Consider the following 41,679-nt stretch of genomic DNA (forward strand, 5'->3'; position numbering starts at 1 on the left):
TAATTGAATTTTTAGATGTTGATGTTTTTAATGCATTTGTTTCAAAACAAGACATTGATAAAAATTCTAAAAAAATAGGCTTAGCTGAAGCAAGTGAAGAAGCTATTAAAAAAGCTTTAGATAATTTAATTACGTATAATAAAAATAATATTTCAATTTCTTGAGATGAATATGTGAAAAATGATTTTTACATAAAAGCAAACAGAGTGATAATCGCTAATCATTTTAGTTTGAGTGAAGATATGAGTTCAAAGAGTTTATTCAAATGACTAAATTGAATGAATTTAAAAGCTAAAGATATAGAAAAAATAATAGGTGAGTAGAATGAAAGTTGAAGCAAAGAAAAAATTTGGTCAAAACTTTATTAGTGATCAAAATTTAATTAATAAGATAGTTTCAATATTGGGTGATGATAAAGATCAACTAATTATAGAAATTGGTCCAGGAACAGGCGCATTAACTAAATTACTTGCACAAAAATATAACAAGGTAGTAGCAATAGAAATAGATACTGATATGGAATCCATTTTAAAAAAAGAAATACCAAATGATAATTTCGAATTATTTCTTTCAGATGTATTATTAGTTGATTTTGAAAAATTAATAAAAGAAAAAAGACAACATGAAAATCAAAAAGTTTCAATAATTTCTAACATGCCTTACTACATAACAAGCGAAATACTTTTTAGAACATTAAATGTAAGTGATAAGTTAACAAAAGCTGTTTTCATGATGCAAAAAGAAGTTGCTATTAGAGTGTGTTCATATAAAGGTGAAAATAATTACAATAACCTTTCAGTTGCTTGTGAATTTTATGCAGATAAAAAATATGAGTTTACAGTTCCAAAACATATGTTCTACCCAGTACCAAAAGTGGATTCTGCAATAATATCATTAACATTCAACAATAAATACACTGAACAAATTAAAGACAAAGATAAATTCTTAGCATTTTTAAGAAAAATATTTAATAACAGAAGAAAAACAATATTGAATAATTTATCAAATGTAACTAATGACAAAACAAAAGCTAATGAAATCCTTGATAACCTTAATATTGATAAATCATTAAGACCTGAAGTAGTTGGTTTAGAAGACTTTATTAGAATTTACAACAAAACTAGATAATATTTTGTAATTGAAAGTAGCTTTTTGCTACTTTTTTAATTTTTATTTGCACTAAAAACTTAAAATAAAGCAATTTAAGGGCATTTTTTAAGCATTTTATTAAAAATCAGTACTTTTTATGGGTTTTAACTCCATTGCCTGTTTTTATAGTAAAAATGGCTTAATTAATATATAATATATATTAAGGAAACTTAGAAAGAAACGGGTGAACAAATTATATGGCAGAACAAAATTATGGTGCTGAATCGATTAAAGTTCTTAAGGGTTTAGAAGCTGTTAGAAAACGTCCAGGTATGTATATTGGATCAACATCTAAAGCAGGTCTACACCACTTAGTTTGAGAAATCATGGATAACTCAGTCGATGAAGCAATGGCAGGGTTTGCAAACAAAATTATTTTAACTATTACTAAAGAAGGAGAAATCATTGTTCAAGATAATGGACGTGGTATTCCTGTTGGTATTCAAGCTGACTCAGGGAAATCAGCTTTAGAACTAGTTTTTACTCAGTTACATGCTGGGGGGAAATTTGACTCAGATTCATATAAAATTTCAGGAGGATTACACGGGGTTGGTGCCTCAGTTGTTAATGCCTTATCATTATATGTTGATGTTCAAGTTAAACGTGAAGGTAAAATTCATCATCAAATATTTAGCGGTGGGGGAACTCAACAAACTGAAATTGAAATCATTGGTGAAACAAATGAAACAGGAACAATTGTTAGATTTAAACCAGATCCAGAAATCTTTTTAGAAGGAACTGAATTTGATTATGAAACAATTAGAAATAAAGTTAAACAACTTTCATATTTAAATAAAGGTTTAGTAATTGAATTAAACGATTTAAGAATTGATAAACATGTAGAGTACCACTTCCCAAATGGTATCTTGGATTATGTAAAAGAAAAAAATGAAACAAAAGTAAAAATTAACCCAAGCATTTTCTACGTTGATAATAAACATGATGATATTGAAGTTGAAGTTGCATTACAATACAACGCAGAATATCAAGAAAACTTAATTACATTTGTTAACAATATTAATACTCATGAAGGTGGAACTCATGAAGATGGTTTAAGACAATCTTTAGTCAGAGTTATTAACCGTTATGCTGAAAAAGTTGCAACAGGTAATAAACCAGCTGCTAAATACTCATGAGATGATATTAAAGAAGGAATGGTATGTATAGTTTCAATTAGACATACTGATCCACAATATGAAGGGCAAACTAAAACAAAATTAGCTAACCCTGATGCTAAAAAAGCTGTTGATGCTGTAGTTGGTGATGCATTTGAAGAATTCTTATTAAAATCACCAGAAGATGCAAAAGCAATTATTGATAAAAATGCAAATGCTCAAAAAGCTAGAATAGCTGCGCAAAGAGCTAGAGAAGAAACTAGAAGAAAATCAGCTCTAGATACATTCTCACTTCCTGGTAAATTAGCAGACTGTGAAAGTAAAGATCCAGAAATTGCTGAACTTTACTTAGTCGAAGGGGATTCAGCCGGAGGTTCAGCAAAAACTGGACGTAACCGTAGATTCCAAGCTATCTTACCTTTAAGAGGGAAAGTATTAAACGTTGAACGTGTTGCTGAAGTTAGAGCTTTTGCAAATAATGAGATTAAATCAATTGTTACAGCAATTGGTACAGGTATAAAAGAAGATATTGATTTATCAAAATTAAGATATGGAAAAATTGTTATTATGACTGATGCCGATGTCGATGGTGCTCATATTCGTACGTTATTATTAACATTCTTCTATAGATACATGAAACAATTAGTTGTCGAAGGTCACGTATACATAGCACAACCACCACTTTACAAAATTGAAGCAGGTAAAAAAGTTGCATATGCATATAGTGATATTGAACTTGAAGAATTAAAAGCAGGTGACTTTAAAGATTCAAGATTTACAATTCAACGTTACAAAGGACTTGGAGAAATGGATCCAATCCAATTATGAGAAACAACAATGGACCCTGAAAAACGTACAATGTTACAAATTAAATTAGAAGATGCTGCAATCGCTAATGAAGTTTTCTCAGACTTAATGGGAGAAGACCCAGAGCTAAGAAGAAATTATATTCAAGAAAACGCAGAGTTTGTTGAAAACATTGACTTCTAGACAAAGAATAGAAAAGGTGAATTAAAATGAGTGAAAAAAACTTAGAACATAACCACGGTATAATCAAGGGTATTGATATTGCTGCTGAGGTTAGAAAAGACTTTTTAGAATATTCAATGTCTGTTATTGTTAGTCGTGCGCTTCCAGACTTGAAAGATGGTTTAAAACCTGTTCACCGTCGTATTATTTATGCGATGAATGACTTAGGTATTATTGCAGATAAACCACACAAAAAATCAGCACGTATTGTTGGGGAAGTAATTGGTAAGTACCACCCCCATGGTGATACAGCTGTTTATGACTCAATGGTAAGAATGGCTCAAGACTTTTCATACCGTTACCCATTAGTTGATGGACATGGTAACTTTGGATCAATCGATGGTGATGGAGCTGCCGCTATGCGTTATACTGAGGCTAGATTAGCTAAAGTATCAAACTTCATCATTAAAGATATTGATATGAACACTGTTCCTTTTGTTGATAACTATGATGCTAGTGAAAGAGAACCTGCTTATTTAACAGGATACTTCCCTAACTTATTAGCCAATGGAGCTATGGGTATTGCTGTTGGGATGGCAACAAGTATTCCACCCCACAACTTAAGAGAAGTAATTAGTGCAATTCATGCTTTCATTGATAATAGAGATATTACAATTGATGAAATTTTAGATAACCACATTATGGGACCAGATTTCCCTACAGGTGCGTTAATGACAAATGGAATCAGAATGCGTGAAGGTTATAAAACAGGTAGAGGTGCTGTAACTATTCGTGCTAAAGTAGCTCTTGAAGAAAATGATCGTCATGCAAGATTTATAATTACTGAAATTCCATACCAAACTAATAAAGCTAAATTAATTGAAAGAATTGCTGAATTGGTTAAAACAAAACAATTAGAAGGTATCTCAGATATTCGTGATGAATCTAACTACGAAGGTATTAGAATTGTTATTGAATTAAGACGTGATTCCAATCCAGATGTTGTTTTATCTAAGTTATATAAATTTACTAACTTACAAACAACATATTCATTAAACTTACTATCATTACATAATAACATTCCTGTGTTATTAGATTTAAAATCAATCATTAAACATTATGTTGATTTCCAAATCAATGTAATTATCAAACGTTCAATTTTTGAAAAAGATAAAATTGAAAAACGTTTCCACATCTTAGAGGCTTTAGACACTGCATTAGATAACATTGATGCTATTGTTAATATTTTAAGAAACTCACCAGAGTCAAACGAAGCTAAGATGAAATTAACACAAGCGTTTGGATTTGATGAAGAACAAAACAAAGCTATCTTAGATATGAGATTACAACGTTTAGTTGGATTAGAACGTGGAAAAATCCAACAAGAAATGGCTCAAATCAAAGAAAGAATTGATTATTTAACATTATTAATTTCTGATGAAACAGAACAAAATGATGTTCTTAAAAATCAATTATCTGAAATTGCTGAAAAATTTGGTGATAACAGAAGAACTGAAACAATTGATGAAGGATTAATGGACATCGAAGATGAAGAATTAATTCCTGATGTTAAAACAATGATTCTTTTAAGTGATGAAGGATATATTCGTCGTGTTGACCCAGAAGAATTTAGAGTTCAAAAACGTGGTGGTAGAGGAGTTAGTGTTAACTCATCTAATGAAGACCCAATTGTAATTGCTACAATGGGTAAAATGCGTGACTGAGTATTATTCTTTACTAATTCAGGAAAAGTATTTAGAACAAAAGCATATAACATTAGACAATACTCACGTACAGCACGTGGATTACCAATTGTTAACTTCTTAAATGGATTAACAGCTGGAGATAAAATTACAGCTATTCTTCCATTAAGAAATGTAAAAGAAAAAATGAATTACTTAACTTTCATTACTGAAAAAGGAATGATTAAAAAAACAGATATTTCATTATTTGATAATATTAACAAGAACGGTAAGATTGCTATTAACTTAAAAGAAGACGATCAATTAGTAACAGTATTTGCTACAACTGGAGAAGATACAATTTTTGTTGCTAATAAATCAGGAAAAGTTATTAGAATCCAAGAAAATATTGTTAGACCACTTTCAAGAACAGCATCAGGAGTTAAAGCTATTAAACTTGATGAAAAAGATGTTGTGGTTGGAGCAGTTACTTCATTTGGAATTGAGAATATAACAACTATTTCATCAAAAGGAAGTTTCAAGAAAACAAATATTGATCAATATAGAATTTCAGGCCGTAATGGAAAAGGAATTAAAGTAATGAACCTAAATGAAAAAACAGGTGACTTTAAATCAATTATTGCAGCTAGAGAAACTGACTTAGTATGTATTATTTCAACTGATGGAAATTTAATTAAAACTAAAGCATCAGATATTCCTGTTTTAGGAAGAGCTGCAGCGGGAGTTAGAGGTATTCGCTTAAGTGAAGGTAATAAAATACAAGCAGTAATGCTTGAGTACCGTAAACACGGAGAAGAAAACCAAGAATTCGAAGAAGATTAAAAATAAAAAACACTCTGTAATGTTAGAGTGTTTTTTTATATTCAATTAGTAAACATTAGATTATTGACATTGCTCCACTTTTAACCTTGTGTGTTGTTCCTTGAGGCAACATAAAGTGCGCATTTCATGCTTTTGTTTCATTTCAGAAAGTCAGAGTTGTTCTATTTCAAACAATTTTAATATCGTCTTCATTATCAATATTACCACCTTCTGTTGTTCATTTTTTTAACTTTGTAGAAACTTGATTGTTTCATTTTATAATTCCATCTTTTGAATAAAACGAAAATAATTCATCATTGAAGTACATATCGTAAGGTTCTATGAAATCTGATCCTTTTAAGTTGTAAACCGCTGTTCCATTATTCGAATAAGCACCAAATTTATCATAAGGAGTAAACTTTGTTAAATCACCGTTAGTAAATTCAATTTTTTCACTTCCATATAAGCCACCTTTTCAAGGTAATATGTTTGTATTATATGCTCAGTTATGTGACATAGAACGAGCTATTAAAAAATCAGCATATTCACCATTAGCATTGTGTTGTGTTTGATAAGGATCTACAACTCTTTGCGCATAACCTTCACTTCCATATTCATTTGGTGTTCAAATATCAATCATATCTTTATATTTTTCACTTAGATTTCAATCAATAACTTTATTATGTGGTTGTTGTTTTTCAATTTCTAATGCAGCAGCAACCGTTCTGATATTTTCAATCTCTTCAAAATTACCTGCATCGTTCTTTTTAACAGGAATAAACCCTTTTTCTTTATCTCATTGACATAAAGTTCATCATGCAGATTGATATGGACCTTTAAAAGGATTATCTTGCACAGAAGCAGAAACATATCACAAATTTTCTTCTATTCTAACAACATTAGGGACTTCGACACCTAAGTTTCTAACAAACAGTTCATTAACTTTAGTGATTTTTTCTTTGCCTATATCTTCAGGTTTATTCCCAAAATTATTTATTCTTCAAAATTCTAAACGATTATTAGCTGAAATTGCAAAGTAAACTCCATCATCTGTTTGGAAAACAGCTGTGTCTCTTCAATTACCACTACCATCTTCATTCATGTTATCTTTTGATAAAACTCCTGAAGTATATATTTCATTACCAAGTCCATGAGAAACAAAATAAGCTATACCGCTTTTATTTAGTGTCATATCTTTTTCTCTACTTTCTTTGTCCAATGGTATTACCATACCGTCTTTCATTGTGATAACAAAAACTACATCTCCTGGATCAAAAAACTTACCTTCATTGTCAACTCAAACAGAGCCACCAAATGCAGCAGTATTTCCAAATATACTTTTTCTATCAAAATGTTTTCTGGGCTTAATTCTATAATCACTTTGGGTTCATACATTTAAATCTGGTGATGTCATTTCTATTCAACCAGAAGTTGAAGTTTTGTTATCTCTAAATAACATTCAACTATAAAATAATTCTTTTTCCTCATCTCATAGGATAGAACAAGCATCATTTGCAAATACATTCGGGCCACCATTTTTTGAGTTATATGGTGTATATCAATTAAGTGGTCTTGAGTCAGGTAGTTCATTTACTCCACAAGATACCATACTTAAAGGAGCTGTAATAACTAAAAACATAGAAGTTAGTACAGTTAAGATTTTCTTCATAATATAATTTCCTTTCCTTAAAATTAGTATTATTAAATAAGAATTATTTACCTAAACAATATTTTTTAAAAATATTGTCAATTATTTCTTCATCATACTGTTCACCTATTAGTTGATTTAAGAGATTTCAAGCTTCATGAAGATCTACATTAATTATGTCTATTGGCATACCACTAATTATTGCGTCTAATGATTTTTGTAATCTTTGCATTATTTGTTCAACAAATGAAATTTGTTGTAAATTGATTAATATTAAAGAATCGTTTTTAATAAGTTCTTCATTCATATGCATGGTTTCAATTTTATTTATTAAATTATCGACGTCGTTGTTTATCGCGCTAGTAAAAACAAAATTACTTTGAAAAGATTTTATTTTATTTTTTTCTTCATTGCTAATTAATTCACTTTTATTAAAAACTAAAATATGATTTTTATTTTCTAATTTTTCAAAGATTTTTTTGTTCTCTTCATCGTCTATTGCATTGTAATCAATAACAAATAAAACTAATTCTGCATCATCAATCATTTTTAAAGATTTTTCAATCCCTAAACCTTCAACAATATCATTTGTTTTTCTAATTCCTGCTGTATCAATTAAATTTAAACTTATATTTTCTAAATTAATTTCTCCAGTTACAATATCTCTTGTTGTTCCATGAATATCTGTTACTATTGCTTTATCTTCATTTAATAGTGCATTTAATAAAGAAGATTTACCAACATTTGTTTTACCAACAATCGCAGTTTTTATACCGTTAGTATTTTTAATTGCCATTTTAGATCTTTTTAATAAACTTTTTACTTCATCGTTTATTGCAGAAAGAAATTTTGTTAAATCTTCAATACTGCTTCCCTCAATATCATCATAATCAGGGTAATCAATTGAAACTTGAATTCTAGAAATAATGTCTAATAAATTGCTTTTTAGATTTATAATGCTTTGATTATGAGCACCACTCATATTATTAACACCAATCTTTAAAGCTAATTCATTTTTAGCAAAAATTAAATCATTAATACCCTCAGCTTGAATTAAATCTATTTTATTATTTAAAAATGCTCTTTGACTAAATTCACCCTTATTCGCCATTCTTGCACCATTCTTTATAATTAAATTAATTATTCTTTGAGTATTTAAAATACCACCGTGACAAGCGATTTCAACAACGTTTTCACCAGTAAAGCTTGCAGGAGAAACAAATGATGTTATAACAACTTCATCCACTAATTCATCACCATCAAACATTTTTCTAACTCAAATATTTTTTTCTTCTTTAATTTTTAGTTTTAATAAACTATTAATAATATTAAAACTATCATCTCCGCTTATTCTAATTAAAGAAATTGCTTGTGTTGATATATTGGTTGTTGGTGCTACTATAGTTTGGTTTAAATTAATCATGCTTATCTCCCTGTCGTCTATTATTTATTATACTATTTTAGCAATAAAAAAAGATTCCGAAGAATCTAATTGATTAAGCTATATTTCCACCAATAGCACCACCAATTGAAATCATAATAACTGAAAGTACAAACAGAATAACTAATATAGGTCACATAACTTTAAAGAATTTTGTGTAATCTATTTTTGCAATACCAATAGCAGCCATTATAATACCTGATGTTGGTGTAAATAGATTTATGAATCCGTTGGCCATAGAAAAAGCAGTTATAGAACCACTAGCCAATACTTCTGAGTCTTTTGCAAGAACTCCTCCTAGTAATGGGAATACTGCTCTGGCAAACCCTGATGTTGAAGGAATAAATAATGAAAGAGGAATGAATAATATAAATAGAATAATTAGGATACCAACTGATGAATTAATCCCACCAATTGAACTAGCTAACCCAGAAACAACCAATTGTTGAATAAGTGATTTTTCAAGTGCTCAACCAATTCCACCTGCAACAGCAATAACTAAACAAACTCCAAATAAATCTTTGGCTCCAGCCATAAATTGATCTAAGAAACCATCTTCACCTAATCCATTAACTAATCCAAGCACAATTGAAGATAATAAGAAAATTGCTGAAACAACAATAAATCCACCATTTCCAAAACCTTCAGCTTGACTAGATAAATAAGGAATATGTGTATTAATTCAAAGCCCAAATTTATAAAAAGGTCCTCAAGTGCTTTCAATTTCAGAATTATTTTCATAACCTAAAATACTATCTCAACCGACCATATAGAAAATCATTAATATAAATGTTAATCCAAAAAATACTAAAGTTAATTTTCTTTTTCAGTTCATATCAATTTTTTCAGCTGCTTCATTTAAAAAGAATTTTTTATCTTCTTCCATTGTTTTGAAAACAACTGATTTTTGAGGATTCATTTTAACTCTTCATGAATATCAGATTACAAAAACTATAGATGCAGTTGTCATAACAAATCATGAAGTAAGTCTTCAAACTAAACCATCACCAACAGATGTCTCAATACCAGCACCAGAACCATTTATTGTGTCAACAGCAACCCCAATTGCAAAAGGATTAACTGTTGAGTTCATTACACCAACACCAGCACCAAGTAAAACAATCATAAAACCAGTTAATTTATCAAAACCAGCTGCCATCATTAAAGGAATACAAATCATATAGAATCCTAAAGATTCTTCTGCCATACCTTCTGCACTACCAACTATAGAAAAGAAGACCATTAAAGGTATAATTGCTCATATTTCTTTACCTTTTAGCGCAGATGTTATATTTTGCGAAAATCCTTCTAATGCTTTAGAACAAATAACAATATTTAAAAATCCTCCTAAAGCAACTAAGAAAACAATAATCTCAGCGCCACTGACAAATCCATTAATAGGAGCAATAAATAAATCAAATATACCTAAAGCAACGATCTCTTCATCATGAGCAGGAATTTTATTTCCATTTTCATCCAGCATCTCATTAATATGAACGGTTGTGCCACTTCATTTTAGAATTCAACTTATAAAAATAATAACTGCAATGATTAACAAAAGAATTGTAAAAGCAGAAAGCATTTTAAATTGTTTTTTTTCTTTTGTTGATAGAACATCTTTATTTTTCTTGAAAGGATTTTTTAATTTAAAATCGTTTTTCATCAGAATTAACCCCAATCTTTTAAAATTTGTTAAGTAAAATGATTATATAAAAAAAAGAGTACTTTTAGTACCCTTGAAATGTATTATTTTTGTTTTCTTTTGAAAACCTTATTTTTTAAATAAATTAAATCAGCTTTTATACTTATGCTATCTTCAATTTCAATGTTTGGATTTATTTCACCATCTCATCCATCTAAATATGGATCTTTTTTAAATTTATATTCTTGAATTAAGAAAACAATAACATTAATAACTAAAGAAACCACTAAGATAATTAAGAATCACATTCCTGACTCAGTTATTTCTCATTCACCTTTAGCAATGTTTTTTGGCTCTCAAATAAATGCAAAAATTCCAAAGAAAATAAATATAGCCATAAAGAATGAAGAAATAATTCCGCAAACCATAAATAATTTAGTTTGTTCAACTTTAACTTTCTTTGTGAATCTATTAACAACACCAGCTACCATAACAGCTAATACCATTATGAAAACTAATGCACTAGTTCCAGAAGAAAATCAATTTATATAATCAGCTGGTCTATTTAATAACTCTTCTACATTTTCAATGCTTCCTGAGCCAACGGCTGAACCTATTCCATCTCATCCATCTCTTGTTGTACAAATACCTATAGTTATTAGGAAAGTGTAAGCAACAATAAAGATTATCATTTGTATGAAACCAGCTTCTTTATAGTTTATACTTCTTTTTTTTGTATAAATTGTTTTATTGTTAGCATCAGATGCTAAATCAACTATAGCTATATCAACAAATATGTTTGACCCTAATAAACATATACTCATAAGTATTAAGTTTGAGATAATTCTGGCAGCATTACTTTCTTTACCACCTAACATTTTTTCTAATAACTTAACAATTGATCCGTCTGGAGAACCCATAAATAATGATAAGGCCATTAGTACATAAAATATAGCAACAAATATCATACCTGCGAATAAAGCTTTTGGAACAACATCTTTATTTGTTGCAGTTTTTTGTGCATTAGCAATATATACATATCCATCAAATGCAAAAAGTATTCCACCAAATCCGCCTAGAAAAAGGATTGGTGATCATTCATTTGTTCCTCATGTATTTTTGTCATATCCACCATTTCATCATGCACTTGTACCACCAGTTTTGTCAATTAAAATAAAACCTGCAATAAACGCAATTAGTAAAGGTAAAAATTTAATTAAAATACCGACAACTTGAATTTTTCTATTAATAAATCTTTTATATATAGACAAAATTGTACAAGTAATAAATATACTTATCCCAACAACTAAATAAATTAGTAATTGCTGATAAGCTGTAATTGGAGCACCAATTGCTAATAATAAATAGTTAACAGCCCCAGCCACAAAAACACTTTGTGTGCTTGGAATGTAAACTCATCCATACATAATAGAGAAGAAAGAAGCAGTTTTTCTATTTATAAATATTTTAGCTCAGTTCCCCAATGTACCATTACCAAAATGTTTTGTTGATGATGAAATTTCAATAAAAACAATCATTGACATGATACAAATAACACCAACAAATGATCAAAGAATTAATGCAATTATTGGGTTGTTTGTTTGATTTAATAATTCACTATTTTTCATATAAATACCAGAACCAATTACAGTTCCAATAACCATTACGAAAAGAGTTAAAAATTCAAACGTTTTAGTTTTAGTTTTTTTAGTATTCATTGTTTTAACTTTCTATAAGATTAAAAATAATTTTAATATAAAAATTTTAAAAGTGAAAACAAAATAAAAAAACACTCTAAGTGTTTTAATCGATGAATTCTTTGTTATCAAAATAAGGTTTTAAAACAGTAGGTAAAATTAATTTATCTCCATCTCAATAGTTTTCTAAAATTGCAGCAATCAATCTGTCTATAGCAACTCCAGAACCATTTAAAGTATGTGCTAATTTAACTTCACCATTAACGTCTCTATATCTAGTTTGCATATTTCTTGCTTGAAAATCTGTACAATTTGAACAGCTTGAAATTTCACGATATTTATTTTGTTCTGGGAATCAAACTTCTAGATCATATGTTTTACTTGAACTAAAACCAACATCGCCAGTACAAAGTTCAACAACTCTATATGGCAAGTTAAATAATTGAAGAATAGCTTCTGCATCGTTAACCATTGCTTGTAGTTCTGTTTCACTTAATTCTTGATTTGTAATTTTTACTAATTCAACTTTATTAAATTGATGTAATCTTATTAAACCTTTAGTATCTCTACCAGCACTACCAGCTTCTTGTCTAAAACATTGAGAATAAGTTGTATAGTGAATTGGCAATTGATTTAGGTCTAAAATTTCACCTGCATGTAAATTAGTTAGTGGAACTTCACCTGTTGGAATTAAATATTGATCGTTTGTTGTTATATAAGCATCTTCTTTAAATTTTGGTAATTGACCAGTACCATACATTGCTTGAAGATTAACAAGAAGTGGAACTGTTATTTCTTTATAACCTTTGCTTGTGTGAACGTTTAATAATATGTTAGATAAACTTCTTACTAATTTTGCTCCTAAACCAGTATAAACAACAAATCTTGACCCACTTAATTTAGGACCTGCTTCAAAATCAACTAATTTTAGTTTATCCGCAATATCTCAGTGAGGAGTATTGTGTTTTTTAATTAATTCATTACCTCATTGTCTAACTTCGACATTATCATTATCATCATTCCCGATTGGCATATTATCATTAGGAATATTTGGAATGTTTTGTAATTTATTTGTTAATTGTTCTTGAACTAATTTTAATGAATCATCTAATTTTTCTATTTTAGAATTTATTAAAGTAACTTCTTCTTTAATTTTATTTGCTTCATCACTTTGTTTGTTTCGCATTAATTCACCAACTTGTTTAGATAAGTTATTTTTATTGGCTTTAAGATTTTCTACTTCTTTTAAAATTGATTTTCTTTGAACATTTAATTCAACAGCCTCATCAATAATTAATGAATAGTCACCGCTTCTTTTATTTAATTGTTCTTTTACTTTAACTAAATTACTCTCTATAAAATTTATATCTAACATTTTTCCTCCAAGATCACTGTGTGATTGCTATTTAAAATTATAATACAAATTAAGTTATAAAAATCTATTCTTATTAGATAGAAAACTATAATGTAATATTTATTATAAAAATAAGGTAAAATTTAAAAATGTTAGGAGATGTTTAAATGGATTTACAAGTAAGGGCGATAAGCCATAAACATAACGCAAAAATAGCAATAGTAGATATTAGTGAAAGTATGAGAGAAATTTGTGATTTACAAAAATCAAATCCATTCATTAGTATTGCATTATCAAAATTCACTTTAGGTAACACATTGATTTCTTTAGATAATAAAGAACTTGCAAAAATTAATTCAAATTATGTTTCAAAAAATGGAGCAGTTAAAAAAATGATTGCTGAATTTCAAAACAATAAAGTTAGAGCATATGCACAAGTTAAAGATTTTGATATAGAAGAATATATTCCTAGATTAAGTAATAATCCCGTTTATGCCACTGTCGGTACTGAGGGGCAATTATTAAATAGTAGAGATATGGGATTAAAAGAACCATATATTTCAACAATCAATACAGATTCTCCAAATATAGATCATATATGAATGGATTTTTTAAGAGATAGTAATCAAGTTGGATCTCTTTTAACTAGTGAAGTTAAATTGGATGATGAATTAAAAGTAAAAAAAGTTGTAGGTATATTAATTCAATTACTACCTGAACATACTCAAGATGATATAGATTTGCTTGATTCAAAGTTAGGTAATACAAACTTTATTTGTGAAGTATTGATGAAATCAACAAATTATAACGAAGTTATAAAAGAAATATTTGAAGATGCAGTTATATTAGAAAGCAAAGAAATTATTTTTGAGTGCACTTGCAATGAAAATAAAATATTAGATTCAGTAAAATTATTGGGACAAAATGAAATTCAACAATTGATAGACAATAAAGAAGATGTCCAAGTTATCTGTGATTTTTGTAATAAAGAATACATTGTAAATAATAAAAGCCTTAAAAACTTAATATAAAAATAACAATAGATTGGCCTTTTATTTTGCCAAAAATCTTTTGTTTTTTTATTTAAATGATAAAATTATTGAGATATTGTTTTAACATTTTATAAATTTTTAAGGAAAGAATAGGGATAATAATGGCTAATAACAAAAAAAACACAAGCTCAAACACTTGATCAAAAGCCGCAAATACAAAGACTGTTAATGCTCAAAAAGCTAATCGAGTTAAAAATGAATCAGCTCATAATAAAGAAATAGTTGATAAATATAAAGAAGCTATCAATTCAACAAATAAAAGCTTTAAACAACCAACTAAAAAAGTTGTTGAACCAAAAGTTGTTGAACCAAAAACTTCAACAGTTGTAGCAAATTCAAATACAAAAAAACCGTTATCAAAAAGTGAAGAAAAATTAATTAATAAAATAAATGAAAAAGAATTAATAAAACAAAAAATTGCTGAAGATAAAAAATTGAAAAAACAAAATAAAGCAGAAGCTAAAAAGATTTATCAAGAACAAATTCAACAAGAAAAAGAGAAAGTTTTATTGGAAAAACAAGAAAAAGAGTTAAAAGAAATACAAGAAGCGGAAGCAAAGGCTAAAAAAATGGAAGCTGAAAGAGTAGCTTCAGAGAAAAAAGCAGCTGCAGAAAAAGCGAAAGCCGAAAAAGAAGCAGAGGCTGAGAGAGTAGCAGTTGCTAAAAAACTAGCTCTTGAAGAGAAAAAAACTGCAGAAAAAGCTAAGAAAATTGAAGATGAAAAAATTCAAAAAGAATTAAAAACAAAAGCAGAATTTGAAGCAAAACAAAAACAAGCAGAAGATGAAAAAATTGCTAAAGAAGAGAGAAAAAACATGGGACAAACTCAAACTGAAAAAACACCTAAAGTAGGTAAAAATTCAAAAACTTCTGAAACTAGGGAAATTCAAGTTTTTGAACCAACAGCAGAATCTGAAGCAAAGCGTGAATTTATTGAAATTGATCCTAAAACAAACTTTGATAAAGGTGTTAAAGGTTTAAAACAAAAAAATAAATATCAAAAACAATTAACAAACAAATATTCTAAAGACATTTTAAGTGAAGGTACTATAGTTACAACAACAAACTGCAAACCAAACACTTTAGAACATATTATTGAATTAAAGGATGTTAGAAAATCATATATTACAGGGGATTTAGAAACTCCTATTTTAAAAGGCATTGATGTCAAACTAGATAAAGGTGATTTTATCGTTATTTTAGGACCATCAGGTTCTGGAAAAACAACCTTCTTAAACGTTATATCAGGATTAGATAAAGCAACTGAGGGTGATGTATTTATCTTAGGTTCAAACTTATCATTATTAAAAGATTCACATTTAACAAAATTCAGAAGAAGAAATGTAGGATTTATTTTCCAACAATACAACTTATTAACAAATTTAACTTCAAAAGAAAATGCTGAAGTTGGACAAAACCTTGCTAATAAAAATAAACAAGGAATGAGTATTGAAGAAATTTTTGAAACAATTGGAATGAAAGAACAAATGAATAAATATCCTCATCAAATGTCTGGGGGGCAACAACAAAGGGTTTCTATTGCTAGAGCATTAGCTAAAAATCCTGAAATATTGTTTGCCGATGAGCCAACAGGTGCATTAGATGAAGAAATGGGACGTAAAGTTTTAGAAATTTTAGTAAAAGTTAACCGTGAGCAAAAAACAACAGTTGTTGTAGTTACTCATAACCCTAACATTGCAAAAATAGCTAATACTGTAATTCATATTAAAAATGGATTAATTGATAGCTTACAAAAAAATAAAAAACCAGCTGATCCAAAATCAATTGAATGATCATAGAAAATGAACCTATAATGGTTCTTTTTTTGTTTTTTTATTAAAAAACATTTACAATTATAATAATACAAAGTAAAAGGGTTCAAAATAAAATGAAAAAACTATTATTGACACTATCTTCTATATTAATGATCGGAACAACATCTATGAGTGTTGTTTCATGTGGGGTAAAACCTGAAAAAAATGTTATTTTTGCAATTATTGGTGGTCCAACACAATCTTCTGGTGATTTGGAAAAGGTAACTGCTTATAAAGAAATTGCTGATGAATATAATGAGTTAAATAAAGACGTTGAAGGATTTGTTCCTGTAAAGGTTCAATGAAAAGATTCAAACTATTTAAATAACACAATAATGGTTGGTGATAATCTACCTGATTTATATATATCTTATGTAGATGCAGCGTCTACATATTTAAGTACTAAAGTTGGAAGCGAAGTAAGAGATATGGAAGTTTCTATGGGTGAAGAAGGTTTTGAATCTTTTAAAAACGATTTAATAACACCAGCATTCATGAATGAAGGTAAATATCAGGATAAACAAATAGTACTTCCATTTGGTAAGTCTTTTGATATATCTGTTATTAACGTAAATACTTGAATACAATTTGTATCTCATGTTAAGGATTATAAAGAAAGTGCAGAAGCATTGCAAATAGCATTTAATAATTTTAATGAAACTGAGCGTAAATTAGAATTAGGCGGAGATACGGAAACATCAAACAATCAAATATTCGGTAGTTCTCTTGAAATAAACGAACAATGAGTTGTAGCTAATAAACTATCCGTAAATGAGTTCAAAGAATTAATATTAGTTATTAACAAATGTTTAGAAACAGCTGGAATATCAAACGGCCAAATAACAAAAGAAAATGGAGATGTCCAAAAAGCTATAAAAGATGTTTTTGCAAAAACAGAAAATGTAATATTATTAACAAAATTTATGAATGCGATTGTTCACACTGACCGTGCTATAGATGTAAAAATTGCAAATAGAGATGCAATAAGTGTTAATGGAGAATTTTTAAATGATTGTCAACTAAAAGAAGTAAATAACAGTTCAGATAAGTTAGACTATACACAAGCTAAAAATTATGGATTCGGTATTGATTCTGTTGATAATAAATTTTTTATGGATTATGCCTCTTCTTCTACAACACCACAAGAACTTATAAATATTGAAGATCCTAATAATGAATTTTGATATAGTTCAACATTTTCACCAAATAAAACAAAAATAAATTTAAATGAAAATTCTAAAAGCTTTATTGAAACAACTGAGTTTTTGGATGGTATGAAGGATATTGCAAAATTAAATGGTAATTCTAGTGCACTTTCTTTTCCAGAACAGTGAAACGGTGTAATGTCTGTTGCTAGATATGATACGCCTAATGTTAAATCATGAATAACAAGTGACTTTATAAAAGGAACTATGTTTATGGGTTCTGCTTCTTCTGCTAATGATCCATATTTTGCTCAACAACAAAAAAAAGTTGATGATGAAATTAATCTAAATGGTTATAAAATAAAAGCCACTACTTATTTTTCACCAAATAAAAAAGCTGATTTATTGACTGCACCAAAATCTAATAAAGATAATTTTAATCGCCATGTATTTATGTCACAAGGTAGAGGCATTGCAGGATTTAAATCTAATGGAAAAAATAAAGATAAAAAAGAAGAGTCTGTGACAGGATTCCTTAACTATACGATGCAACCAAAACCAGCTGCAAGGTTTGCTTTAAGAACTAGTTACTTGCCAGCTACTAAGTCAGGTATGGAAATATACAAAAATTATGTAAATGGTAGTTATAATAACAAAACCGGAATAGTTGAAGAAGGAAGAAAAAATTTAGAAGATGCTGTTAGAGTAATTGAAGGTTTAGGAGAAAATGAAGATGTTAAAGATGAACAAATATATAAATATTTTTCTCAAATTCAAGATGCTAAAGGTAATCCAGATCCAAAAGCAACAGTTAGTCCTGTTATGACTGGTTTAATAAACGAATATTTAGAACCTAAAATTCAATCTGAGAAAGATATTGAAGATTACTCAGAAAATGAAGAAGTAACTCTTTTAGTATCATCAAAAGCAATTCCTACCACAGATATTATGAGATCGTCACTAAAGAGCTCAATTGACCCTAACAATGGAGTAATGGATTTAAAAAATTGAGAAAACATTAAGTTTTCAGATATTCTAGATCCATATGAAGATAGAAAAAATAATTATTTGATTGAAAAATGAATATTATCAAATCAATCTGAGTTTTACAGGAATATAGAAATAACTAGAAATAACATAAAATAGTTTCATATAATATCACAATATTTTGTTTATATAAATATCTTTTGCTAAGTATAAAGAATAAAGAAAATATTTATAATATAATAATTTTGAAATAAAGCAGGCCTTAAAAAAACACTCAATGTGTTATTAAGAGTTGTAAATATTTATGTGAGAGTATGATATTTTTAAGCTGTTAAATTAAATATATAAAAAAGAAGGAAATTTATAAAATGAAGAAACTATTAATTACATTATCGTCCGCGTTAGTTGTCTCAACAGCAGGTATGAGTGTTGTTTCTTGTGGTGTAAAACCAGAGAAACAAGTTGTTTTATTGCTGCCTGGAGAATCAATTGGTGCGGGTTCAACATATATCCAAGACGGGTATAGAGAAATAGTTAATGAATTTAATCAATTACACCAAGATGATGAAAACTTTGTACCTATCAAAGTTCAATGAAAACCAAGTGGGACAATTCAATCAGCAATTTTGTCAGGTGATAATTTGCCCGATTTATATGTTTCATATCCTGATCAAGCGTCTCTTTACAAGAGTACAAAACTTAGTGATAGAACAAGAGATATGAAAGAATCAATGACAGGTGAAACACAAGGAGCAGTAACTGAGGAAAGCCAAAAGGCTTGAGATGATTTTGAAAAAGATTTAATATCAAACTCTTTTCTTCAAGAAGGGCAATATAATGGAGAACAACTTATTCTTCCATTTGGTAAATCTTTTGACGTTTCAGTAATTAATGTAAACTTATTTATAGACTACTTAAGAATATATGATAAAGCAAATGCAGATATAATACAAACAAATTTTGAACAATATAATAAAGACAAAAGAAGTGCTTTAACTAATTCAACTGGAGCGTTAACAAAAATATCTTTCTTTGACAAAGAAAAATCTAGACAAATTTTAGGCATTTCAAATTCAACAGAACAAATTAATCTTTCAGACGAATTAAACCCTACAAACTGAGTTGCTGAATTAGCAGGGAAAACAGAAACTGAGTTAGTGAAAGGTATAAGAGAAATTTTTAAAGACATTGATAAAATTTTAAAAATTGCTGAAGATTATAATAAATTAGCACAAGCCAAACAAGAATTACCGATCGATGTAACAAGTGTTTCAGGTGCTAAAGGAAATAATTCAAAAGATAAAAATTTTTCATTTGCAGTTGATAGTATTGCGAATAAACTTTTCATGGACTATGCAGCAACATCTGGAAATGAAATTGTAGATACAAATGATCAGAATAATGACTTTTTCTATTCTGTTCAATATACAGGTCAGGCAGCTAAATTAGTCTTAAATGATGAATGAATAGGTTCAGAAAATACATTAGCTTATCTTGACGGAATGAGAGATCTTGCTTTAACTAATGGTAATGATAAATTGAATACTTATACAGAACAATGAAATGGAACTTTTGCAACAAGTGTTTCAGAGCCTAAGAAAATATATACAAGTACTTATTTTGCAAATGGTACAACATTTATGGCTGCGGGCTCATCTGCGGGCTCATATAACTTTACTAAAAAGATAAAAGATAAGAATAATGCAGATTTAGCAGTTGTTACAAATGCAGACCTTTTAACAGCACCATCAGCTTCAGGTAAGGGCACAGGTAATGCATTCATGTCTCAAGGGCCTGGTATTGCAGGATTTAAATCTAACGGAAGTAATACAGCTGAAAAAGAAAAGACAGTAACAATGTTTTTACAATATATGGTTCAACCTCAAATATCTGCAAGATTTGGTTTAAGAACAAACTATATGCCAACTTCTAAGAAAGGTATGGCAGTTTATCAAAATTATGTAAATGGTAAATTTGATAACTCTAAAGCTGTACAAAATAAAGATGGATACTATGATAATGAAGCAGCTGATTGAATTAAAAACCAAGATATTATAAATGCAACAAAGGGCATTTTAGGAATTGATACAGAACCAACACCAGAACAAATTAAAACTGTATTTAAACCTTTAACTGTTACAGGAACAGGTAAGGATGGAAAACCATATGTATCAGCTGACTCTAGAGCAAGTACAAATTCAATAAATGCTGGTTTTATAGATGATTATCTTTCACAAATGATTGAAAATGATAATAGTGTTTCATTAGATGAAGAAAAAGATCTTTCAGAAAAAACACTTCTTGTTTCCTCAAAACCTAACCCATTAGGTCAAGAAATAAGATCATCAATTGATAAAGCTACTGTTGGTAGAGAAACTATAACTGATTTAAGAGCTTCTCATAAGTTTAGTGAACTTGTATCTTATAATGGTAAAAGAGGTCAATATTACAATATCGGGTATTGAATGAATAAGAATTCAGGAACAGATATGTTTAAACAAATAGACATTTCAATGAAAGTCAAAAAAGGGAGTAAATAAAAATGAGTATTAAATTAAAAAATATAACAATTGACTATGGTAATTTTTTAGCGGTTGATGATTTAAATATAAGTATTAATTCAGGTGAACTTGTTTCACTTTTAGGACCATCAGGTTGTGGAAAAACAACTGCTTTAAATGCTATTGCTGGATTAATAAATACAACAAAGGGTCAAATTCTTTTTGATGGAGTTGATGTAACACATAAATCAAGTCAAAAAAGAAATATTGGACTAGTTTTCCAAAGTTATGCTTTATATACACACATGAGTGTATTTAAAAACATTGCGTACCCTTTATATCACTCAAAAGACTTTAAATCTGAATTATCATCAGACAACGCCAAGTACAAAAGTAGACTTAAAGCTTTAAATGATTCAAAAGGTTATGAATTAATCATTAAACAACAAAATGATTTCACAAATAATTTAAAAAGCTTTTTAAAACAAATAAACAACAAAATCTCTCAATTAGAAGGATTATTCTTAAAAGAGCATAAGGACTCTATTGTTAACTATGTAGATTTATTATTTAAAGATAAAGAAAATACAACAATTATAAATAATCACTTAGTTAGTTATTTATATGATAAATTAAAAATTAAATTCAACGAGATTTCGTCAACAATGGAACAAGTTATTGCAGATAATTATAAAGCAGTTATGCTTCATGATTTAGATATGAGATTTAAAAATACAATCAAACATTATGCATCAACAAATTCAAATAATTTATCAAAAAATAAAAAACATTTAGGTGAATTAATCAAAACAAGTAAAACAACTAAAAAATCAATAATTAAAGAAGAAAAAACTTTAGGATTAGAATTAAATATTTTTAGCAATGCTTCAAATGATTTATATGAACAATATTTAATTCAAAAAAATGATATTACTGAGAATTTTATTGACAAAAACATAACAGTAATTGCTGATGAAATTAATGACTACTTTACAACTGTAATAGAAAAAATTAAAACACCAATTATTTCAGGAAATAAGATTGAATTAACATTAAAAGACATCAAAAAAAACATTGATCAATTCAAGAAAAACTATATTTCTCAAAATTTAAAATTAATAAACTCATTTATTAAAGAACAATCAAAAACTTTACCTAAAAATATTGTATTAAAAGATCAAATGAAAATAGTTTTAGGAAGCAATGTTTTAACAGAGCTTAATGCAATGGAACAATTGATGAATACAACTTTAGAAGCTAAATATTTAGATTTACTTTCAAATTCAGCTCAAACAGAATTTAGTACTTTAACTAATTATTATGATTTTGAAATTGAAGAAGTTTTAAACTTTAAAAATGACAATGATGTAATTAATAAACAAAAAGAAAATGCTGAAAAAGAAATTAAAAAAATTTTAAATGAAACAGGAATTGATATTTTTTCAGTTGAAAATGATAATTATGCTAAATATGTTAGTGAAAAAGAAATTGTAGTTGATTCATTGTTATCTCAAAATGTTACAAAAATTGAGGACATGATTGAAGATAAGTTCTTAGCACTACCTAATATGATTGAAAAAGAATTAGAAGTTAAATCAAAAATAATTGAAACAAAAGAACTTGAAGAAGAAATCAGAAAAAACATTTATTCAAGAAAAAGAAAAATTAGAGAATTAGTTTTTGAAACAGCTAAACAAGTTGAGATTGAAAATCAATTAAATAAAAAGCCAAGTGAACTTTCAGGTGGTCAACAACAACGTGTTGCTATTGCCAGAGCAATAGTTAAAAAACCAAGTATTTTATTAATGGATGAACCTTTATCAAACTTAGATGCAAAATTACGTTTAACAACAAGAGAATGAATTAAAAGATTCCAACAAAAAGTTGGTATTACAACTATTTTTGTTACTCACGATCAAGAAGAAGCAATGAGTATTTCAGATTCTATCTTTGTTATGAACAAAGGTGTATTACAACAATCCGGTACACCATTAGAAATTTATAATAAACCAGTAAACAAATTTGTTGCTAAATTTATCGGAACACCAAACGTAAACTTCATAAACGTTAAAATTAATAAATCAAAAATTATTTTACCTTCAAATGAAGTTTTAAAAATTAAGAAATTAGATATTGAAAAATCAGAGTGAACATTAGGTGTTAGACCTGAAAGATTAACATTAGACAAAAAAGGTGGAAAAGTTCACATTGGCTCAGGAGACGTTGTTCTTGTTGAACAATTAGGAAAACAAAACCACATTAAAGTTCGTTTAATAACTGGTGAAGAAGTAACAATTATTCTTGAACCACATGAATGAAATACATTAAAAAATAATTCAAGACTTGATTTATATGCGAGAAAAGAAGACTTGTACTTATTTAATGATGAAACTAATCTTGTAGAGGTCTCATATGAATAATAGAATCACTGAAAATAAATCTAAAACTCAAGAGTGATCTAAAAGTACTAAAACTCAAGAGTGAAATAAAGAAAATAAATTCGGTGCTTCTAAAGCAACTCCAGTAACTACATCAGAAGTTACACAACAAGAAAAAGAAACCCCTAAAAAAGATAAAGGTTTCATTCTTAAATACGGAGCTGTATTTAAAGGTAATAAATCAAAAAATATGGAAAAAGGTAAATTTGATTTTATCAACCAATTAATTTGAGTTTTACCCGGAATTTTCTTTGTATGTATATTCTCATACTTTTCAATCTTTATTATTTTCCAATATGGTTTAAGCGCTAATGGTGCTAATGGTGTATTTTTATTAAGTATTAAAAACATTACACATTTATTCACAGAGCCATCAAGAGAATTTCCAATTGCGCTTAGAAACACATTAATATATGTTTTAGTTTCTGTGCCAATATCTCTGATAATTGCATTATGAACAGCCAAAGCTTTAAGTAATGTGCTAAATAAAAAAGCTTTTGCCTTTTTTCAATCAGCATTTTTCTTACCTTATGTAACATCAGCATTAGCTGTCGCTATGGCTTTCTCAATTCTTTTTGCAAGTAGTTCAGATTCTTTATTAAATCAACTTTTATCAAAAATAGGTTTAAGTTCAGTTGATTGAAGAGAACCAAAAAATGCAATGATAATGTTGATTATTTATGGTGTATGAAGAATGCTACCATTTAAAATAATTATGTTTACAGCAGCGTTATTAAGAGTTGATCAAAGATTGTACCAAGCAGCATCAATTGATGGTGTACCTAAATGAAAACAATTTTGAAAAATTTCAGTACCACAAATAATGCCAGTTATTATTTATATGATAACAACAGGTATCATAGGTTCATTCAAATTTATGCCTTTCGGGTTATTCCCAACGTATGCTGACGCAGTTAAGTCAGATGCGCAAACAGCCGTATACTTTATTTTCTCAAGAGTTAATGCAGCCGGAGGAGGTATAGCCTCATACGGAACTGGTGGAGCCGCAGCAATAGTGTTGATGGCAATTATCCTTACATTAACATTAGTAAATAGAAAATTAAGTAAATTCTTAAGTAAAAAATATAGATAGGAATCAGATATGAAAGATAAAACTAATTTAAATGTGAATTCAGTAGAAGTTATTTCTTCTGATTTCCATTCTGATATTGTTGAGCTAGAAAACAAATCAAAAAGAACTATCCAAAAAGCAAAATATGAAAACGATTTAAAAAATATTGAAATTAAAAGAAATGAAAAAGAACAAAAAATAATTGTTACAAGATCTTGAATAAAAAGATTTTGAATGAATTTAACTCTTTCTTGATTTATCAAATTTTCAAACAGAAAAATAAAAGTAAATCATTTTTTCTATTTAAGACATGTTAAAAGAGTTAAAAATAAAACTTTAAAAATGTCTGGAGACGTTTGATATAAGAGAATTTGAACAAATGTTTCAGGTTATACTTTCTTATTTATAATGTTGATAGTTATGTTATTCCCTTTTTATTGAATGATCATTACATCATTTAAAGATTATTCAGAAATTGACGCAGGTGTAAAAGAAACATTGTGACCAAAACACTGAACTCTTACAGCTTATAAAGATATGTTCACATATCTTGATTCAAATAATCAAACTAATTCAATTCCATTTTACAGATTCTTTACAAACTCATTGTTTATTGCATTAATGTCAACAGGTTTCTCATTAACAGTTTCTGTAATTGCTGGATTTGCTATTTATAACTGAAGAACAAAATTTAATTATGTATTCATGATTATAATGTTCTCAATTATGATGGTTCCAGGTGAAGCATTGATTTTAGGAAGATATTGAATAGCTGTTAAAATGCAGTGAAAAAATAATTTACTTGCTCTTGTTGTTCCTTTTATTGGTAATGTATTTACAATTTATTTAATGAGTAATGCATTCTATGGTTTAAATAGAGATTTAAAAAGAGCAGCTAAAATTGATGGACTTTCAAGTTTCCAATATTTTGCAAAAATTGCATTGCCAGCAGTTAGTGCAACAATATTAACATCATTCATTATTTCATTTATTGAATCATGAAACTCAGTTTTATGACCAATTACCATAATGGATCAAGACTCAAACTGAAGAACAATTCCTATGATGCTATATGCATTAATGAATTTAACAGGTGATGTTAATCCAGAGATATTTAAAGCGCAAGACCCAATTAACGTTAAAATGGCTGCTTCAATAATGGCTATTTTACCAATGGTTATAGTATTTATAGTATTTAATAAATGAATTATTAATGGTCTTACAAAACGTGATGTTGGTGGATCTTCAAAAGGATAATCAATTATTTATCAAAGAACCTTTGAGGTTCTTTTTTTATTTTGTTAAAATAAATAAAAGAAAAGAGTGATTTTATGCCAATCTTAAAATTCAACGGTACTACTGAAGAAAAAGTAAAAGAATATTCAAAAAAAATAAATGAGATAGCTGACTTAATTGTTTCAAAACCTGAAGCAATTTTAATGATGGTTAACAATAACAATATTTTTGTAGCTGAAAACACAAATAAAAGAATTTATGTTGAAGTAGACTGACTTAAAAGATCTGAAGAATCAAGAGTTTTATTAGTTGAACACTTAACCAATTTTTTTGGCAACGAAGGGGTTAATGTATCTGTAAAATTTACTGAAATAAATAATGACTTATACGTTAATAACGAAAAAAGAGGATAAGTATGAAAATAGGAAATGTAGAAGTAAAAGGTAAATTAGTTCAAGGGCCAATGGCTGGTGTATCTAATCCACCATTTAGATTAATATCAAAAGAAAAAGGTGCTGATTTAGTTTGTGCTGAAATGGTTTCTGTAGAAGGAATGACACATAACAACAAAAAAACTTTTAGCATGTTAGCAGTTGAAAAAAAAGAGCACCCAATGAGTATGCAAATTTTTGGGAATGATGTTGAATCATTTATTGTGGCGACAAAATGAATTGATGAAAATGTTGATTGTGACATTATAGATTTAAACATTGGTTGTCCTGCACCAAAGGTAGCTGTTAGATCAGCGAGTGGATCAAGTTTATTAAAGACACCGGAATTAATATACGACATTGTAAAAGCAGTTGTTGAAAATACATCAAAACCAGTTACTGCAAAAATTAGATTAGGTTGAGATAAAGAAAGTGTTAATGCTGTTGAAGTTTCCAAGTTAATTGAAAAAGCAGGAGCCAGCGGAATTACTGTGCATGGAAGAACAAGAAGTGAGTTTTATTCAGGGCATGCTGATTGAGAAAAAATTAAAGAGGTTAAAGAAGCTGTAAATATTCCAGTTATTGGTAATGGTGATGTTATTGATGGGCCAAGCGCAAAAGCAATGTTAGAATTAACTGGTTGTGATGGAGTAATGATTTCAAGAGGATGCCAAGGTAATCCTTGAATCTTTAGAGAAATTGCTCACTTTTTAGAGACAGGTGAAGAATTAGCCAAACCAAGTTTTGAAGAATGAAAAGAAACAGTATTAAAGCATGCTAAAATGTTAATAGATTATAAGCAAGATGAAGGTAGCGCAATTAGAGAATTTAGAAAGCACTTAACTTGATACTTTGCAGTGTTACCAAAAACAGAAATTTTAAATCAATTAAAAGAAGAAGCAAATAAAATAAACACTTTTAAAGATTTAGAAGAAATTATAGAAAAGTATAAAGAGGTATAAAATGTCAGAAAGAAAATTTACTGAACAAGAATTAGTTCGTAGAGCTAAACTTGAAAAATTAATTGAAAATAATTCAAATCCTTATACAGTTAGCAAATATGTTAGAACTCATTCGTTAAAACAATTGATTGAATTATTTGGTGGATATGAAAAAGATGAGTTAGCAACTTTAGAACAAACAGAAATTAGTATTGCAGGAAGAATTAAACTTTATCGTGAGGCTGGTAATAAAGCAGCATTTTTAAATATTGAAGATCAAGATTCAGATATTCAAGTTTATGTAAGACAAGACGAAATTGGTGATGCAGCATTTGCTAACTTCAGAGAACTAGATCTTGGAGATATTGTTGGGTTTAAAGGAATTATGATGAAAACAAACCATGGTGAACTTTCATTAAGAGCAAAAGAATATACTTTATTATCAAAAGCTTTAAGACCTTTACCAGATAAACATGCTGGTATTCAAGATATCGAAGAAAAATACAGAAGAAGATATGTTGACTTAATCACAAACCCTGAATCAAAAAGAGTTTTCCAAGCAAGAACTAAAATTATTAGAACAATGCAACAAATTCTTGATGATAGAGGATACATGGAAGTTGAAACACCTATTTTGCACAGTGTAAAAGGTGGAGCAGCAGCTAAACCTTTTATTACACATTACAATGCACTAGATGTTGATGTATATTTAAGAATTGCAACAGAGCTACATTTAAAAAGATTAGTTGTTGGTGGATTTGATGGAGTTTATGAAATTGGAAGAATCTTTAGAAATGAAGGAATGAGCACAAGACACAATCCAGAATTTACTTCTTTAGAATTGTATGTTGCATATGAAGATATGTTCTTCTTAATGGACTTAACTGAAGAAGTATTCAGAAAATGTAATGCTGCAGTTAACGAATCATCAGTTATAGAATATGGTGGACATAAACTAGATTTATGAAAACCATTTAAACGCTTACATATGGTTGATGGAATTAAACAAGTGACAGGAGTAGATTTCTGAAAAGAAATGACTGTTGAAGAAGCTCTAGAGTTAGCTAAAAAACATAATGTGCATGTTGAAAAACATAATTATACAGTTGGACATATTATTAACTTATTCTATGAAGAATTTGTTGAGTCTACAATTATTGAACCAACTTTTGTTTATGGACATCCAAAAGAAATATCACCTTTATCTAAATCGAATGCTGAAGATTCAAGATTCACTGATCGTTTTGAGTTGTTTATTGTCGGAAGAGAATATGCAAATGCATTTAGTGAATTAAATGATCCAATCGATCAATATGATAGATTTAATGAACAAATAAAAGAAGCTGCGGCGGGAAATGATGAAGCAACTGAAATGGACATTGACTTTATTGAAGCGTTGGAACACGCAATGCCACCAACTGCAGGTATCGGATTTGGAATTGATCGTTTAGTTATGTTATTAACAAATTCTGAATCAATTAAGGATGTATTATTATTCCCACAGTTAAAACCAAGAGATTAATATGTTAAAAAACAAACCTTAATCGGTTTGTTTTCTTTATGCATTGGCTATACTGTTAGCTTCTTCGTCTAATATTAAGGTAAAGAAAGGGTGTAGTGTTAATATTGAAGAAGGAACTTTTTCAATAACTGGACCATTAACAATTTGATCAATAACCTCAGCTTTGCCTTTTCCATTTGCAATCATAATAATATTTCTTGCAGCCATAATATCTCTAGGCCCCATTGTTACAAACTGATCATGAAATAAGTTTAGGTCTAGTTTAGGGACGCTAATATTTCCTTCTAAGTCAATATTATTTATAAGTCTTGTTTTGTCACCAAATTTTGTAACACCAGACATGTTTCCACAAAAATGACCATCTATACCAATTCCCAAAAGAACGACATCTAAGCCACCATCTTTATATAATTGATCTATATGTTCTTTATAATTTAGAACATTTAGTCTATGAATATTTTCTTGCTTAATTTTTGCTTTGCTAAAAAGCAATTCTTCTAAATCTATACTTGTAATACCTGTTGAAAGGTCATTTCTAAAAGGCACTTCATCAAAGTTATAAAAGTGTAATTTATCTAAATATGTAAGTCCATTTAAAATGCTTATTATTTTTGCGTAAAATAGTTTTGGACTATTACCACCAGTTACAGAAACATTAATTCGCTCTTTGGGCTTATTTTTTTCAAGTATTTCCATGAAAGCTTCAATTGTTTTATCAGTCATGCTTTCATAATCTTTTGTTTTTAATATTTTCATATGTTTACCTCTTTGTATATAATTAATATAAGTTTTAATTTATTGAAATGTGTAAGAAATATTTTTTTAGTAAACTACTTTACTAATCTAAAATTTATTTCTAGGAGGATTATGGAAAATTTTTACGAAAAACTAGAGTATCTATCAAAAGGTTATGTTGATTCTGCTTATAAAAATATGTCAGTAAGTTTATTGGCATCAATTAGGAATGGGAATTTTAAAAAATCAAAAGAGTTGGCTGAAGAATGTTTTGTAAGTGAATCAACTGTTACAAAGTTTAGTAAGTACTTGGGTTTTTCTGGATATAGAGAAATGATTTTTTTTTTAAAAGAAGACCATAATTCTTTTTTTGTTAAAAAGACAACTAGAAAAAATAAGAATTTTTCTATCTTAATAGAATGAATATCATTGCATGAAGACTTTATTGCTAAATTTTGCAAAGCAATTGAATTCAAGAATGTACAAGTTAATATATTTGGCTCATATCAGTTACAGGAATCTATTAGTTTATTGAATAAACTTTTACTTTCATTTGACATTGATTCTAGAATACTTTATCAAAATGTTTTATTTGCTAACACTAAAATCTCAAAGCAATCTGTCAACATTATATTTTTTTCTGGAAGAGATAACGAAACTTTAGAAATATTCTTGCAAGAAATAAATAAAAGTAAAAAGCAAATAAAAAACTTTTTAGTTATTAGTGAAAAACAAAAGAATAAGGTTAAGTTTGAATGCGAACAAATACAATTTAGTCAGGATCATTCTTTTGTTAACAGAAACTTATCTGTTATGATGATGTGTCATGAAATAGCAAATAAATTGTCATTAAAGTAATTATTAAATAAAGGCAAGTACTTTACAAAAAGTGGGGCTTGTTTTTTTTTTTTTTTTGCTTTTTCCAAAATAGAACAATAAATTGGAAAATATTATTGAAAGGAAATAAAAATATGGAAATTAAAATATATGCTCCCGTAAATTGTGAAGTTAAATCAATGCAAAAATGCAGTGACCCAACTTTTGCAGAAAAAATGCTAGGTGACGGAATCGTTATTGAACCCAAGAATAATGTTTTCACATCTCCATTTGAAAATGCAATATGCACAATGGTTTTCGAGACAAAACATGCGTACGGTTTTGAAGTTCAAGGTTGTGAGTTCTTAATTCACTGTGGAATAGACACTGTTAATTTAAATGGAAAACCATTCAAAACTAATTTACGACAAAATATGTCTGTAAAATTAGGTGATCAAATTTTTTCAGTTGATTTAAAATCAATTAAAGAAAATAACCTTTCAACAGAAACACCTATAATTTTTACAAGTACAGATAAAAAATTAAAAATTAAAAACTTCAAAGAAGGAACTTATAAAAAAGGCGAATTGATTTGTGTTTTTGAGGTTACTTCTGAAATAAAAAAGAAAGCTAAAATCGAAAATGAAAATGAAGATATTATTAAATTTGAAAGTAAGTATGCAAAAACAGCAAAAGAGTTCATTGAACTAGTTGGTGGTAGACAAAACTTTTCTGATGTTTATAACTGTATGACAAGACTTAGATTCAAAATTAAAAATAAGGGTCTTGTTGATTCAACCAAAATAGAAAAAAACTCTATTGTAAAAGGAATTAATTGAAATGGTTCAGAATTACAAGTTATTATTGGTGGTGAGTGCTACAAAGTTAAAGATGAAATTTTAAAACTTGATAATGCTCAAGTTGAAACAACATCAGAAGGCACTAAAGAAGTTGTAACTTCAACTTTATCACAAAAAATATTTGCAGCTATTGCGGGTATTATGGCGCCCAACATTCCTATTTTAATGAGTGCAGGTATAATCGCTGCGATTTATTCAATACTAAATACTATTGGTGTAACAGTAGATCTGGGTAGTGGAGATAAAACAATTGAAGCAGATATGCTCTCATTAATATTCTATGTATTATCTAAATCAGGGATTTTACTAATTGGTGTGTTCTTTTGTTATAACACAACAAAATATTTTGGTGGTGACCCATTATATGGTTTGTTAATAGGGATAATATTAGCATCTAGATTCTTTATGGGAACAGGTGCTGAATCAAATGCTATAACTAATCCATCAGAATATGAGGTTGGTAAATTTATAATGGATCCGCAATTTGGGTCTAGAGGATGATATTTATTCTCAATTTCAAATTACCCAATTGTTATTAAATCTTATGAAGGCAGTGTTTTACCTTATCTAGCAGCAGGTATTATGGCTGTTTATATTGATATTTGAGTAAAAAAATGAATGCCAGCAGCAATTGATATTGTGTTTAGAGCAGCAATAGTTGTTGTTCTAACGGTAGTTCCAGTTTTATTTGTAATTGGACCGGCATTATCATTAGTTGAATTTGGTATGACATATGTTGTAAAAGGGCTGGGATATATTCCACTTGGAATAGGCGTAGGTTTATTTGCGATGATATGACAACCACTTGTTTTAACAGGGGTTCACGTGGGAGTTGCAATGACATTGCTAATTCCATTAATGACTCAACAAGAACCAAGTATATTTTTGCCAGCATTGCAAATTGCAGTATTTGCTCAAGTAGGGGCCTGTTTAGGAGTTGCATTGTTAACTAAAAACCCGATTGAAAGAAGAGTAGCATTAGGAGCTATACCAGGAGGGGTATTTGGAATTACAGAACCAATTATTTACTCTACTAACTTGCCTAAAGTTAAACCTTTCTTAGTGGGTTGTGTTGCTGCCTTTGTGGGAGGAACAATTTCAGGTATTATTGGTATTGCTCAAGTTAACCCAGGTGCAGCTGCAGGATTCTTATATATTCTTGGTGTTGATGGTTTAACAAACCAACTATTACTTGCATTGATCTTTGTTATAACAGTTGCAGTTGCTTTAGGACTTATGTTCTTAACATATTCACAAAAAGTAAATGAAACAAAATACTCACAAAAATTAAATAAAAAAATTGACTCAATTTTAAAAAATACAAAATTATCAGAAAAAGCTAAAAAAGAAATAAATGAAAAACTTCTAGCAATTACAGAAATGTTTAAAGAAAATAAAGAAGCATATTCAAAATATGAAAAATACATTCAAAATATTTCAAAATTTGAAACTTCATTAATTTCATTAGAAGAAAAAGAAGAAAAACAAAAAACTAAATTATTTAACAAAGTTAATAAATTGAAAAAAGCTAAAAAACAAAATGAAGAACTAATTAAAAAAGCAATTGCAGAATTTAATTCTTATAGTCTAGAACAAGAAAAAACAAAAATAACTGACGAAAGAGAAAATTATGTTAAAGAAAATGCTGAATTAGTTTTAATTTATGAAAAAGCTAAAAAACAAAATGAATTAAGTATTCAGAAATATATTGATTATATTCAAAATCAAGAAACTGTTTCTGAATTGGCTAACTATTCAAAACTTTATTCAAATGCCTTAAACAGTGTTGAAATTGGATATGGTTTACAAGATAAAGTTATTTATAAAATGCCAAAAGAATTTAGAACAAAATTAAAAAATAAAGAGGTGTAATATGAAATTTGAAAAAAAAGATTTTTTATGAGGAGGTGCAACTTCAGCTTCTCAAGTTGAAGGAGCATTTGATGTGGAAGGAAAATCATTAACAATTGCAGAAATGAGACCTTTCAATCCAAACCTAGATAGAAAAAGCGTAGATGAATTAAATAAATATACAAGATTTGATTATGAAAAATCAATTGATAATAAAGATAACTTACATTACCCAAAAAGAATAGGTATTGACTTTTATCACAGATATAAAGAAGACATAGCTTTATTCAAAGAAGCGGGAATGAACATTTATAGAATGTCAATTGCTTGATCAAGAATTTTCCCTAATGGTGATGAGGCACAACCAAATACAGCTGGTATTAAATTTTATAAAGATGTATTTGAAGAATGCAAAAAAAATGGAATGGAAGTAATGTTAACTATTCAACATTATGATGTACCATATCCAATAACAAAAAAATATGGTGGTTGATCAAACAAAAAAGTTATTGATTTATACATTAAATTTGCAACAGTTATTATGAAAGAATACAAAGACTTAGTTAAATATTGATTACCATTCAATGAAATCAACGTAGCTACATTAGCTCCAACAACAGGTTTAGGTATTTTTAGAGAAGACTTTGATACTAATGAAGATTATAAAAATGCTTCATGACAAGGTTTACATAATCAATTTTATGCCCAAGCAAAAGTTATTGAGCTAGCAAAATCTATTTCAAGCAATATTAAAATTGGGTGTATGGTTGCTAACATGACAACATACTCATCAGATTGTAACCCTGTAAATATTTGAGAAAATTTAGCTACTCAACAAATGCAAAGATATTTCTACTATGATGTAATGGTAAAAGGAGATTATCCATCATATTCAAAAAGATATTTCAAAGAAAATAATATTAAATTTGAAACAACCCCTGAAGAAATGGAAGTAATTAAAAATAATAATATTCAATATATTACATTTAGTTACTATATGACATCAACAATTTCAAAAGAATTAAAAGATGCAGCAGGTGGTAATTTAATGATGGGTGGAAAAAACCCATTCTTAAAAGCAACTGAATGGGGATGACAAATTGATCCTATTGGTTTAAGAATAACTTTAAATGAACTATGAGATAGATATCAATTGCCTTTATTCATTTCAGAAAATGGAATTGGCGTAATTGAAACTTTAAATGAAAATAACACAGTTTATGATGATTATAGAATAGAATATCTATCAAAACATTTTGAACAAATAAACGAAGCAATTAAAGATGGGGTTGATGTATTTGGTTATACAATGTGAACTCCAATTGATGTTGTTAGTTTATCAACAAATGAAATGTCAAAAAGATATGGTTTAATATTTGTTGATTATGATGATTATCATAAAGGAACTGGAAATAGATTTAAAAAGAAATCATTTGAGTGATTCAAAAACTTCATAAAAACAAAAAAATTATAAAAATAAAAAACTTTCTTAGGAAAGTTTTTTGTCTTAGTATATTTTATTTTCCAGCGGTGTTAATGTATAACAAATAATTGGTATTGTTATCAAATATAATAGTAAATCAAATACTGAGTTAACTGCATTAACACTCATTGAATATATTCAAACCCCTTGACCTTCAGGGGCATATTGTCCATAAAATAAAACGCCCGCAAAAGTTTTTGATCAGAAGCCTAAAAATGAATAAATTATTATAACTAATATAAAAATCCATCTATTTAAAATTCATAAACTAATTCTTTTAAAGTTGAATTTAACTCTGTCTCAAAATTTTAAATTTGCATTTGCTTTTTCTAAGTATTGTTTGTACTCTCTTGGAATAAAAACACTGCATAAAGCAACTAAAAGAAGCGGAATAAAATAATCAAATAAATATGCCAAAGGAATTGCTGAATCATAGTTTGCAGGCATGAAAAATGCTATTATACCCGCCAAGAAAACAACAATTAGTGTTCGTAATCAATCTGTATAACAAGCTAAAACAAATAATGGTATAAATTGTAAATTTAATGTTATAAAAAATGGCGGTATACTATATCCCGCTATTAAATTTAATACTAAATACAAAGATAACATCAAACCCATAACAGCAATATCTTTTGTTGTTATCTTTTTAATGCTCAAATAAAAATATCTTTTCATGTAAAAGAACCTCCTACATAAAAAGACAGAAAAAATATTTTAGGACTTCCTACGCTAGTATTAACTAGATCAGGTTCTAAGAGTATTTCTCAAGCTTTCGCTACCTCTGCCTTCTTACTCTTTAATAGTAGCATTTTATTTTAAAAAAATAATTTGTTTTTTGGTAAAATTATAAATAACAATAATTATAGAAAGAGGTATCATATATGCCTAAGAAATTTTACGTAACAACACCAATCTATTACCCAAGTGGTAACTTACATATAGGACATGCATACACAACAACTTTAGCTGATATTCTTAAAAGATATAAAGACATGCAAGGTTATGAAACATTCTTCTTAACTGGTAGTGATGAACACGGTCAAAAAATAGAAGAAAAAGCAAGAGAAGCTGGCTTAACACCAATTGATTATCTTGAAGATAAAGTTGAAGGTTTTAAAACACTTTGAAAAGCTTTAAAAATTGATTACACAAAATTTATAAGAACTACAGATTCATATCATGAAGAAACTGTTAAAAAAATATTTACTTTATTATTAGAAAAAGGTTTTATTTACAAAGGCAATTATGAAGGATTATATTGTATTAGTTGTGAAGAGTTTTTAAATGCTGATCAAATAGATGAAAACAATATGTGTAAAATATCTAATACAAAATTAGAATTACTTAAAGAAGAAACTTACTTTTTAAAAACTTCTTTATTTCAAGAGTTTATGGAAAATGAAGTTTTAGCAAGCGAATTTTTAATTCCAGCATATAGAAGAAATGAAATGTTAAATTCTTTTGTTAAACCAGAGCTTAAAGACTTATCAGTAACAAGAACTTCTTTTTCATGAGGTATACCTATTAATGAAAATCCAAAGCATGTTGTTTATGTTTGATTGGATGCTTTAACAAACTATATAACAGCTCTTGGCTATTTACAAAATGATGATTCAAATTTTCAAAAATTTTGAGCTGATGAAAATACAGAAATTTTACAATTAGCAGGTAAAGAAATTATTCGTTTCCACTCAATATATTGACCTATAATTTTAAAATCACTAGGTTTACGCCAACCAACACATTTATTGGGTCATGGTTGAATTTTAAGTAAAGACACAAAGATGAGTAAGTCTCTAGGAAACGTTATTGATCCAATAGACATGATTAACAAATATGGAGCAGATGCTTTAAGATTTTATATTGGTTATGAGTTACCAACTGAAAAAGATGGTAATTTTACTGATGATTTATTTATTGAATCTTTTAATGCACACTTAGCTAATAATGTTGGTAACTTAATATCAAGAACAAATCAAATGATAACTAAATATTTTGATGGTTTTATTGAAAATGACAATATTGTGTATGATGATAACTTAACAGCAAAATGTATTGAAACAATTGATTTATATATACAAAATATGGATCAATATAAAATCAGTGATGCAATAAGAAATATATTAGACTTAGGTAATGCATGTAATAAATACATTGAAGAAACAATGCCTTGAAATTTAGCTAAAGAAAAAAAACTAGATGAACTAAAAAATGTAATGGCAACATTGCAACGTAATATATCTATTATGATTTTCTTGTTAAAACCAATACTTGTAGAAAACTATGCAGATATGATTGAGCAAATTGGTTTAAACGGTGTTGAATTAACGTTTGATAAAATAAACAATTGAGATAAAATAATATTTAAAAAATTAGGAGATAAAAAAATTATCTTTAAAAGAGTTAATTAATGGCTTTTTAGGCCATTTTTTTAATATTAAACAAACAAAAAAGTTTGCTATTAAGACCATAGAGAGTATAATAAAAATAGGAATATTTTTTATTTTTTTATGTTATTTTTGAAAAATTTTCCAAAATTGTATAAATTTACAAAATTTATTGGATATTTATTCCAATAAATAAAAATTATTAAAAGGAGTTAAAATATGAAAGTTATTGTTTTAGGTACTAACCATGCAGGAACAACTGCAGTTAGAACATTAAAAAGACTTAACCCAGAAATCGAAGTTACTACTTATGATAGAAATGATGTTATTTCATTTTTAGGATGTGGAATCGCTTTATGAGTTAAAGGTGAAATTAAAGATCCAAATGGATTATTTTACGCAACACCAGAAATTTTAAAATCAGAAGGAATCAATGTAAAAATGAAACATGAATGAGTTTCTATTGATGTTGATAAAAAAACTGTTTTAATTAAAAACTTAGAAACAGGTGAATCATTCGAAGACAATTACGATAAAGTTATTGTTGCAACAGGTACATGACCTTTATTGCCACCAATCCCAGGATTAGATTTAAAAGGTGTACAAATTTGTAAAAACTATGACCATGCTAAAAAAATTCAACAAGCAAACTTAGATGATTCAATCAAAAAAGTTACTGTTGTAGGAGCTGGATATATTGGAGTTGAATTAGTTGATGCATTCGTTGCTCATGGTAAAGAAGTTACATTAGTTGACTTTGCTGATAGAATCATGCCAGTATACTACGATGCAGAATTTACAAAACACGTTGAAGAAAGAATGGAAAAAGCTGGAGTTAAATTAGCTTTAAGCCAAGGTGTCAAAGAATTTAAAGGTGCTAACGGAAAAGTTACACATGTTGTTACTGACAAAGAAGAAATTCCAGCAGATTACGTAATCTTCTCAGTTGGTGTAGTTGCTCAAACTAAACAATTAGAAGGTGTTGTTGATTTAAATGACAGAAAAGCTATTTTAACAAATGAATACTGTCAATCATCAAACCCAGATATTTATGCAATTGGAGATTGTTCAACAGTTTTCAATAAAGCATTAAACATGGAAATGCCAATTCAATTAGCAACTACAGCAGTTAGAACAGGTATTCTTGCAGCAGCAAATATTGTTAATGGAAACAAATTAGCATCACCAGGTTTCACAGGAGCAAATGGTATTGAAGTATTTGGATTTAAAATGGCTTCAGCTGGTGTAAGTGAAACAAGTGCTAAAAAAATGGGATTAGATTATGAAGCAATTTTATTATCTGATTCAGACCGTCCAGAATTTATGTCAACTTATAAAGAAGCATGAATTAAATTAGTATGAGACAAAAAAACTAGAAAAATTATTGGAGCTCAAGTAGCTAGTGAAAATAACCATACAGAAATTATGTATATGCTTTCATTAGGAATTCAAAAAGAATTAACTATTGATGAATTACCATTAGTTGATATATTCTTCTTACCTCATTTCAATAAACCATACAACTTTGTTACATTAGCAGGTTTAGAAGTTTTAGGATTAAATTACTTTAAAAAATAAGATGATTAATCTATTTATTTCAAAATCAAACGATCCAGCATACAACTTAGCTGTTGAAGAGTATTTGACATATCATTACCAAACTAATGACCCTATTTTGTATATTTGACAAAATAGCAATACAATTGTTGTTGGTAGAAATCAAAATACTTATGCTGAAATTAACATTACTGAAGCGATGAAAGATGAAGTAAAAATTATAAGAAGAAACACTGGTGGAGGTACTGTTTTCCATGATATGGGAAATGTATGTTATTCACTAATTGTTAACAATGATAAAAATTCACAATCTAACTTTGAAATAGCATTACAACCAATTATTCAGTACCTAAGATCTGAAGGTTTAAATGCTAATTTCTCAGGAAGAAATGATATTGAAATTGACGGTTATAAAATATCAGGAAATGCGCAATTAAAAACAAATAATAAAATTCTACAACACGGAACATTATTGTTCGATGTTGAATTACCAAGAATTTTAAAATATTTAAATGTAGATCCTGAAAAAATTAAACACCAGAAAGTTAAATCTAAACCAGCTAGAGTTGCAAATATAAAAGCACTTTTAGAAGGTATAAATAAAAATATTGAACTTTCTGACTTTATAAACAATATAATAAATAGCTATACAAAAAATGAAGAAACTAAATGAATCGAATTTAGTGAAACTGATGAATTAGCTATTAATAAATGTTTTGAAGAAAAGTATCAATCTCGTGATTGAACCTTTGCTAAAAATGAAAATTTTGAAATCAGTAACAAGAAATACTTAGAATCAAAAGGTTTAACAGAAATTAAAATAAATGTTGATAAAGGAAAAATCCAAAATATTAAAATTTATGGAGACTTCTTAGGATACATAGGAACTGAAGCATTAGAATTTTCATTATTAAATGTTAATTATGATTATCACTCAGTTAAAAACATTCTAGATAAGTTTGCATTAAAAGAAATATTTGGTGATAACTTTGAAGCAGAAGATATTTTGAATTTAATATTCAATTAAGAAAGGTATAAATATGAAATATATAGGAAAATTTGATCCTCAAAAAGATGAAATCGTTCGTGTAATGGATAAAGATGGTAAAATCATCAATCCTAAATTAGCTCCATCAATTACTGATGAAGAATTAATAAAAGCATACTCAATTATGAATCTTTCAAGAAGACAAGATGATTACCAAAACAAAATGCAAAGACAAGGAAGATTATTATCTTTCTTAAGTTCAACAGGACAAGAAGCTTGTGAAGTTGCATATACAATGGTTATTGATCCAAAAAATGATTTCTTCGTTTCTGGATATAGAAATAACGCAGCTTGATTAGCAATGGGTCAAACAGTTAGAAACATTATGTTATATTGAGCAGGAAATGAAGCTGGAGCAAAAGCACCAGAAGGTGTTAATTCATTACCACCAAACATTATTATTGGTTCACAATACTCTCAAGCAACTGGAATTGCTTTTGCTGAAAAATACCAAGGTAAAAAAGGTGTAGCAGTTACAACAACTGGAGATGGTGGAATGAGTGAAGGTGAAACTTATGAAGCAATGAACTTCGCTAAGTTACATGAATTACCAGTTGTATTTGTTTGTGAAAATAACAAATGAGCTATTTCAACCCCAACTGTTCAACAAACAAAATCTTTAAATATTGCAGTTAAAGCAATAGCAACAGGAACTCCATCAATTAAAGTTGACGGAAATGACTTCTTAGCAAGTTATGCTGTAGCAAAAGAAGCTGTTGAATTTGCAAGAAGCGGAAACGGTCCTGTATTAATTGAATTTGATACATATAGACTTGGAGCCCACTCATCATCAGATGCACCAGACGTTTACCGTCCAAAAGGTGAATTTGAAGATAGAGTTCCTTATGAACCATTAGTAAGATTAAAAGCTTATATGATTGAAAAAGGAATTTGAAGTGAAGAAAAACAAACTGCTTTAAACGAAGAGCAAGATAAACATATTGCAGCTGAATTTGCTTGAGTAGAACAAAATAAAAACTACCCAATTGAAGATATATTCAACTATCAATATGCTGAATTAACAAATGATTTAAAAGATCAACTAGCAGAAGCTAAAGAGTTTTTTGCTAAATACCCAGAAACTAAAGACGGAGGACACCACTAATGGCAGTTATTAATAATATTAAAGCAGTTACTGAAGCACTTGATGTTGCAATGGACCGCGATAAAAACGTTATTGTTTTCGGTGAGGACGTTGGTTTAGAAGGTGGAGTTTTTAGAGCTACTCAAGGATTACAACAAAAATATGGAATTGAAAGAAGTTTTAATGCCCCTATTTCAGAAGCAATGTTTGCTGGTGTTGGATTAGGAATGGCAATGAATGGTATGAAACCTGTTGTTGAATTACAATTCCAAGGTTTAGGATTACCAGCATTACAAAACGTTATTGCTAATATTTCACGTATGAGAAACAGAAGCCGTGGTAAATGAACAGCTCCTATGGTTATTAGAATGCCAATGGGTGGAGGAATTAGAGCTTTAGAACATCACTCAGAAGCTTTAGAAGCTATCTTTGCACATATTCCAGGTATTAAAACAGTTATGCCTTCTACACCTTATGATACAAAAGGTTTATTATTAGCAGCAATTGAATCACGAGATCCAGTTATTGTTCTAGAACCAACTAAGTTATACCGTGCATTTAAACAAGAAGTACCAGAAGGATACTATACAGTTCCAATTGGTGAAGGTTACAAAATTCAAGAAGGAAATGATTTAACAATTGTTACTTATGGAGCACAAACAGTAGATTGTATGAAAGCTGTTGAAATGATTAAATCAACTCACCCAACAGCATCAATTGAATTAATTGATTTACGTTCAATTCAACCATGAGATAAAAAAATGGTAATTGAATCAGTTAAAAAAACAGGAAGATTATTAGTTGTTAGTGAAGCGGTTAGATCATTTGGTGTACCTGCAGAAATTATTGCAACAGTTAATGAAAATTGTTTTGACTCATTAAAAGCACCTTTAGCAAGATGTACTGGATATGATGTTGTTATTCCTTATGACAGAGGGGAAGGATTCCACCAAGTGAACCCACAGAAAGTTGTAGAAGCAATTAAAAAAGTGCTTGACTACAAATTTTAGTAGAGAGGAATTAGAATAATATGTTTAAAGTAAAATTTGCCGACATTGGAGAAGGACTTACTGAAGGAAAAGTAGCAGAAGTTCTTGTTAAATTAGGACAAGAAATAAAAGAAGGAGATGCTTTATTTTTTGTTGAGACAGATAAAGTTAACTCTGAAATTCCAGCACCAGTTGGTGGAAAGATTGC

Annotated in this window: 30 protein-coding genes and 1 riboswitch (1 of these 31 cut by a window edge); of the genes, 23 read left to right on the forward strand and 7 right to left on the reverse strand. The window is 28.4% G+C overall.

What is annotated here, in order from left to right:
- From rnmV to gyrA, 4 genes are all read left to right on the forward strand, one after another.
- Window positions 1-323: the 3' portion of a ribonuclease M5 gene (rnmV, locus tag T314_RS0101370; protein WP_029511864.1), read on the forward strand. Its footprint begins 205 nt before the window's first position; only the last 323 of its 528 coding nucleotides appear in the window; its start codon lies off the left edge, out of view; it ends in the stop codon at window positions 321-323.
- Between the two features lies 1 nt (window position 324).
- On the forward strand, window positions 325-1,128 hold the full coding sequence (gene rsmA / locus T314_RS0101375; protein ID WP_029511865.1) for a 16S rRNA (adenine(1518)-N(6)/adenine(1519)-N(6))-dimethyltransferase RsmA: 804 nt from the start codon (window positions 325-327) through the stop codon (window positions 1,126-1,128).
- A 218-nt stretch (window positions 1,129-1,346) separates the two neighbouring features.
- Window positions 1,347-3,254, forward strand: a complete 1,908-nt coding sequence (gene gyrB, locus T314_RS0101380) for a DNA topoisomerase (ATP-hydrolyzing) subunit B (RefSeq protein ID WP_029511866.1) — start codon at window positions 1,347-1,349, stop codon at window positions 3,252-3,254.
- A 26-nt stretch (window positions 3,255-3,280) separates the two neighbouring features.
- Entirely contained in the window at window positions 3,281-5,758 is a 2,478-nt protein-coding gene (gene gyrA, locus T314_RS0101385; RefSeq protein WP_029511867.1) for a DNA gyrase subunit A, read from the forward strand.
- Window positions 5,759-5,813: 55 nt separating this feature from the next.
- On the opposite strand, the gene T314_RS0101390 is transcribed toward gyrA, so the two are convergent.
- From T314_RS0101390 to serS, 5 genes are all read right to left on the reverse strand, one after another.
- Complete coding sequence (locus tag T314_RS0101390) at window positions 5,814-7,406, reverse strand: hypothetical protein (protein WP_029511868.1); 1,593 nt, start codon at window positions 7,404-7,406, stop codon at window positions 5,814-5,816.
- 43 nt (window positions 7,407-7,449) lie between these two features.
- Entirely contained in the window at window positions 7,450-8,805 is a 1,356-nt protein-coding gene (gene mnmE / locus T314_RS0101395; RefSeq protein ID WP_411710773.1) for a tRNA uridine-5-carboxymethylaminomethyl(34) synthesis GTPase MnmE, read from the reverse strand.
- A gap of 76 nt (window positions 8,806-8,881) precedes the next feature.
- Complete coding sequence (locus T314_RS0101400; protein ID WP_084322436.1) at window positions 8,882-10,489, reverse strand: YfcC family protein; 1,608 nt, start codon at window positions 10,487-10,489, stop codon at window positions 8,882-8,884.
- An 83-nt stretch (window positions 10,490-10,572) separates the two neighbouring features.
- Window positions 10,573-12,186, reverse strand: a complete 1,614-nt coding sequence (locus T314_RS0101405; protein WP_051612877.1) for an APC family permease — start codon at window positions 12,184-12,186, stop codon at window positions 10,573-10,575.
- 85 nt (window positions 12,187-12,271) lie between these two features.
- Window positions 12,272-13,540, reverse strand: coding sequence for a serine--tRNA ligase (gene serS / locus T314_RS0101410; RefSeq protein WP_029511872.1), 1,269 nt, complete (start codon window positions 13,538-13,540; stop codon window positions 12,272-12,274).
- 146 nt (window positions 13,541-13,686) lie between these two features.
- On the opposite strand from serS, the gene T314_RS0101415 reads away from it, so the two are divergent.
- From T314_RS0101415 to lysS, 10 genes are all read left to right on the forward strand, one after another.
- Window positions 13,687-14,550, forward strand: a complete 864-nt coding sequence (locus T314_RS0101415; protein WP_029511873.1) for an Hsp33 family molecular chaperone HslO — start codon at window positions 13,687-13,689, stop codon at window positions 14,548-14,550.
- Between the two features lie 953 nt (window positions 14,551-15,503).
- A complete protein-coding gene (locus T314_RS04160; protein WP_411710769.1) occupies window positions 15,504-16,370 on the forward strand; it encodes an ABC transporter ATP-binding protein in 867 nt (288 codons plus the stop codon).
- Between the two features lie 89 nt (window positions 16,371-16,459).
- Entirely contained in the window at window positions 16,460-18,676 is a 2,217-nt protein-coding gene (locus tag T314_RS0101425) for a hypothetical protein (RefSeq protein WP_029511875.1), read from the forward strand.
- Window positions 18,677-18,885: 209 nt separating this feature from the next.
- The gene (locus T314_RS0101430) at window positions 18,886-21,057 is read left to right on the forward strand and encodes a hypothetical protein (RefSeq protein WP_029511876.1); all 2,172 of its coding nucleotides are present in this window, start codon (window positions 18,886-18,888) and stop codon (window positions 21,055-21,057) included.
- A 2-nt stretch (window positions 21,058-21,059) separates the two neighbouring features.
- Window positions 21,060-23,438 (forward strand): ATP-binding cassette domain-containing protein, encoded by a 2,379-nt coding sequence (locus T314_RS04135; protein WP_036237420.1) that lies wholly within the window; start codon window positions 21,060-21,062, stop codon window positions 23,436-23,438.
- Window positions 23,431-24,549, forward strand: a complete 1,119-nt coding sequence (locus T314_RS0101440; protein ID WP_029511878.1) for a carbohydrate ABC transporter permease — start codon at window positions 23,431-23,433, stop codon at window positions 24,547-24,549. Before T314_RS04135 ends, T314_RS0101440 begins: the two co-directional genes overlap by 8 nt.
- A 9-nt stretch (window positions 24,550-24,558) precedes the next feature.
- Entirely contained in the window at window positions 24,559-25,785 is a 1,227-nt protein-coding gene (locus tag T314_RS0101445; protein ID WP_029511879.1) for a carbohydrate ABC transporter permease, read from the forward strand.
- A gap of 74 nt (window positions 25,786-25,859) precedes the next feature.
- Window positions 25,860-26,177: a DUF1904 family protein gene (locus tag T314_RS0101450; RefSeq protein WP_029511880.1), complete on the forward strand. Its 318-nt coding sequence runs from the start codon at window positions 25,860-25,862 to the stop codon at window positions 26,175-26,177.
- Window positions 26,178-26,179: 2 nt separating this feature from the next.
- The gene (gene dusB, locus T314_RS0101455) at window positions 26,180-27,157 is read left to right on the forward strand and encodes a tRNA dihydrouridine synthase DusB (protein WP_029511881.1); all 978 of its coding nucleotides are present in this window, start codon (window positions 26,180-26,182) and stop codon (window positions 27,155-27,157) included.
- A gap of 1 nt (window position 27,158) precedes the next feature.
- Window positions 27,159-28,658, forward strand: a complete 1,500-nt coding sequence (gene lysS, locus T314_RS0101460; RefSeq protein ID WP_029511882.1) for a lysine--tRNA ligase — start codon at window positions 27,159-27,161, stop codon at window positions 28,656-28,658.
- Window positions 28,659-28,694: 36 nt separating this feature from the next.
- Here the strand turns inward: lysS and T314_RS0101465 are convergent, their stop codons facing one another.
- Window positions 28,695-29,414: a glucosamine-6-phosphate deaminase gene (locus T314_RS0101465; protein ID WP_029511883.1), complete on the reverse strand. Its 720-nt coding sequence runs from the start codon at window positions 29,412-29,414 to the stop codon at window positions 28,695-28,697.
- A 111-nt stretch (window positions 29,415-29,525) separates the two neighbouring features.
- Here T314_RS0101465 and T314_RS0101470 point away from each other — a divergent pair, with 111 nt between their 5' ends.
- From T314_RS0101470 to T314_RS0101480, 3 genes are all read left to right on the forward strand, one after another.
- Window positions 29,526-30,251 (forward strand): hypothetical protein, encoded by a 726-nt coding sequence (locus T314_RS0101470; protein WP_029511884.1) that lies wholly within the window; start codon window positions 29,526-29,528, stop codon window positions 30,249-30,251.
- Between the two features lie 113 nt (window positions 30,252-30,364).
- The gene (locus T314_RS0101475; protein WP_029511885.1) at window positions 30,365-32,941 is read left to right on the forward strand and encodes a glucose PTS transporter subunit IIA; all 2,577 of its coding nucleotides are present in this window, start codon (window positions 30,365-30,367) and stop codon (window positions 32,939-32,941) included.
- A 1-nt stretch (window position 32,942) separates the two neighbouring features.
- Window positions 32,943-34,394 (forward strand): glycoside hydrolase family 1 protein, encoded by a 1,452-nt coding sequence (locus T314_RS0101480; protein ID WP_029511886.1) that lies wholly within the window; start codon window positions 32,943-32,945, stop codon window positions 34,392-34,394.
- A gap of 33 nt (window positions 34,395-34,427) precedes the next feature.
- On the opposite strand, the gene T314_RS0101485 is transcribed toward T314_RS0101480, so the two are convergent.
- On the reverse strand, window positions 34,428-35,081 hold the full coding sequence (locus tag T314_RS0101485; RefSeq protein ID WP_029511887.1) for an energy-coupled thiamine transporter ThiT: 654 nt from the start codon (window positions 35,079-35,081) through the stop codon (window positions 34,428-34,430).
- A gap of 29 nt (window positions 35,082-35,110) precedes the next feature.
- Window positions 35,111-35,199, reverse strand: a riboswitch (TPP riboswitch).
- Window positions 35,200-35,287: 88 nt separating this feature from the next.
- Here T314_RS0101485 and metG point away from each other — a divergent pair.
- The 6 genes from metG to T314_RS03935 all read left to right on the forward strand — a co-directional run.
- Window positions 35,288-36,817, forward strand: a complete 1,530-nt coding sequence (gene metG, locus T314_RS0101490; protein WP_029511888.1) for a methionine--tRNA ligase — start codon at window positions 35,288-35,290, stop codon at window positions 36,815-36,817.
- 195 nt (window positions 36,818-37,012) lie between these two features.
- Window positions 37,013-38,371: an FAD-dependent oxidoreductase gene (locus tag T314_RS0101495; RefSeq protein ID WP_029511889.1), complete on the forward strand. Its 1,359-nt coding sequence runs from the start codon at window positions 37,013-37,015 to the stop codon at window positions 38,369-38,371.
- Between the two features lies 1 nt (window position 38,372).
- Window positions 38,373-39,377, forward strand: coding sequence for a lipoate--protein ligase (gene lplA, locus T314_RS0101500; RefSeq protein ID WP_029511890.1), 1,005 nt, complete (start codon window positions 38,373-38,375; stop codon window positions 39,375-39,377).
- A 13-nt stretch (window positions 39,378-39,390) separates the two neighbouring features.
- On the forward strand, window positions 39,391-40,503 hold the full coding sequence (pdhA, locus tag T314_RS0101505; protein WP_029511891.1) for a pyruvate dehydrogenase (acetyl-transferring) E1 component subunit alpha: 1,113 nt from the start codon (window positions 39,391-39,393) through the stop codon (window positions 40,501-40,503).
- Entirely contained in the window at window positions 40,503-41,492 is a 990-nt protein-coding gene (locus T314_RS0101510) for an alpha-ketoacid dehydrogenase subunit beta (protein WP_029511892.1), read from the forward strand. The genes pdhA and T314_RS0101510 overlap by 1 nt, the downstream gene beginning before the upstream one ends.
- A gap of 20 nt (window positions 41,493-41,512) precedes the next feature.
- The coding region (locus T314_RS03935; protein WP_156933606.1) for a biotin/lipoyl-containing protein at window positions 41,513-41,679 on the forward strand (167 nt) is incomplete at its 3' end.

The sequence above is a fragment of the Mesoplasma grammopterae ATCC 49580 genome, from assembly GCF_000701525.1.
Taxonomy (GTDB): domain Bacteria; phylum Bacillota_I; class Bacilli_A; order Mycoplasmatales; family Mycoplasmataceae; genus Mesoplasma; species Mesoplasma grammopterae.